The organism is Streptomyces sp. NPDC005004 (genome assembly GCF_053600675.1).
This window is the reverse complement of the sequence record NZ_JBSGAH010000020.1, coordinates 1-55,497: the sequence shown is the minus strand read 5'-3', so window position 1 is coordinate 55,497 and position 55,497 is coordinate 1. Positions and strand designations below refer to the sequence as shown.

Annotated in this window: 57 protein-coding genes and 1 pseudogene (1 of these 58 only partly in view); 36 read left to right on the top strand and 22 right to left on the bottom strand. The window is 71.8% G+C overall.

Features of this window, described 5'->3' with window-relative positions:
• Positions 1–191, top strand: partial view of an OmpL47-type beta-barrel domain-containing protein gene (locus ACWEEU_RS25220; protein WP_451735162.1) — the final stretch only. Its footprint begins 1,954 nt before the window's first position; only the last 191 of its 2,145 coding nucleotides appear in the window; its start codon lies beyond the left edge, outside the window; the stop codon is at positions 189–191.
• A gap of 74 nt (positions 192–265) precedes the next feature.
• Here the strand turns inward: ACWEEU_RS25220 and ACWEEU_RS25215 are convergent, their stop codons facing one another.
• Positions 266–739 (bottom strand): hypothetical protein, encoded by a 474-nt coding sequence (locus ACWEEU_RS25215; protein WP_451735089.1) that lies wholly within the window; start codon positions 737–739, stop codon positions 266–268.
• A 192-nt stretch (positions 740–931) separates the two neighbouring features.
• Between ACWEEU_RS25215 and ACWEEU_RS25210 the strand changes: the two genes are divergently transcribed.
• Complete coding sequence (locus ACWEEU_RS25210) at positions 932–1,483, top strand: hypothetical protein (RefSeq protein WP_451735087.1); 552 nt, start codon at positions 932–934, stop codon at positions 1,481–1,483.
• A gap of 532 nt (positions 1,484–2,015) precedes the next feature.
• Entirely contained in the window at positions 2,016–3,575 is a 1,560-nt protein-coding gene (locus ACWEEU_RS25205) for an AMP-binding protein (RefSeq protein WP_451735085.1), read from the top strand.
• Between the two features lie 31 nt (positions 3,576–3,606).
• Here ACWEEU_RS25205 and ACWEEU_RS25200 read toward each other — a convergent pair.
• A pseudogene (locus ACWEEU_RS25200) lies at positions 3,607–4,310 on the bottom strand (aspartate/glutamate racemase family protein).
• 5 nt (positions 4,311–4,315) lie between these two features.
• Positions 4,316–5,773 (bottom strand): NCS1 family nucleobase:cation symporter-1, encoded by a 1,458-nt coding sequence (locus ACWEEU_RS25195; RefSeq protein ID WP_451735083.1) that lies wholly within the window; start codon positions 5,771–5,773, stop codon positions 4,316–4,318.
• 145 nt (positions 5,774–5,918) lie between these two features.
• Here ACWEEU_RS25195 and ACWEEU_RS25190 point away from each other — a divergent pair, with 145 nt between their 5' ends.
• Entirely contained in the window at positions 5,919–6,590 is a 672-nt protein-coding gene (locus ACWEEU_RS25190) for a GntR family transcriptional regulator (RefSeq protein ID WP_451735081.1), read from the top strand.
• 156 nt (positions 6,591–6,746) lie between these two features.
• Complete coding sequence (locus ACWEEU_RS25185; protein ID WP_385748622.1) at positions 6,747–7,010, top strand: hypothetical protein; 264 nt, start codon at positions 6,747–6,749, stop codon at positions 7,008–7,010.
• Positions 7,011–7,113: 103 nt separating this feature from the next.
• On the opposite strand, the gene ACWEEU_RS25180 is transcribed toward ACWEEU_RS25185, so the two are convergent.
• Complete coding sequence (locus tag ACWEEU_RS25180) at positions 7,114–7,437, bottom strand: hypothetical protein (protein ID WP_385749548.1); 324 nt, start codon at positions 7,435–7,437, stop codon at positions 7,114–7,116.
• Between the two features lie 897 nt (positions 7,438–8,334).
• On the opposite strand from ACWEEU_RS25180, the gene ACWEEU_RS25175 reads away from it, so the two are divergent.
• The 5 genes from ACWEEU_RS25175 to ACWEEU_RS25155 all read left to right on the top strand — a co-directional run bounded on the left by ACWEEU_RS25175 (position 8,335) and on the right by ACWEEU_RS25155 (position 12,273).
• A complete protein-coding gene (locus ACWEEU_RS25175; protein WP_199586905.1) occupies positions 8,335–8,547 on the top strand; it encodes a hypothetical protein in 213 nt (70 codons plus the stop codon).
• Between the two features lie 215 nt (positions 8,548–8,762).
• Positions 8,763–10,736 carry a hypothetical protein gene (locus ACWEEU_RS25170; RefSeq protein WP_451735078.1) on the top strand — a complete coding sequence of 658 codons (1,974 nt, stop codon included), beginning with the start codon at positions 8,763–8,765 and terminating at the stop codon, positions 10,734–10,736.
• Positions 10,733–11,437, top strand: coding sequence for a hypothetical protein (locus tag ACWEEU_RS25165; protein ID WP_385749544.1), 705 nt, complete (start codon positions 10,733–10,735; stop codon positions 11,435–11,437). The genes ACWEEU_RS25170 and ACWEEU_RS25165 overlap by 4 nt, the downstream gene beginning before the upstream one ends.
• Before the next feature lie 276 nt (positions 11,438–11,713).
• On the top strand, positions 11,714–11,980 hold the full coding sequence (locus ACWEEU_RS25160) for a helix-turn-helix domain-containing protein (RefSeq protein WP_385749541.1): 267 nt from the start codon (positions 11,714–11,716) through the stop codon (positions 11,978–11,980).
• Between the two features lie 17 nt (positions 11,981–11,997).
• Positions 11,998–12,273 (top strand): IS3 family transposase, encoded by a 276-nt coding sequence (locus ACWEEU_RS25155; protein WP_451735160.1) that lies wholly within the window; start codon positions 11,998–12,000, stop codon positions 12,271–12,273.
• A 246-nt stretch (positions 12,274–12,519) separates the two neighbouring features.
• Here the strand turns inward: ACWEEU_RS25155 and ACWEEU_RS25150 are convergent, their stop codons facing one another.
• Positions 12,520–12,942: a helix-turn-helix domain-containing protein gene (locus ACWEEU_RS25150; protein ID WP_385749539.1), complete on the bottom strand. Its 423-nt coding sequence runs from the start codon at positions 12,940–12,942 to the stop codon at positions 12,520–12,522.
• A gap of 336 nt (positions 12,943–13,278) precedes the next feature.
• Between ACWEEU_RS25150 and ACWEEU_RS25145 the strand changes: the two genes are divergently transcribed.
• On the top strand, positions 13,279–13,470 hold the full coding sequence (locus ACWEEU_RS25145; RefSeq protein WP_385749537.1) for a hypothetical protein: 192 nt from the start codon (positions 13,279–13,281) through the stop codon (positions 13,468–13,470).
• Between the two features lie 14 nt (positions 13,471–13,484).
• On the opposite strand, the gene proP is transcribed toward ACWEEU_RS25145, so the two are convergent.
• Complete coding sequence (gene proP / locus ACWEEU_RS25140; protein ID WP_385749535.1) at positions 13,485–15,029, bottom strand: glycine betaine/L-proline transporter ProP; 1,545 nt, start codon at positions 15,027–15,029, stop codon at positions 13,485–13,487.
• Positions 15,030–15,327: 298 nt separating this feature from the next.
• Between proP and mgrA the strand changes: the two genes are divergently transcribed.
• From mgrA to ACWEEU_RS25110, 6 genes are all read left to right on the top strand, one after another.
• Positions 15,328–16,374, top strand: coding sequence for an L-glyceraldehyde 3-phosphate reductase (mgrA, locus tag ACWEEU_RS25135; RefSeq protein ID WP_385749533.1), 1,047 nt, complete (start codon positions 15,328–15,330; stop codon positions 16,372–16,374).
• A gap of 204 nt (positions 16,375–16,578) precedes the next feature.
• Complete coding sequence (locus ACWEEU_RS25130) at positions 16,579–17,064, top strand: cation:proton antiporter regulatory subunit (RefSeq protein WP_451735074.1); 486 nt, start codon at positions 16,579–16,581, stop codon at positions 17,062–17,064.
• Positions 17,065–17,069: 5 nt separating this feature from the next.
• Complete coding sequence (locus ACWEEU_RS25125) at positions 17,070–18,302, top strand: cation:proton antiporter (protein WP_385749528.1); 1,233 nt, start codon at positions 17,070–17,072, stop codon at positions 18,300–18,302.
• 176 nt (positions 18,303–18,478) lie between these two features.
• On the top strand, positions 18,479–19,099 hold the full coding sequence (locus ACWEEU_RS25120; RefSeq protein ID WP_385749526.1) for a DedA family protein: 621 nt from the start codon (positions 18,479–18,481) through the stop codon (positions 19,097–19,099).
• A 125-nt stretch (positions 19,100–19,224) separates the two neighbouring features.
• Positions 19,225–19,398 carry a CsbD family protein gene (locus ACWEEU_RS25115; RefSeq protein WP_385749524.1) on the top strand — a complete coding sequence of 58 codons (174 nt, stop codon included), beginning with the start codon at positions 19,225–19,227 and terminating at the stop codon, positions 19,396–19,398.
• A gap of 307 nt (positions 19,399–19,705) precedes the next feature.
• Positions 19,706–20,116, top strand: coding sequence for an ATP-binding protein (locus ACWEEU_RS25110; protein WP_451735072.1), 411 nt, complete (start codon positions 19,706–19,708; stop codon positions 20,114–20,116).
• Positions 20,117–20,146: 30 nt separating this feature from the next.
• Here the strand turns inward: ACWEEU_RS25110 and ACWEEU_RS25105 are convergent, their stop codons facing one another.
• The 4 genes from ACWEEU_RS25105 to ACWEEU_RS25090 all read right to left on the bottom strand — a co-directional run bounded on the left by ACWEEU_RS25105 (position 20,147) and on the right by ACWEEU_RS25090 (position 23,852).
• Positions 20,147–21,160, bottom strand: a complete 1,014-nt coding sequence (locus ACWEEU_RS25105) for an MASE1 domain-containing protein (protein WP_385749520.1) — start codon at positions 21,158–21,160, stop codon at positions 20,147–20,149.
• Between the two features lie 153 nt (positions 21,161–21,313).
• A complete protein-coding gene (locus ACWEEU_RS25100; RefSeq protein WP_385749518.1) occupies positions 21,314–22,144 on the bottom strand; it encodes a PP2C family protein-serine/threonine phosphatase in 831 nt (276 codons plus the stop codon).
• A 94-nt stretch (positions 22,145–22,238) separates the two neighbouring features.
• Positions 22,239–22,559 carry a hypothetical protein gene (locus ACWEEU_RS25095; RefSeq protein WP_385749516.1) on the bottom strand — a complete coding sequence of 107 codons (321 nt, stop codon included), beginning with the start codon at positions 22,557–22,559 and terminating at the stop codon, positions 22,239–22,241.
• A gap of 72 nt (positions 22,560–22,631) precedes the next feature.
• Entirely contained in the window at positions 22,632–23,852 is a 1,221-nt protein-coding gene (locus ACWEEU_RS25090) for a hypothetical protein (protein ID WP_385749514.1), read from the bottom strand.
• A 219-nt stretch (positions 23,853–24,071) separates the two neighbouring features.
• On the opposite strand from ACWEEU_RS25090, the gene ACWEEU_RS25085 reads away from it, so the two are divergent.
• From ACWEEU_RS25085 to ACWEEU_RS25075, 3 genes are all read left to right on the top strand, one after another.
• Entirely contained in the window at positions 24,072–25,526 is a 1,455-nt protein-coding gene (locus ACWEEU_RS25085; protein WP_451735069.1) for a glyceraldehyde-3-phosphate dehydrogenase, read from the top strand.
• Between the two features lie 159 nt (positions 25,527–25,685).
• Entirely contained in the window at positions 25,686–26,264 is a 579-nt protein-coding gene (locus ACWEEU_RS25080) for a TetR/AcrR family transcriptional regulator (RefSeq protein WP_385751523.1), read from the top strand.
• A gap of 61 nt (positions 26,265–26,325) precedes the next feature.
• Positions 26,326–27,513, top strand: a complete 1,188-nt coding sequence (locus tag ACWEEU_RS25075) for a GDSL-type esterase/lipase family protein (protein WP_451735066.1) — start codon at positions 26,326–26,328, stop codon at positions 27,511–27,513.
• Positions 27,514–27,561: 48 nt separating this feature from the next.
• Here ACWEEU_RS25075 and ACWEEU_RS25070 read toward each other — a convergent pair whose 3' ends face one another.
• A complete protein-coding gene (locus ACWEEU_RS25070; RefSeq protein WP_385751527.1) occupies positions 27,562–28,203 on the bottom strand; it encodes a class F sortase in 642 nt (213 codons plus the stop codon).
• A 168-nt stretch (positions 28,204–28,371) separates the two neighbouring features.
• Positions 28,372–28,992, bottom strand: a complete 621-nt coding sequence (locus ACWEEU_RS25065; RefSeq protein ID WP_451735064.1) for a hypothetical protein — start codon at positions 28,990–28,992, stop codon at positions 28,372–28,374.
• Between the two features lie 326 nt (positions 28,993–29,318).
• Between ACWEEU_RS25065 and ACWEEU_RS25060 the strand changes: the two genes are divergently transcribed.
• The 6 genes from ACWEEU_RS25060 to ACWEEU_RS25035 all read left to right on the top strand — a co-directional run bounded on the left by ACWEEU_RS25060 (position 29,319) and on the right by ACWEEU_RS25035 (position 35,274).
• Positions 29,319–30,155, top strand: a complete 837-nt coding sequence (locus ACWEEU_RS25060; RefSeq protein ID WP_385751398.1) for a fructosamine kinase family protein — start codon at positions 29,319–29,321, stop codon at positions 30,153–30,155.
• Between the two features lie 218 nt (positions 30,156–30,373).
• Positions 30,374–30,565, top strand: a complete 192-nt coding sequence (gene tgmA, locus ACWEEU_RS25055; RefSeq protein ID WP_199586879.1) for a putative ATP-grasp-modified RiPP — start codon at positions 30,374–30,376, stop codon at positions 30,563–30,565.
• 17 nt (positions 30,566–30,582) lie between these two features.
• Entirely contained in the window at positions 30,583–31,566 is a 984-nt protein-coding gene (gene tgmB, locus ACWEEU_RS25050) for an ATP-grasp ribosomal peptide maturase (RefSeq protein ID WP_451735062.1), read from the top strand.
• A 36-nt stretch (positions 31,567–31,602) separates the two neighbouring features.
• Positions 31,603–32,493 (top strand): Gfo/Idh/MocA family protein, encoded by an 891-nt coding sequence (locus ACWEEU_RS25045; RefSeq protein ID WP_451735060.1) that lies wholly within the window; start codon positions 31,603–31,605, stop codon positions 32,491–32,493.
• 341 nt (positions 32,494–32,834) lie between these two features.
• Positions 32,835–33,947: a PP2C family protein-serine/threonine phosphatase gene (locus tag ACWEEU_RS25040; RefSeq protein WP_385748075.1), complete on the top strand. Its 1,113-nt coding sequence runs from the start codon at positions 32,835–32,837 to the stop codon at positions 33,945–33,947.
• Positions 33,948–34,026: 79 nt separating this feature from the next.
• Positions 34,027–35,274 (top strand): serine hydrolase domain-containing protein, encoded by a 1,248-nt coding sequence (locus tag ACWEEU_RS25035; RefSeq protein WP_451735058.1) that lies wholly within the window; start codon positions 34,027–34,029, stop codon positions 35,272–35,274.
• Positions 35,275–35,436: 162 nt separating this feature from the next.
• On the opposite strand, the gene ACWEEU_RS25030 is transcribed toward ACWEEU_RS25035, so the two are convergent.
• Positions 35,437–36,939: a helix-turn-helix domain-containing protein gene (locus ACWEEU_RS25030; protein WP_385748079.1), complete on the bottom strand. Its 1,503-nt coding sequence runs from the start codon at positions 36,937–36,939 to the stop codon at positions 35,437–35,439.
• A 161-nt stretch (positions 36,940–37,100) separates the two neighbouring features.
• Here ACWEEU_RS25030 and ACWEEU_RS25025 point away from each other — a divergent pair, with 161 nt between their 5' ends.
• The 4 genes from ACWEEU_RS25025 (at position 37,101) to ACWEEU_RS25010 (ending at position 40,503) form a co-directional block, all read left to right on the top strand.
• The gene (locus ACWEEU_RS25025) at positions 37,101–37,721 is read left to right on the top strand and encodes an L-threonylcarbamoyladenylate synthase (protein ID WP_385748081.1); all 621 of its coding nucleotides are present in this window, start codon (positions 37,101–37,103) and stop codon (positions 37,719–37,721) included.
• A 107-nt stretch (positions 37,722–37,828) separates the two neighbouring features.
• A complete protein-coding gene (locus ACWEEU_RS25020; protein WP_451735056.1) occupies positions 37,829–38,584 on the top strand; it encodes a dienelactone hydrolase family protein in 756 nt (251 codons plus the stop codon).
• Between the two features lie 62 nt (positions 38,585–38,646).
• Complete coding sequence (locus ACWEEU_RS25015; RefSeq protein WP_385748085.1) at positions 38,647–39,210, top strand: GNAT family N-acetyltransferase; 564 nt, start codon at positions 38,647–38,649, stop codon at positions 39,208–39,210.
• Positions 39,211–39,357: 147 nt separating this feature from the next.
• Entirely contained in the window at positions 39,358–40,503 is a 1,146-nt protein-coding gene (locus ACWEEU_RS25010; protein WP_385748089.1) for a glycoside hydrolase family 64 protein, read from the top strand.
• Positions 40,504–40,582: 79 nt separating this feature from the next.
• Here ACWEEU_RS25010 and ACWEEU_RS25005 read toward each other — a convergent pair whose 3' ends face one another.
• Together ACWEEU_RS25005 and ACWEEU_RS25000 are read right to left on the bottom strand one after the other, a co-directional pair.
• Positions 40,583–42,991: a M4 family metallopeptidase gene (locus ACWEEU_RS25005; RefSeq protein ID WP_385749416.1), complete on the bottom strand. Its 2,409-nt coding sequence runs from the start codon at positions 42,989–42,991 to the stop codon at positions 40,583–40,585.
• Between the two features lie 344 nt (positions 42,992–43,335).
• Entirely contained in the window at positions 43,336–44,184 is an 849-nt protein-coding gene (locus tag ACWEEU_RS25000) for a helix-turn-helix domain-containing protein (protein ID WP_451735054.1), read from the bottom strand.
• Between the two features lie 187 nt (positions 44,185–44,371).
• On the opposite strand from ACWEEU_RS25000, the gene ACWEEU_RS24995 reads away from it, so the two are divergent.
• Entirely contained in the window at positions 44,372–45,415 is a 1,044-nt protein-coding gene (locus ACWEEU_RS24995) for an LLM class flavin-dependent oxidoreductase (protein WP_451735052.1), read from the top strand.
• Here the strand turns inward: ACWEEU_RS24995 and ACWEEU_RS24990 are convergent, their stop codons facing one another.
• On the bottom strand, positions 45,416–46,378 hold the full coding sequence (locus tag ACWEEU_RS24990) for a TauD/TfdA dioxygenase family protein (RefSeq protein WP_451735050.1): 963 nt from the start codon (positions 46,376–46,378) through the stop codon (positions 45,416–45,418). It abuts the gene before it with no gap.
• A gap of 358 nt (positions 46,379–46,736) precedes the next feature.
• Here ACWEEU_RS24990 and ACWEEU_RS24985 point away from each other — a divergent pair, with 358 nt between their 5' ends.
• Positions 46,737–47,345 (top strand): hypothetical protein, encoded by a 609-nt coding sequence (locus ACWEEU_RS24985; RefSeq protein ID WP_451735049.1) that lies wholly within the window; start codon positions 46,737–46,739, stop codon positions 47,343–47,345.
• A 162-nt stretch (positions 47,346–47,507) separates the two neighbouring features.
• Here the strand turns inward: ACWEEU_RS24985 and ACWEEU_RS24980 are convergent, their stop codons facing one another.
• Together ACWEEU_RS24980 and ACWEEU_RS24975 are read right to left on the bottom strand one after the other, a co-directional pair.
• Positions 47,508–47,981, bottom strand: a complete 474-nt coding sequence (locus tag ACWEEU_RS24980) for a peroxiredoxin (RefSeq protein ID WP_451735047.1) — start codon at positions 47,979–47,981, stop codon at positions 47,508–47,510.
• A complete protein-coding gene (locus tag ACWEEU_RS24975) occupies positions 47,978–48,361 on the bottom strand; it encodes a DoxX family protein (protein ID WP_451735045.1) in 384 nt (127 codons plus the stop codon). Before ACWEEU_RS24975 ends, ACWEEU_RS24980 begins: the two co-directional genes overlap by 4 nt.
• 183 nt (positions 48,362–48,544) lie before the next feature.
• On the opposite strand from ACWEEU_RS24975, the gene ACWEEU_RS24970 reads away from it, so the two are divergent.
• Positions 48,545–49,498, top strand: coding sequence for an ATP-dependent DNA ligase (locus ACWEEU_RS24970; protein ID WP_451735157.1), 954 nt, complete (start codon positions 48,545–48,547; stop codon positions 49,496–49,498).
• 116 nt (positions 49,499–49,614) lie between these two features.
• Entirely contained in the window at positions 49,615–50,391 is a 777-nt protein-coding gene (locus ACWEEU_RS24965) for an NPP1 family protein (protein ID WP_385749398.1), read from the top strand.
• Between the two features lie 68 nt (positions 50,392–50,459).
• Here the strand turns inward: ACWEEU_RS24965 and ACWEEU_RS24960 are convergent, their stop codons facing one another.
• The 4 genes from ACWEEU_RS24960 to ACWEEU_RS24945 all read right to left on the bottom strand — a co-directional run bounded on the left by ACWEEU_RS24960 (position 50,460) and on the right by ACWEEU_RS24945 (position 53,363).
• The gene (locus ACWEEU_RS24960; RefSeq protein WP_451735043.1) at positions 50,460–50,984 is read right to left on the bottom strand and encodes a hypothetical protein; all 525 of its coding nucleotides are present in this window, start codon (positions 50,982–50,984) and stop codon (positions 50,460–50,462) included.
• Between the two features lie 222 nt (positions 50,985–51,206).
• Entirely contained in the window at positions 51,207–52,052 is an 846-nt protein-coding gene (locus ACWEEU_RS24955) for an ABC transporter permease (RefSeq protein ID WP_385749394.1), read from the bottom strand.
• The gene (locus tag ACWEEU_RS24950; RefSeq protein ID WP_451735041.1) at positions 52,012–52,857 is read right to left on the bottom strand and encodes an ABC transporter ATP-binding protein; all 846 of its coding nucleotides are present in this window, start codon (positions 52,855–52,857) and stop codon (positions 52,012–52,014) included. Before ACWEEU_RS24950 ends, ACWEEU_RS24955 begins: the two co-directional genes overlap by 41 nt.
• Positions 52,851–53,363 (bottom strand): MarR family winged helix-turn-helix transcriptional regulator, encoded by a 513-nt coding sequence (locus ACWEEU_RS24945; protein WP_385749391.1) that lies wholly within the window; start codon positions 53,361–53,363, stop codon positions 52,851–52,853. Before ACWEEU_RS24945 ends, ACWEEU_RS24950 begins: the two co-directional genes overlap by 7 nt.
• A gap of 174 nt (positions 53,364–53,537) precedes the next feature.
• Here ACWEEU_RS24945 and ACWEEU_RS24940 point away from each other — a divergent pair, with 174 nt between their 5' ends.
• Positions 53,538–54,329 carry an RNA polymerase sigma factor SigF gene (locus ACWEEU_RS24940; RefSeq protein ID WP_385749389.1) on the top strand — a complete coding sequence of 264 codons (792 nt, stop codon included), beginning with the start codon at positions 53,538–53,540 and terminating at the stop codon, positions 54,327–54,329.
• 287 nt (positions 54,330–54,616) lie between these two features.
• The gene (locus ACWEEU_RS24935; protein WP_451735039.1) at positions 54,617–55,432 is read left to right on the top strand and encodes a VOC family protein; all 816 of its coding nucleotides are present in this window, start codon (positions 54,617–54,619) and stop codon (positions 55,430–55,432) included.
• The last annotated feature ends 65 nt before the right edge of the window (positions 55,433–55,497 follow it).

Below are 55,497 nucleotides of genomic sequence, written 5' to 3'. Positions count from 1 at the left end.
ACTTCACGATCCTGCGCAACGGCGTCGTCATCAACGAGTTCGACAACGTCGGCGGCCAGGTGTTCACCCCACCACGCGACGGTGACCCGGGTACGGACGGGCGGCGCTACGCGACGGGCTACATCGGACTGCAGGTGCACAGCACGTCGGACGTGATCTCTTACCGGGACGTCCGGATCAAGGAGTTGTAGCGGGACCGACCGGCATCCGGTCGTCGCACTTGGGCCCTCACCGGTGGCGCGGTGGGGGCTCACCGCTGCCCCCTCTACCGAACCGGTCCCCGCTCGTCGACCAGCACGGTCGGCTCGGACAGGAAGACGTCCGGGTCGACGGGTCCGTAGGCGATGTTGAACGTGTCGAGCCAGTAGGACCAGCCCCTGATCCCCAGGGCACTGCTGAACCGGTAGTTGAGCTGCCACCGGACCCACTGGCCGGGCAGCAGCCGCACCGCCGGTGGTCTGCGATGGCGAGGGGGCACCCCGAACATCGGCTCCACCCTCGCGAGCACCCGAAGCCGGTCGCCCTCGTTCCGCAGGCTGACGCCGACCTCGCGAAGCGGCGCCTCCCCCGAGCGCGGCTCGAACCCGTCGCGCTCGGACATCCGCACGAAGTGGGCGTGCCTGGGCGGAAGTTCCGGCACGGGGAACCCGACAGGCACCGCGTTCCTGACGGCAGCGGCATCCCCGCCCCGAGACTCCTTCGTCCAGGACGTCTTGACCCACTGCACCGTGATCTCCACCGCTCCTCCTCGCCCCCGGAGTCTACGAGCCGGGGCGAGGAGGAGCGGCGTCGTGTCAGCCCCGGCGCCCGGTTCCCGCCCGGGCCCGGACTCCAGTGACTCAGCCCCTATCCTGATCACCTTCGACCGGATACTGACGACCGCCGTCATCGCGGGTGCCACCCGCACTCCAGAAGAACCAGCGGGGGAAACGTGAACCGACCACTGCTGTTCCTCGACGTGGACGGGCCGCTCAACCCCTACGCGGCCAAGCCGGAGAGGCGTCCCGACGGTTACACCACGCTCAGGGTCCCCCGGAGGGACGCCCATCAGGACGGCAGAGGCCTCTCGCCCCGACGGCCCCTGCGGGTCTGGCTCAACCCAGAGCATGGACGAATCCTGCTCCGGCTCGGCTTCGAGCTGTGCTGGGCCACCTCGTGGACGGCCGACGCGAACCGGTGGATCGCACCGGTCCTCGGCCTTCCGGAACTTCCCTTCGTGGACTTCGGCGACTTCCTGCTGCGCGAGCGCCCTGACGGAGTCCACTGGAAGACCGGACCGCTGGTGGACTACGCCGACGGCCGTCCTTTCGCCTGGGTGGACGACGAGCAGAGCGGGCTGGACCAGACGTATGTGACCGCCCACCACCAGGGCCCCGGTCTCCTGCACCACGTCAACCCGCGGATCGGCCTGCGGGAGGACGACTTCCACACACTCGCCGACTTCGCCCGGTCCCTGCCTCACGGAGACTTCGACTCCGCCTAAGCGCGCTTTCGTTGACCCTCCTCCGTTCACCGTGGCAGGCGCGGAGTCGGCCAGGCCCCCTCCCACCGCCGCATCGACCACGCCCCCCGTCCCCCAACGGCCCCGCCGCTCCCCCGCCATGGCCAGGACCTCGGCACGTGCCGTGTCGACGGCGCGGTGATCGGTGCCGGTGATGAGACCCAGCCTTCGGGCGTGCGCGTACTCGTCCTCGTCCTTCGACAGACCTCCGCCCCCGGAGCCCGGCCCGACCGCATCGCATGATTCCGGACACTCGAACCGCTCCCCGCCCCTGCCACAGGTCACGAACAGCCGTTGACGCGCGGCCTCGTGACGCGTTCTCCCCTCTCCTCACCGGGCCGAATACCGACGCCGGACCCCCACCGAGTTGGCCAGCCCCCACCCCCTCGGCATAAAGTCGATCTTGGTTGGCCTGGGCAACCTTTCCGCAGGTCAGGGCCACCATTCCCCCCACACAGAACAGTTATGGAGACCGGCGCGCCGAGGCGGCGGGCCGGTTCAGGAGGTCCAGCAGATGTCCGACGTCTCCCCCCGCTTCCGCAGCCATGTGGAAGACATCCTCGAGGGTCTGCGGGACGAACCCGGCCGGGAAGCGCTCGTGCACGGTGATCGCCGTATCGGTGCCGGGGAGTTCCACGACCTCGTGCACCGGATGGCGTGGGCGCTTCAGGCGCAGGGAATCGAGCGGGGACAGACGGTCACCCTGCTCAGCGGCAACCTGCCCGAGGCGATCGCGCTGCGGTACGCCGCGAATCTGATCGGCGCGCAGGTCAATCACCTGTACAACAAGCTCGCGGCGGACGTGCAGGCCGCCATCGTGCGGGACGTGGAGACCCGGGCTCTGGTCGTCGACCCCCGGATGACGCGGCGGGCGGAGGAGATCGTCGAGGCCGTCGACGTGAAGTCCGTCCTCACCCTCGGCCCTGCCGGCCCCGATCAGGACGCGCCCGACACCCAGGACCTGCTCGCCCTGGCCGCCCTCCAGTCCCCCGAGCCCTTCCCCAGCCGGGCCGAGCCCGACGACATCTGCGCCATCCGGCACACCGGCGGCACCACCGGCCATCCCAAGGGGATATGCACCACCTACCGGCAGGTGCGGGAACAGCGTGCCGCCCGGCCGGACGACGACGGTGGCACGCCGCCCTGCCAGCTCATCGTCACGACCATCGCGCACGCTGCCGGAATGCTGGCCGACGGGGTGCTGGAGACCGGCGGCACCGTGGTCCTGCTGGACGACTTCGCGCCCGGCGAGGTGCTCGGCACCATCGAGCGCGAGCGCATCACCCACATGTGGCTGCTGCCTCCCCTGCTGTACCAGCTCCTGGACCACCCCCACATGGAGCGCACCGACACATCGTCGCTCCGCCAGGTGGTGTACGGCGGCTGCCAGGCGTCGCCCACCCGGATCGCCGAGGCGGTACGGCGCCTGGGTCCGGTGCTGATGCAGGGCTACGGCCAGAACGAGGCCGGCATCATCAGCATCCTCTCCCCCGCCGACCACGACCCGGACCGCCCCGAGCGACTGCGTACGGCCGGGCGGATCCTGCCCGGCGTCGAGGTGGAGATCCGCGACGAGAACGGCAAGGTGCTGCCCCACGGCGAACACGGCGAGATCTGCGTCCGTTCCGCCATGGCGATGGAGGGCTACTGGAAGCAGCCCGAGCTGACCGCCGAGGTCCTGAAGGACGGCTGGCTGCACACCGGTGACATCGGCTTCCGCGACGACGAGGGCTACCTCACCGTCGTGGACCGCATCAAGGACATGATCGTCGTCGTGGGCGGCCATGTGTACACCACCGAGCTGGAGGACCTGCTCAACAGCCACCCCGACGTCCGGCAGAGCGCGGTGTTCGGCGTCCGCGACGAGGACCGCATGGAGCAGGTCCACGCCGCCGTGCTGCTCGCCCCCGGCTCCACCACCGGCGCCGACGAGCTGCGCGCGATGGTCCGCGCGACGCGCGGCGCGATGTACGAGCCCGCCCGCATCACCTTCCCGTCCGAACTGCCCCTGACCGACGTGGGCAAGCCGGACAAGAAGGAGCTGCGCCGCCTCGCCGCCGCCTCCACGGTCTGACGCCCGGGCCAGTCCGAACCGCCCCGCGCCGTCACGGCGCGGGGCGGCCCCATGTCCGCCGCTTGGCGAGGGGCTTGGCGTAACTCCCCACCCGGCTCGTCGTCAGCCGCAGCGCGACGAGCGACTCCGCCAGCTTCACCGCCGCCGCGACACCGTCGACCACCGGCAGACCGAGCCGGTCGCCCAACTCCCGCCGTAGTCCCGCCATTCCGGCGCAGCCCAGGACCAGTACCTCCGCTCCCGCCCGAACGGCCCGTTCGGCGGCGGCCAGAAGCGCGGCCTCGGTGCGTTCCGGGTCGTCGGTCAGGTCCAGGACGCCGAGTCCGGTTCCGATCACCGCCGCGCAGTTGCGGGCCACTCCCGCCGTCTCCAGACTGTCCTCGATCTGGCCGCGCGACCGGTCGAGGGTGGTCACCACGGCGTAGCGCCGGCCGAGCAGGCAGGCGAGGTGGGCGGCGGCCTCCGTGATGTCCACGACCTTACGCCTTCGCGCCCGTGTTCGCCGAAGCCGGCCATGACCACCGCGTCGTAGGACGGACCGTCGTACGTGCGCAGCGTGTCCAGGACCGCGGCCGCGGAGAGGTGGCTGTCGAGCCAGCCTTCCGCCGACTCCGGCCCCCAGGCGGGGGTCAGCCCGGTCACCGTCGTACCCGGAGCTGCCACGGCTCGGGCCGCGCCCACGATCTCCTCCGTCATGACCGCGGTGGTGTTGCAGTTGGTGACGACGACCCGCACTCCCCTCAGACCTCCACCGCGCTCGCGGTGCGTTCGCCCCGGCACAGCAGGGCGTACAGCCCCGCGCCCATCGCCGCGCCGACGAACCACGAGTACGGGGCGACGGTGTCGAAGGACTTCACCAGCGCGAGTACCGCCGCCACCGCCGCGGAGGGCAGGAAGGCGTACAGGGCCTTTGGGTTGACGCCCTTGCGGTAGTGGTACGGGGAGCCAGGGCCCGCGTCGAAGAGGGCGTCGACGTCCACCCGGCCCTTCTTCACGGCGTAGTAGTCGACCATGATGACGCCGAACAGCGGGCCGAGGAACGCGCCGAGGCCGCCGAGGAAGTAGTTGACCACGGTGGGGTCGGAGAAGAGGTTCCAGGGCGTGACGACCAGTGCGGCGACGGTGCTGATCATGCCGCCGGTCCTGAAGGTGATGCGCTGCGGCCAGACGTTGGCCAGGTCGTAGGCCGGGGAGACGAAGTTGGCGACGATGTTGACGCCCATGGTGGCGACGGCGAAGGTCAGCGCGGCGGCCACCAGGACCCAGGTGTTGCCGACCTTCGCGACCAGTTCGGCGGGGTCCGTGACGGCCTTGCCGAACACCTTCAGCGAACCGGCCGTGACGATCACGGACACGACCACGAACGCGGTCGAATTCACCGGCAGACCCCAGAAGTTGCCGCGCCGGACGGTGCGGTAGTCGGGTGCGAAGCGGGAGAAGTCGCAGAAGTTGAGCATCAGGGTGCCGTAGGTCGCGAGGATCAGGCCGACGGCGCCGAACCACTGCCGCCACTGCTCCCCGGTGGACACGGGGTGCGGGGTGGTGGTCAGCGAGATGCTCCAGTGGGCCTTCGCCAGCACCCACACCGCCAGCGCGATCATCACCAGCCAGATCGCCGGGCCGCAGAAGTCCTGGAACCTGCGCACGGACTCCATGCCCCGGCTGATGATCAGCGCCTGGATCACCCAGAGGGCGAGGAACGAGATCCAGCCCAGCGCGTCGAGCCCGAGAAGGGAGCGGTGCGTCAGCGACTCCAGGTCCGGCCACGCCGCCAGCAGCATCACGTCGACGGCGACGGACGCCAGATACGTCTGGATGCCGTACCACATGATGGCGATCACCGCCCTGATGAGGGCCGGTATGTTCGCGCCCCACACACCGAAGGCGATCCGGCTGACCACCGGGAACGGCACCCCGTGGCGCTGGCCGATCCGGCCCATCCGGTTCATCCCGACGAAGATGAGCACGAAGCCCACCAGCAGGGAGGTGAAGACCTGCCAGACGTTCATGCCGAGCACCAGCAGACCGGCGGCGAAGGTGTAGTTGCCGAGGTTGTGGACGTCGGACATCCACAGGGCGAAGAGGTCGAAGACCTTCCAGTTGCGCTGCCCGGCGGGGGCGAGGTCTTCGTTGGTCAGGCGGGGATCGGGGGTGTACGCCAGGGCACCGGCGGCTTCGGCGCGGTCTGCGAGGGACACGGGGCCTCCATGGACCGGGGGGACGGAGGGCGGCGATCATTTGGTATACCAAACAGGCCGTCATGGTCCCGTCGCCGGTCGTTCGGAGGGATTGCGCGGCCGTTACGGCTCCGTAAAAGCAGTACCCGGCAAGGAAGATGACCTCATGAGCCCCACGGCGAAGGCCGGCCCCCTCGGCACGGTGCGCGAGCGTGTGCTGGCGACCCTGCGCGAAGACATCATCGCCGGACGTCTCGGCCCCGGCGACCGGCTGGTGGAGCGGGAGTTGGCGGAGCGGTTCGGGGTCTCGCGGGTCCCGGTGCGCGAGGCGATCCGCGCCCTGGTCTCCGAGGGCTTCGTCCTCTTCGAGTCGGCGCGCCGCAGCGTCGTACGCCGCCTCACTCCCGAGGGCGTCCGTGAACTCTTCGAACTGCGCGAGGCGTTGGAGGTGTACGCGGCCGGGCTGGCCGCCTCGCGGGCCACGAGCGGGGACCTCAAGGAGCTGCGGGAGCTGCTCGACGAGGCCACGACCTCGACGGCGGAGGGCGACGCCGAGGCGATCACGGACGTCAACACCCGCTTCCATGACCGCATTCTGGCCACGGCGGGCAACACCCTGCTCGTCTCGGTCATGGAACCGGTCGACGGCCGGCTGCGCTGGCTCACCCGCCGGAACACGAAGTGGTCCGAACTTCTTTTGGAGCACCGGGAGTTGTACGAATCGATCGCATCCGGCGACCCGGAACGCGCCCGCGCGCACGCCCTGGCTCACGTCCGCGCCACCCACCGCTCGACCGTGCGGCACCTCTTCGGGGAGGACGCCGCCCCGCAGTCCTGAGTACGGTGCCGCCTACGGACACAAGCGGAATCGCTTGTGTGTTTTATCGGGGGCCTGTTGCGCCGTTTGCTCTGTTTCCGGCCACCTGTTGGCTATTCTCTTGCGTTGCCGGGATCGATGGTTCGGGAATTTCCGTTCCGGCGAGAGGGGTTGCTCGTGCTGTTCGTGCACGGAGCTTCGGTGACGGCGGTGGTCCGCGGCAGTACTGGTGAGCCGGTGGTGTTGATCTCGGGACAGCCGTTTCCGGCGGCTTCCGGATCACACCGTACGGATCTGGTCAACGCGGCCCGCGCCGTTCTGGACGCGGCGGAATTCCGCGTGTTCGAGAAAGTGACGTCGGGATGGGACACGGGAGTTCCCGACAGGTTCGTGGCGGCGGACGGTAACGTCCTGTCCGTCTTCGAGGTGCGGGTCGACTGAGGATTGAGCCTGCCGCGTGTACGCGAGCGAAGGCGTTCTCCCGCATGACGGCGCCGCCCGCAGCCGGAGTCTCCGGCTGCGGGCGGCGCGGGCCTTCTCCGGGTTACCGGCGCCAGCGCGGGAAGCAGTCCCGGTAGTTGTCGTATCGGTCCCAGCCGTCGCGGTGGTCGCAGTGACGGCCCCAGTCGTCGTAGCGGCGCCAGTCGTCGTACCGGCGGCAGTCACGGCCGCTGTAGTAGTAACGGCCGTGGCGGTAGTCGTCGTTCCGCCAGTGGTCGTGGTGCTGCGCGGGCAGCGTGCGGTACGCCGACGCCACCGGGGTCGAAGCGGCGGAGAGGGGAGCTGCGGCCGCCTGCGTCGAGAGCGGGACCACGACAACGCCGGCCGTCAAGACTGCTCCGGCCACCGCCTTAGCGAAGGTCTTCACCTAAATTCCTTTCGGACATCAGGGTTTCGGGTTCGGCCCTGTTGATGCGGCTGACGCTACCTCACCTTTCTTTCGTTCTTCGCAAGTCGCGTGGGGACCTTCTTTTCGCGAGAACCTTTAGCCTGGGCGTGAAATGAGCAGCTCAGCGGCGGGTTCGGGCCGATTCCCCGGACTCCCCCGTCCACTCGACACACAGCGTCCGAGCAGGTGAATCCGGGAATGACCCGGCCACTTCCACGGGGTCGGCCAGCGGCGAATCCCCAGGAGAATTGGATCACTTCATCACCCCGAGTTTCGTGAAGTATCGGATCGAGAAAGTGAATGGTCACGCGGAGAGGTCCGCGCAGATATCGCCCTTTGTTTTCCGAGGTGCGTTCACCGTTGTCCGATGGCCCGTCACCCCTCGTACCTCACCGGCGAATCGGGTGGTTCCCGAACGGCGCCGCGTCGGCGTGGCGGAGATGTCGGCGGGAGTGCCGGCGGGGTCCGCCCACGGAGCCTCCACCATCGAAGGGAACAGAGTGTCTACTTTGAAACTATGTCCGATATAGAGGATTTGCACTGTCAGATCCCTTTCGGTACTGTCCGACGCCTCCGGACGAAACGTCCAGAGACTCTGGACGGCGAGTTGGCTGCATTTCTGCGCGTTCCCTTCTCGCAGATTCGCCGTTCAGGCCCCCGCGGCCGGGCACCTTATGGCCCGGTCGCGGGGGAGGCAGGGCCGCGTCCCGGTTCGTCCGCCGCTGTCCGCCGGCTCGCCCACTACCCCCTGGGCGGACCGGTCGGGCGGCGGGCGCCGGGAGGCGGCGCGACAGGACAGGCGGGGATGCCGATGCGTCCCCACTGGGCCAACTCCTTTCGCATACACATCCGTTCAACGATGAAAGGTGTATCCAGATGAACATCGACCAGCTCGAGGCCGAGACCGCCGAACTGCTTCCGTCCCGCGAGGCGCTGGGCCGGTTCTCCTTCAACCTCACCAAGCTGACGAGCGTGACCAAGAAGGTCGCGACCATCGACGCCCACAACGAGTCCGCCGCGGTGAACCAGTACTCGCCGCTCGCCGTGGCCCAGTCCTCGGCCGCTCAGGGCATCAGCGTCAACCAGTAACAAGCCGGGCGGTGCGAGGAAACGGATCTGCCCGGCCCGCCCTCGCACCGCCCTTCCGAGTGCTGCTCGACAGCAGGGGCGCTGCCCCGCGTAAACGGTTCTCCTTCGCGCCTGCCCACCGGGGCGGCCCCGGAGGAGAACCGTTCGGGCATCGCCCCCGGGCGCGGAGCAACGGATCACGCGCCCCTCGACTTTCCCCCGCAGTGGAGACCACCATGACGCCGTCCGGAGACGACCCGCTCATGGGCAGGGTGCGGGTACCCGCGCCCCGTCCCGGCCCGGACCTGGTCCAGGACCGGGGCGAGAACCAGGGCGACGAGCAGGGCTCCCGCGGCGAGGGGCTCGTGGCGGAGCGGCCGGCCCCGACCGTGACGCTCCCGACGGCGGAGCCCATGCCCGATCCCGACCTCGCCGCCCTCCACGTCCCCCACCCCAGCCCGGGTCTCGAACTGCTCGGTGAGTACCGGGGATCGGGGTTCACGGAGCGCAAGTACATGGTGCGGCGGGCGGACGGCCAGATGCTGATGCTGTCCCGGCTTTTGTACCTGGTCGTCGGCTCGGTCGACGGTGTCCGCACCGCCGAGGCCGTCTCCCACCGGGTCAGCGGCCGCTACGGCGCCGAGGTCACCGCGCAGAACGTCATGTATCTGGTGGAGCGGCGGCTCACTCCACTCGGGGTCACGCTCCCCGGGCCCGGCGAGGTGCAGGAGGCGAAGCTTCCGCGCTCCGATCTGATGCTGGCGCTGCGCGGTCACCGCGTGATCTTCCGCGAGGGGCAAGTAGCCCGGATCGCTTCGGCGTTGGCGTGGTTGCACTGGCCGCCGGTGGTGGTGCTGGTGCTGGCCGGGGTGGCCGCGATCGACGTCTGGCTGTTCGCCGTCCACGGTGCCATCACCCCGCTGCTGCGGGTACTGGAACAGCCGGTGTGGATGATCACGCTGTTCGTGCTCACCGTGGCCTCGCTGCTCTTCCACGAGTTCGGGCACGCCTCCGCCTGCCGCTACAGCGGGGCGGAGCCGGGGAAGATCGGCTGCGGCATCTTCCTGATCTGGCCGTCGATGTACACGGACGTGACCGACGTGTACCGGGCGGGCCGTGCCGGGCGGCTGCGCACCGGCCTGGGCGGGGTGTACTTCAACGCCGTGTTCATGCTGGGGCTGGCGGCCGGCTACGCCCTGACCGGGCAGCCCGTCTTTCTCGCCGCCCTCTACCTCACCCACTTCGAGGTCCTCGAGCAACTGATGCCGGTCGTCCGGCTGGACGGCTACTACATCCTCGGGGACCTCGCGGGCGTGCCGGACCTGTTCGGCAGGATCAAGCCGGTCCTGCTGGACATGGTGCCGGGCCGCCGCCGTCGCACGGGCGCCGGGGCACACGATCTCAACCGCCCCGCCCGGGTCACGGTCACCGCCTGGGTCCTGGCGGTGATCCCGGTGCTCGCCGCCGAGACGGCGTACGTCCTGTGGAACCTGCCCCGGCTGCTGACCACCGCGCTGCGCAGTCTCGCCCACCAGTGCGCGGGCACGTACGCCGCCTTCGCCGACGGCCGTCCGGGCGCCGGGGTCGTGGGGGTCGTCGGCACGCTGATGCTGCTGTGCCCGCTGGCCGGCGGCATCTATCTGGCCTGCCGGATCGGTGTCCGTCTGGCGCGTGCCGCGCTCCGGGCGACCCGGGACCGGCCCGCGAAGCGGCTGCTCCTGACGGCCGCGGTGTGCGCGGGCGTCCTCGGTCTCACGTTCGCGTGGTGGCAGGGGATCACCCCGCGACCGCTCCCGGCGGCGGCGCCGGTCACCCCCGCCCTCCAACCGGGCCCGCCCACACACCGGACCCCGCAACCCACGCCCGAGCCGTCCGGCTCCCCTTCTCCTTCCGCGTCGCGGCCGGGGGCGCGTGCCTCCGCCGTTCCTCCGCCCCCGCGCCGCACGACCGTGGCCCCGCGCCGTACCGCACGGCCGGCCGCGCCATCCGTCACCGCCACGGCGACACCGGACGAGCCGCCGGTATCCGCGTCGGCCCGCCCCACGACCGCGCCTCCCAGGGGGCCCTCGCCGTCCTCCTCGGACGAGCCGGACCCCTCCGATTCGGCGTCGGTGTCACCCTCTCCGACCACCGACCCGCCCACGTCCGCTCCCGCGAGCCCGACCGGACCGCCGGACGGACACCGCCCCGACGACAGGAGCCAGTCATGAAACACCGCAAGCCGCACATCGGCCTTCTCAGGAGCCGGGTGGCCGGGATCGGAGTGGCGGCCACCGCCGCGCTGGCCGCCACCGCCACCGTTCCCGCCACCGCCGTCACCCTCCCGACCGCGCCCACCGCCCCGAGCGGCGCGGCCGGCCGGGCGGCGATCGCGGTGGACCTCGCCAACTCCCGTGCCGACAGGACCCACATGTACGACTTCGACGAGAGTTTCCGCATCCACGAGTACGGCCCCACGGTCGCCGTCACCGCCAACAACCGTGCCACGGCGATGTCGGTGGGCTGCTCGGCCGACGCCCCGTGCCGTTCGGTCGCGCTGTCCTTCCAGATCGTGACGACAGCGGGCAGCAACGCCCGCCTCGTCAACGCCACCAACCTCAGCCGGGCGTCGAACGAGCACTGCCCGAGCTGCGAAACCCTGTCGGCGGCCTACCAGTTCGTGGTGGCCACTCCGCGCGAGTTCCATCTGAGCAGGGCGTCGCGGTCCGAACTCTTCGACATCCAGCGGCAGGTGGACGCGCTGCGGACCTCGCGGCTGCCCATCGCCCGGATCCGCGAGCGGGCGGACGCGCTCGCGCAGCAGGTCAAGGTCATCCTCGACCGCGAGACGGCGCGTGCTCCGCGGGGCGACGCGCGTGACCCGCGCACCGACTTCGCGCCCACCGTGACCATGCACCGCCACATCCGCTGACCCCGGCCGGCCCCAGGTCGTGTCCGCAGAGCGGCGTCGTCTGCCCGCGGGCCAGGCGGGACTTTGCGGACACGGCCCAGGGGTGTCTCCCCGAGCGGGGTCCGGTGACCGCGGACGCGATGCCGGCCCCCGCCCGCCCGGCACCTGCCCGGCCGCCGGAGGCCGTCCGCCCCGGCACGGCCCGCCCCGCCACCACCCGACCCGGAAGAGAAGTCAGGCTCCGCCCGTACGAGCGCGGGCGACCGGCATGAACCCCGACACCGGAGACGTGACCCCGTGAGCCCACACCACCCCGAGCTACGTGACCTCGCCATGGAACTCCTCTCGCAAGGACGTCCGGCCAGGGAGATCGCGCAACGTCTGCGGATCTCGCCGCAGACCGTCTACCGCTGGCGCCGCACCCGCGTCCCCCGCCCCGAGGCGGCGCAGACCCGCGGCCGCATCGCGGAGTTGGAGCGGGAGATCCTCATGCACCGCCGGACGATCGAGGCCCTGAAAGACGCGATGCCCCCAAAAGGCGCTACGCGGTCGTCTCTCAAGTAGCCGCGCACGGACACCCGATCAGCAGACTCGTCGCCCTCCTGGGTGTCTCCGAGTCGGGCTACTACGCCTACCGGAAACGGCCGCCGTCACCCCGCGCCCTGCGCCACGCCTGGCTCACCCAGCTCATCCTGACGATCCATCACGAGTCGGGCGCGTCCTACGGCTACCGCCGCATCCACCAGGTACTCCACGACCGCTACGGCGTCTCGGTCAGCCACGGCACGGTCGAACACCTCATGCGGCAGGCCCGCATCCACGGCAGGACCGGTCGCACCGCCGCCCCCAACCCCTGACGGACAACATGAACACAGCAGCAGCCCCGCTCGGTACAGCGCACCCGTACCTCCCCGTCCAGCCCGTGCCCGACTCCGCCGGTCCCCAGGCCCATCGCATCCGTCTCTACCGTGCGCTCGACACCCTGCGCGCACCGCTCGCGGCCACCGACGTCCAGGCCGTCTTCGACATCGCCGAACTCGACGCGGCCACCGTCCAGACGGTCATCGGCTGGATCACCGGCCCGCGCACGGCCGGACCCCCGACTACCCCGCCTCTTCCTCCGTCGGTTCTTCCGCTCCCGCCGTCAGCAGCGATTCCACCAGCACCGCCACGTGTCGGCGGTCCGCCGCGCTGAGCCGGCAGACGCTCGCGATGAGGATCTCCACCTCGGGGTCGGCCTGTTCGGACACCGACTCGTAGTAGAGGCTGACGCCCGCCGCCTCGGCCGCCGCGCGCCGCAGGGGCTCCACCGGAACGCCGAGGCCCCGGGCCAGACCCTCCAGCGTCGCCTCCTGCGGCATCCGTGCGAGCCGCGTCGCCGTCGCCAGGTGATGCACCGTGGAGCGCGAGACGCCTCCGCGTCGCGCCACATCACCATAAGACCAGCCAAAACGATCCAATCTACTCCTGATCAGCTCCCGCAGCGAACTCGACACCACCGGCACATCCCATCGGAGACACGACATCCACCTGCCTAAGACCCAACGACCCGCCCCCCGAAGTCGTTCTGCCCCACACCCCGGTCGAGTGGCACGAGTTCGGCTCCGTCACCGCCAGTCCGCCTCGATCCGGTGCGGCCCGACCACCAGCGCAGCTCAGCCGCAGCCGCCACCACCCCCGGTCGAAGGTCAGTCCGGCGGGCGAACGAGGGCAAGTTCAGGTGTGGCAGTACTCCACCACGCCGAGCACGTCGTCCCAGGAGGGCGGCGTGGCACGTCGGGCGTGTGCTCGGGCGACTGCCGGCGGGGTTGAGGCGCCTCGCTCCGCTCGCGCCGCCCGACGCCCGGCTGTACACAGAATTCATGAGCGACGAGCCGCCTGCCGAGCTGTATCACCCCGGAGACGTGGTCCCCACTTCCGGGATCTACGAGTGCGACTGCGGGCGGGCGCACCAGTACAGCACCGATGTGCAGGGCCACCGCTTCCCGCCGCTGCGGCACGACTGCGGTGGCCATGGGTGGCGGCTCAAGGCCGCCACCCCGTCGGGAGCCTGACCAGTACGACGGCGTCAGCCGCGCCCCGTCCCGGCCCGTTCCTCCGCCAGCGCGTACAGCTCCTTCGACGTGGTGATCAGCTCGCGCCGTTCCTCGCGCGAGCCGACCATCGGGCGGGAGCCGTTGAGTGGCACCTGGGCGGTCTCGGGGAGGAACTTGACGGTGATCAGGCCGATGAGGCCCGCCAGCATGAGGTAGTACGCGGGCATCAGGTCGTCGCCCGTCGCGTCGACCAGCGCGGCGGTGACCAGCGGGGTCGTGCCGCCGAAGGCCGCGACGGCGAAGTTGAAGCCGATGCCCATGGCCGCGTAGCGGACGGCGGTGGGGAAGAGGGCGGGCAGGGTTGCCGCGCTGGGAGCGGCGAAGCAGGCCAGCAGGGTGGCGAGGATCAGCACGCCGAGGATCGGCAGCCAGGTTCCGTGCGCCTTGATCAGCAGGAACGCCGGGATGGCGAGCACGATCATCGCGGCCGCGGCCCAGCCGTACAGCGGCCGTCGGCCCACCCGGTCGCTGAGGCGGCCGAGGAAGGTGATCAGGATGACGATCCACACCATGCCGACGAGCACGAGGACGTCGGCGGAGCTGCTGGATCGTTTCAGCGTCTCGGTCTGGTAGGTCGGCAGATAGCCGGTGACCATGTAGTTCGTGACGTTGTAGAGCAGGACCAGGCCCATGCAGATCAGCAGTCCGCGCCAGTGCCGCCGGATGATGTCCTTGAACTCGCTGCCCGCCGACTCCTGCGCGAGGCTCTTCTCGTGCTCGTCCAGTTGCTGCTGGAAGGCCGGGGACTCCTCCAGCTTGAGGCGCATGTAGAGGCCGATGATCCCGAGCGGTCCGGCGACCAGGAACGGGATGCGCCAGCCCCAGGAGAGCATCTGGGCGTCGGTGAGCCACAGGTTCAGCCCCGTGACCAGGGCCGAGCCGAGGGCGTAGCCGACGAAGGTGCCGAAGTCGAGCCAGCTCGAGAGGAAACCGCGCCTGCGGTCCGGTGAGTACTCGGCGACGAACGTGGTCGCGCCGCCGTACTCGCCTCCGGTGGAGAAGCCCTGCACCATGCGGGCCACCAGAAGCAGGATCGGGGCCGCGATGCCGATCGTGGCGTAGCCGGGGATGACGCCGATGGCGAAGGTGCCGAGCGCCATCATGATCATGGTGGTGGCCAGCACCTTCTGCCGGCCGACCCGGTCGCCGAGCGGGCCGAAGAAGAGGCCGCCGAGGGGACGTACGACGAACGCGGCCGCGAAGGTCGCGAACGAGGAGATGACCTGGGCGCCCGGGGATGCGCCGGGGAAGAAGACCTTGCCGATGGTGGCCGCGAGGTAGCTGTAGACCCCGAAGTCGAACCATTCCATGCAGTTGCCGAGCGCCGAGGCGCCGACGGCCCGCTTGAGCAGCGGTCGCTCGACGACCTGGACGTCCTCCTTGCCGAAGGCTCCCCGGTTGCGGCGGAGTCTGCGGGTCAGCTCCTCGCGTACCTGGCGGGGCAGTGCCGTGACGGCCTGCGATGCCTTCGCCCCCGTCCTGTGCGGCCTGTCGCCGTCGGACGTCGCATCGCTCACGTGCCGCTCCCTTCACCACCGGTGCCACCGTCGTGCGCGCACCCCGGCGGCACCGGGCTTTGCCCTGTGCGTCATCCTGCTGCCCAGCACCCCGCGCGTCACACCGGCAACAGGCACATGGGCGAACCGCACACTCGCGGGCGGAGGATGCGGTGCCGGTCGCACACAGGCGATTCAGAAGCCGGGGCGCTCAATTTCATGACAGCCGACGGTTGGACTTCCGAATCTTGAAGGCGCAGGGTGGACCAGCCCCTCTTTGTCTCGGGGCACCCCTACGGCACCACCCGGAGAACACCCGATGAACCACGTCGCGGACCCCGCTCGCTACGACGGCACCATGCGCTACCGGCGCACCGGCCGCTCGGGGCTGGACCTCCCCCTGCTCTCCCTGGGCTACTGGCACAACTTCGGCGACGACCGCCCCTTCGAGACCCAGCGCGAGATCGCGCTGCGCGCCTTCGACCTCGGGATCACCCACCACGACCTGGCGAACAACTACGGTCCGCCCTACGGTTCGGCGGAGATCAACTTCGGCCGGCTGATGAAGCAGGACCTCGCGCCGTACCGCGACGAGATGGTGATCTCCACCAAGGCGGGCTGGGACATGTGGCCCGGTCCCTACGGTCAGGGCGGCGGCTCGCGGAAGTATGTGCTGGCCTCCCTGGACCAGTCGCTGAAGCGTATGGGCCTGGACTATGTGGACATCTTCTACTCCCACCGGCTGGACGCCAGCACCCCGCTGGAGGAGACCATGGGGGCGCTCGACACGGCCGTCCGCCAGGGCAAGGCGCTCTATGTGGGCATCTCCTCCTACGACGCCGAGCGCACCCGGCAGGCCGCGGCCATCCTGCGCGAGCTGGGCACTCCGCTGCTGATCCACCAGCCGTCGTACAACATGCTCAACCGCTGGATCGAGACCGACGGGCTGCTGGAGGCGGCCGAGGAGGAGGGCTTCGGCGTCATCGGCTTCACGGCGCTGGCGCAGGGTCTGCTGACCGGCCGCTACCTCGACGGCGTGCCGCAGGACTCGCGGGCCGCGCAGGGCAAGTCCTTCGACCCGGCCTGGCTGACCGAGGAGATGCGGGGCCGGCTGCGCGCCCTGAACGACATCGCTGCCCGGCGCGGTCAGACCCTGGCCCAGATGGCGCTGGCGTGGGCGCTGCGGGACGAGCGGGTGACCTCGCTGGTCATCGGCGCCTCGCGGGTGGAGCAGCTGGAGCAGAACGTGGCGGCCCTGGAGAACCTGGAGTTCACCGCCGAGGAACTGGCCGAGATCGACAAGTACGCCACCGACGGTGGCGTCGACCTGTGGCGGGAGGCCCGGCTGGGCACCATGGGCGGCTGAGCCCCTCCGGCTCCGGGCGTCCGGGCGTTTCCCCCCTGTTGCGGCAGTCGGCCGACCTCTGAATCGCCGACCTCCGAAACAGGGGGGACGAACTGGCACATATACCCCCTGACCAGGCCGTTTCCTCCGCGGCCGCGCACCGTCAAGATAAGGTGCCGGTAATGGCCACTTCAAGAAAGAGTCAAATTCGTCAGGGGGGTCGCCATGGGCGCCGCACGCACGAGTAGGACACCACTGCCGGGAATCGGCGTCCGGTACGACCTCACCACCAAGGAACGGCGCCGTCTCTCGGTGGTGGCCCACCGGGACGGGTCACGCACGCTCAGCGCCTACCGCGAGGACGACCCCGACGCCTGCGCGCTCTCCGTCCAGCTCACCGGCGGGGAGGCGGACGCGCTCGCCGGGGCGCTGAAGCCGACGCACCACAGCCCGAACCTGCTGTCCACGACCGAGCTGGGCCTGGTGGCGGAGCGGATCGCGCTGTCCTCGGTCTCGCACTGGAACGGACGGCTGCTCGGCGAGACCCGGATGCGCACCGAGACCGGCGTGTCGATCGTGGCGGTGCTGCGCCGCGCGGACGCCATCCCCTCCCCCGGCCCCGGCTTCCGGCTGGTCGGCGGGGACACGCTCATCGTGATCGGCACCCGCGAGGGCGTCGACGCGGCCGCGGCCATCCTCGGCAGGGAGTGATCGGGATGCACTCCTCCGCGGTCTTCCTGATCGAGTTCGGCGCCATCATCCTGGCCCTCGGACTGCTCGGCCGTCTCGCCGCGCGGCTGCGCTTCTCACCCATCCCCCTCTATCTGCTGGCGGGTCTCGCCTTCGGGGAGGGCGGTCTGCTGCCGCTCGGCGCGAGCGAGGAGTTCGTGGCGATCGGCGCCGAGATCGGTGTGATCCTGCTGCTGCTCATGCTGGGACTGGAGTACACGGCCGGCGATCTCGTCTCCAATCTGCGGACGCAGTACCCCGCCGGGCTGGTGGACGCCGCGCTCAACGCGCTGCCCGGCGCCGCGATGGCGCTGATCCTCGGCTGGGGCCCCATCGCCGCCGTGGTCCTCGCGGGCATCACCTGGATCTCCTCCTCCGGCGTCATCGCCAAGGTCCTCGGCGACCTGGGGCGCCTCGGCAACCGTGAGACACCGGTGATCCTCAGCATCCTGGTCCTCGAGGACCTGTCGATGGCGGTCTATCTTCCGGTGATCACCGCGCTGCTGGCCGGGACCGGCCTCGCCGCGGGCAGCGTCACGCTCGCCGTGGCGCTCGGCGTCGCCGGTCTCGTCCTGGTCGTCGCGGTGCGCTACGGCCGGGTCATCTCCCGGTTCGTCTCCAGCGACGACCCGGAGAAGCTGCTCCTCGTCGTACTGGGTCTGACGCTGCTGGTCGCGGGCGTGGCGCAGAAGCTCCAGGTATCGGCGGCGGTGGGCGCCTTCCTGGTGGGCATCGCGCTGTCCGGCGAGGTCGCCGAGGGTGCCCACAATCTGCTGGCGCCGCTGCGGGATCTGTTCGCGGCCGTGTTCTTCGTGTTCTTCGGGCTGCACACCGACCCGGCGAGCATCCCGCCGGTGCTGCTGCCCGCGCTCGCGCTGGCCGTGGTCACCGCGCTCACCAAGATCGCCACGGGCTACTGGGCGGCGCGGAGAGCGGGGGTGTCCGTGCGCGGCCGGTGGCGGGCGGGCGGCACGCTGGTGGCGCGGGGCGAGTTCTCAATCGTCATCGCGGGTCTCGCCGTCACGTCGGGGATCGACTCCCGGCTCGGTCCGCTGGCCACGGCGTACGTGCTGATCCTGGTCGTCGTCGGCCCGCTGACCGCCCGCTACACCGACGCGGTCGCGATGCGGCTGACCGGGCGGCGGCGGACGCGCCCGGCGCCGGTGGAGGCGGCGGCCGAGGCGGCGGAGCCCGCCGCGGACCCGGTCGGCCGCGCCTAAGGGGGCGTGCAGCCGAGTCGCCCTGGTACGGGACGTACGTGGGCGACTCGGCCGTGCGGCGAGGTGCCGTGCCTAGGGGGCGAAGACCGGCGGAACCTGGGCCCGCCGGAGCCCCCTGGGCGGTCTTCCCGCAGGTCAGTGCGGGCGAGCGGGCCGGTGCGGCGTACCGTTGGGGCATGTCGCCTCCGTTGCCCGGCCCGCTGGCCGCTCTGGCCCCGCTGCTCGGTCACTACGGCTACTGGGCGGTGGGTGCCGTCGTGTTCCTGGAGGACTTCGGGGTGCCCGCGCCGGGCGAGACGATTCTGCTGGCGGCGGGGGTCTACGCGGGCGCGGGCGAACTGAACATCGTGGCCGTGGGCTGCGTCGCGTTCGTCGCGGCCGTGCTCGGCGACAACCTCGGCTATCTGATCGGCCGTACCGGCGGCCGGGTCTTCGTGGAGCGGTGGGGCAGATACGTCTTCCTGACGCCCAAGCGCTTCCAGGCCGCCGAGGACTTCTTCCACCGGCACGGCGGCAAGATCGTCACCGTGGCCCGGTTCGTCGAGGGACTGCGCCAGGCCAACGGGGTGATCGCGGGCACCACCCGGATGCCCTGGCCGCGCTTCCTCGCCTTCAACGCGCTCGGCGCGGCCCTGTGGGTGGGCCTGTGGTGCACGGTGGCCTATGTGGCGGGCAGCCACATCACGACGGTGTACGACGAGATCGTCCGCTACCAGCGCTATGTGCTGATCGGCGTGGCCGTGGTGGTCGCGGCACTGGTCGTACGCCATGTGGTCCGGCGCCGTCGGCATCGCTGACCGCGCCGGAAGCCGGTCCACGGGATGTTCCGGCGGGGACGGAAGTGCCGTACGGGTTTGGACCCGGGCGGAGCGGACAGGCGGAGGGGGACAGCGGACCCGAGACACGTTGGGATGTGAACCCCATGGCTGGCGACCAGAAGGCCAAGGCCAAGGCCGAACAGGCCAAGGGCAAGCTCAAGGAGACGATGGGCCACGCCGTCGGCAACGAGAAGATGGAAGCCGAGGGGCGTATGGAAGGCGCGCGCGGGGATGCCCGCGAAGCCAAGGAGAAGGCGAAGGACACGTTCAAACACTGAACCGGCGCCACACCGCACCGGTGCCGGGCGGGTCCGGAGTTCCCTTCACGGGGTTCCGGGCCCGCCCGTGTGTGCGACCGCGGGCCGGTCACAGGGGCGCTCACCTGGGACAGGTGTGCGATGGGGCGATTGACGGCCGGATGCTCTTGTCCGGCGGCACAGCGGGTAACCGCAACAGGGACGGCACGGCCTTCCGTGATCGCGAGGAAGGGATCGGGACGGCCCCTGAGGAGAAGGGCGACGACCCATGGACCTCCCCTTCAGGACGCAGACGACGACGGGGACACGCTTGCCCGCACATAGCGGCATGGCGACGCCCCTGCGCGTCAGGCGGGAGTGGGACGCCGGTGTGCCCTCGCTCTCCGAGGCGCGGGAGGCGGTCGGTGCGCTGCTGGCCCGGGTGCGGCCGGTACCGGCCCGCCGGGTGGTGCAGGACGCCCAGTTGGTGGTCAGTGAGCTGGTGACCAACGCGTTCAAGCACGCGGTGGGACCCTTCGCGCTGCTCCTCGAACTGTCCCCGGACGGGGGCGCGCTGCGCATCGGCGTCAAGGACGGCTCCCCCGATCCGCCCCGGCCCCAGCCACCGGACCCCGGGCGGATCGGCGGGCACGGGCTGCGGCTGGTGACGCTGCTGTGCGCCGCTTGGGAGGTCACTCCGCAGCGCGGGGGCAAGCAGGTGACCGCGACGCTCCCCCTGACGGTGCCCGCCAAGCACTGACGGTCCCGGCGGAACGCCGAGGCTCCCAAGTCAGGGTCCTGGGCCCGGCGGTGTGGACCGCTCCGGGGCGTAGGGGGTCTGGGGCGCGGGTCTGGGCGGCGGTCCGTCGCCGGTGGTGAGGTGTTCCAGCACCTCCACCAGTTCCTGGCAGGCACGCTCGACGGAGCGCCGGGTGTGCCGCTGCTCGGTGATCACGGCGGACAGCAGGAGCGCGGTCAGCGCCATCGTCCCGTTGAACCCCTGGAGCTTGGCCATGACCTCCACGCGGTTCAGCTCGGCGAACGCCCCGGTCCCCTCGGTCGCGGCGCGGGCGGCCAGCACGGAGGTGAGCAGCGCGCAGCCCACGCTGCCGGCCAGTTCGAACCGCAGCGCGCCCCAGATGATCACCGGGTAGACGAGGAACAGCAGGCTGAAGGAGCTGTAGACGGCCAGGGGCACGACACAGCAGGCGGCCACCGCGAGCGCGAGGGCCTCCTTCCAGCGCGTGGTCGGTGGTTTGCGGGCCTGCCGGAGCAGAAGCAGCAGCGGGGTGACGAGCAGGACGCCCATCGCGTCGCCCACCCACCAGGCGAGCCAGACGGTGGGAAACGCGTTCGGGGGCAGCGCGTCGGTGGCGACGAGCAGGCCGACGCCGGTGGTGGTGCTGATCAGCATGGCGCCGAGCGCGGCGAGGAACACCAGGGCGACGCCGTCGCGCAGGCGGCTCAGGTCGGTGCGGAATCCGGTGCGGCGCAGCAGCACGGCCGCGCACAGGGGTGCGGCGGTGTTGCCGAGCATGTAGCCGAGCGCGTAGGGCGCGGGGGCGCCGAGGTGGGCGACGACCAGGAACGCCCCGAGGGTGATCCCCGGCCAGCAGCGCAGTCCGAGGAGGAGCAGGGCGGCCACGGCGACGCCGGTGGGCGGCCAGATGGGAGTGACGACGACGCCGTCCACGACGAGGCGGCGCATGAGTCCGAGCCAGCCCGCCGTGAAGTAGCAGGCGGCGACGGCCAGGATGCGCAGGGCCGGGCCGGCCGCCCGGCGCGCGTCCAGGAATGCCACCACACGAGCACTTTCACACCGGCCCCGCACCCTCGGCCACGCGAGAGGGGCGCCGACCGGCCCTACGGCTGAAACGGCGCGGCCGTATGGTCCACTGCGCCGTCGAAGCGGCCGTCCCGCGTGGCGTCGCCCCCACCACACACAAGGCGTTCCGTCCTACGCGGCGTCGTCGGGGCCGTCGTGGCCGACGACGAGCACTGCCGCGTCGTCCTCGTGCCCGATGTTCTCCGCGCCCTTGATCACGGCGGCCGCGAGCGCGTGCACCTCGAGGCCCGCGACGGCGGCGATGCCGGCGAGCCGTACGACCTGGTCGAGCCCCTCGTCGATACTGAGCGAGGGGCCCTCCACCACACCGTCGGTGAGCAGGACGAACACTCCCCCGGTGGTCAGCCGGTGACGGGTGACGCGGTACTCCATGCCGCTCTGGATGCCGAGCGGCGGTCCGCCGAGGTCGTGGACGACCCCGGACTTGCCGTCCGCCGTGGCCCAGACGAAGGGGATGTGTCCGGCCCGCGCGCTCTCCAGGACACCGGTGACCGGGTCCAGGCGCAGGAAGGTGCAGGTGGCGAAGAGGTCGCTGCCGAGGGTGAGCAGCAGGTCGTTGGTGCGGGCGAGGAGTTCGCCGGGTTCGCTGGTGACGGAGGCGAGCGCGCGCAGGGCCGCCCTGACCTGGCCCATGAAGGCGGCGGCCTCGATGTTGTGGCCCTGGACGTCGCCGATGGACAGGCCGATCCGGCCGTCGGGCATGGCGAAGGCGTCGTACCAGTCGCCGCCGACGTTCAGGCCCTGGTAGGCGGGGGCGTAGCGCACCGCCAGATGGAGGCCGGGCAGGCGGGGCAGGTCTCGGGGCAACATGCCGCGTTGCAGGGCGATGGCCAGCTCGACCTGGGTGCGCTGCAGTTCCGCCCGCTCGCGCGCCTGCGCGGTGAGCGACCCGAGTCGGGCCAGCAGTTCGTCGCCGTCGTCCGTGGAGCGCTTGCGGAACATCGGTCACTTCCGGCTGGGCGGAGACGTCCGGGGCACCCTTTGGGCGATTCCTGGCGTCTTGTCGTCTCGTAGGGTGAATACCCGGAACGGCCGGTCAGCGCACCTGCGAATCGATGCCGGTGATCACGGCGGGCCCGAGCGGCGCGGTGCGCTCGTCGAGCCCGGCGGTACGCAGGGCCGAGTCGGCCAGGCGCCGCGCCTCCTGCTCGGCGTGCGGGCCGGTGTCCGCCTCGACGGTCAGGCGCAGGGTGAAGGTGTCGTCGTCGTTGACGGTGAGGGCGTCCAGGTCCTCGTCGCTGCCCATGGTGGTGGTGTGCGGGTCGGCGGGGCGCAGGGCCCGGCCGAGCCGTGCGCGGGCGTCGGGCTCGATCCCGTCGGTGAAGGTACCGGGCACGGAGATGACGTACGTGGTCATGGCGTTCCTTTCCTCGGGCCTGCCCTCCTACCCCCGATCGCGGCGCTCGCACAGCCCTGGCGGCCGTTCGGGTCACAGCGGGGCGTGGGCCAGCATGACGTAGGCGCCGTAGACCAGGGAGACGGCGGCCAGGGCGCCGCCGATCAGCAGGACCTGGTGGCGGCGGGGTCCCCAGGCGCGGGCCAGTGCCCGGGCGGGCGGGATGAGCAACGGGAAGTCCGGCAGCAGGAAGCGCGGCTTGGAGGAGAAGGAGCCGGAGCCGCAGATCACCAGCAGCACGAGGACACCGCTGAAGACCACGAGGACCAGCGGGGCACGGTCCAGGCAGAGCAGTCCGAACAGGACGAGCGAGATGACGACGACGAGCAGGGCCACCGGGTAGACGAACTTGCCGCCGTGGGCGATGAGGGCGCCGAGGAAGCGGACGGCGCCCGCGCCGAGGTCGAAGCGGGAGCCCCAGGCGCTCTGGACGGTGAAGTAGCCCCCCGGCACGTCGCCGATGCGCAGGCCGACCCAGAGGACGTAGCCGAGCCAGCCCAGCGGGGAGAGCAGGGCGCCGGCCCAGAGTGCGGGCGGTACCCGGCCGTGCCGGTGCCACGCCTCGTGCGCGGCGGCGACGCAGACGGCGACGGCCACGGCGAAGCCGGTGGGTCGGGCGAGCCCGGCGAGCAGGGCGAGTGTGCCCGCCCACAGCCAGCGGCGGCGCAGTACGCAGTACAGGGAGAAGGCGGCGAGCGCGGCGAAGAGGGACTCGGTGTAGGCGACGGTCAGCTCGACGGCGTGCGGCAGGACGGCCCACAGCCCGACCAGGGCGGTGGCGACGGTGCGGCCGTGCAGCAGATGGCCGACGAGGTAGACGCCGTAGGCCGCGACGAGGGCGGCGGTCCAGGAGATCAGCAGGGCGGCGGCGCCGGGTGCGAGCGGGAACACCTGGGTGAGGGCCCTGATCAGCGCGGGGTAGAGCGGGAAGAAGGCCCAGTCGGTCTGGACGCCGCCGGTCGGGGTGATCCAGACGAGACGCCCGTATCCGTGCCCGGCGATGTGCAGATACCAGCGGGCGTCCCAGGCGTGGGCGAGGTCGCGGACCAGGGGGCGCCCGGCGAGGAGGTTGCCGGTGACCACGGCGGCGATCCCGGCCAGCCGGACGCCCGCGAACAGCGCGAGGGCGGTGAGGGCGCCGTCCGGCATCCGGGCGCGGACGGCGCCGGGCAGGGCGCGGGCGCGCAGGGGGCGGGTGCGCGGGGGACGGAGGGGGGCGACCGGTTCGGGTCGCGGCACGGAGGACGTGATCACGTTCCGACCTTGGACACGGGGTGGGGGCGGTGCAACGCGCGGCTCGGGTGTCGCCCCGTCTTCCACTCTGATTCAGGAACGATCACCCTGGTTCAGGGACGTTTCGCCGGATGCCGAATGGGTCGCGGGTGTTCGGAGGCACCCCCCGGCAGCGCCGTGAACAGGTAGAAGTAGGGTGTGTTCACCATATGAGCGCCGCCTAGCTCGAAAGATAGATCTGTGACTGTCAACGACGACTCGTTCACGAACTGGAAGAACCGCGAGGAGATCGCGGAGTCGATGATCCCGATCATCGGGAAGCTGCACCGCGAGCGGGACGTGACCGTTCTGCTGCACAGCCGCTCCCTGGTGAACAAGTCGGTGGTCAGCATCCTCAAGACGCACCGTTTCGCCCGCCAGATCGCGGGCGCGGAGCTGTCGGTCACCGAGACCATGCCGTTCCTCCAGACACTGGCTGGGCTCGACCTCGGGCCCTCCCAGATCGACCTCGGGATGCTCGCCGCGCTGTACCAGGCGGACGACCGGGGACTGAGCGTGGCGGAGTTCACCGCCGAGGCGGTCGCCGGAGCCACCGGCGACGACAGGATCGAGCGCCGCGAGCCGCGTGACGTGGTGCTCTACGGCTTCGGCCGCATCGGCCGGCTCGTCGCCCGGCTGCTGATCGAGAAGGCCGGGTCGGGCAACGGCCTGCGGCTGCGCGCGGTCGTCGTGCGCGGCGGCGGCGCCCGGGCGGGCGGCGACCTGGTCAAGCGCGCCTCGCTGCTGCGCCGCGACTCGATCCACGGCCAGTTCCAGGGCACCATCACGGTGGACGAGGACGCGGGCACGATCGTGGCCAACGGCAACACGATCCAGGTGATCTACGCGGACGACCCGTCGGTCGTGGACTACACCGAGTACGGCATCCGGGACGCCATCCTCATCGACAACACCGGCAACTGGCGGGACCGCGAGGGGCTGTCGAAGCATCTGCGGCCCGGCATCGACAAGGTCGTGCTGACCGCGCCCGGCAAGGGCGACGTGCCGAACATCGTGCACGGCGTGAACCACGACACGATCAAGCCGGACGAGCGGATCCTGTCCTGCGCGTCCTGCACCACCAACGCCATCGTGCCCCCGCTGAAGGCGATGGACGACGAGTTCGGTGTGCTGCGCGGCCACGTGGAGACGGTCCACTCCTTCACCAACGACCAGAATCTGCTGGACAACTACCACAAGGCCGAGCGCCGGGGCCGGTCCGCGCCGCTCAACATGGTGATCACCGAGACCGGTGCCGCGTCCGCCGTGTCGAAGGCGCTGCCGGACCTGAAGGCGCCGATCACCGGCAGCTCCATCCGCGTGCCGGTGCCGGACGTCTCGATCGCGATCCTGAACCTCCGGCTCGGCCGCGAGACCACCCGCGACGAGGTGCACGACTACCTGCGGGAGGTGTCGCTGACCTCCCCGCTCAAGCGGCAGATCGACTTCACCACGGCGCCCGACGCCGTCTCCAGCGACTTCATCGGCTCGCGGCACGCCTCGATCGTCGACGGCGGCGCCCTCAAGGTCGACGGGGACAACGCGATCCTGTACCTCTGGTACGACAACGAGTTCGGCTACTCCTGCCAGGTGGTCCGGATCGTCCAGCACGTGTCGGGCGTGGAGTACCCGACGTTCCCGGCAACCACGGTCTGACACTCCGACCGCGCCCACACCGGCGATCCCCTGCGACGGCCGCCGACCGGAAGCCCCGGTCGGCGGCCGTCGTGCCGTTTCCGCGGCTAACATTCATACGCATTTGCCTAATAAGATTAGGCACCCGCATAATCGTCCTGTCTTCCCAGGAGGTGTCCCATGGCGCGTGCGGGTCTGAGCACGGAGCGGCTGGTCCGGGCCGGGGCGGAGCTGGCCGACGAGGCCGGGTTCGACCAGGTCACGGTGTCGGCGCTGGCCCGGCGGTTCGACGTGAAGGTGGCGAGCCTGTACTCGCACCTGCGGGGCAACCACGACCTGCGGACCCGGATCGCCCTGCTCGCGCTGGAGGAGCTGGCCGACCGTGCCTCCGAGGCGCTCGCGGGCAGGGCCGGCAAGGACGCCCTGACCGGCTTCGCCAACGCCTACCGCGACTACGCCCGCGCGCACCCCGGCCGCTTCGCCGCGGCCTCGTACCGGCTCGACCCGGAGGACGCCGCAGCGAGCGCGGGCGGACGGCACGCGCGGATGACCCGGGCCATCCTGCGCGGCTACGACCTCCCCGAGCCCGAACAGACTCATGCGGTAAGGCTGTTGGGCAGCGTGTTCAGCGGCTGGGTCGGACTGGAGTCGGCGGGCGCGTTCGACCACAGCTCCCCCGGCTCGCAGGAGTCCTGGGACCGCAGCCTGGACGCGCTGGACGCACTGCTGCGCAACTGGCCGTCCACCCGAGCGACTTGATCGCGCCCCCGCGCGCTTCCCGACCCGCAGACCCTCCTTCCCTATCCGACAGGCAGTGCCGATGACCACCGTCTCCGACGACCTGACCACCACGCCCCTCACCGACGACCTCGTGCGCGGCGCCCTCGAACTGGAGCGCACCGAGCGGGGGCTGCTCCCCCACCGGCTGCCCGCGCGGGCCCGCGCCCAGTGCGCCGACCCCCAGTTGCACATGGTGGAATCCCAACCGGCGGGCGTACGGCTGGTGTTCCGCACCCGCGCCACCACCGTCGAGCTGGACACCGTGCCCACCAAGCGGGTCTACGTCGGCGCGCCGCCGCGACCCGAGGGCGTCTACGACCTGCTGGTGGACGGCCGTTTGGCGGGCAGTGCCTCCGTCCCGGGCGGGAACACCCTGCTGATCGACATGGCGGCCGGTACCGCCGAACAGCGTCCCGGACCGGTGGGCACCGCGCGCTTCACCGGACTGTCCCCCGAGGACAAGGTCGTGGAGATCTGGCTGCCGCACAACGAGACGACCGAGCTGGTCGCGCTGCGCGCCGACGCGCCCGTCACGGCCGTACGGGAGCGGGAGCGCCCGGTGTGGCTGCACCACGGCAGCTCGATCAGTCACGGCTCGGACGCCGCGTCCCCGACCGGCACCTGGCCGGCCGTCGCCGCCGCGCTCGGCGGGGTGGAGCTGATCAACCTCGGTCTCGGCGGCAGCGCGCTCCTCGACCCGTTCACCGCCCGCGCGTTGCGGGACACGCCCGCGGACGTGATCAGCGTCAAGCTGGGCATCAACCTGGTCAACACCGACCTGATGCGGCTGCGCGCCTTCGGGCCCGCCGTGCACGGCTTCCTCGACACGATCCGCGAGGGCCACCCCGACACACCGCTGCTCGTGGTCTCGCCGATCCTGTGCCCGATGCACGAGGACACACCGGGACCGACACTGCCCGACTTCACCGCGCTGAGCGAGGGACGCCTCGCCTTCCGGGCGGTCGGTGATCCGGCGGAGCGGGAGCAGGGAAAGCTGACGCTGAACGTGATCCGCGAGGAGCTCGCCCGCATCGTGCGTCGACGTGCCGCCGAGGACGGGAACCTGCACCTTCTCGACGGGCGCGAGCTGTACGGCGGGGCCGACTTCGCGGAGTTGCCGCTGCCCGACGGACTGCACCCGGACGGCGCGACCCACCGGCGCATCGGGGAGCGGTTCGCCTCACTGGCCTTCGCCCCGGGCGGCCCGCTGGCGGCGCGGGCCCGCTGAGCGCGGTCGGCAACCGCCGAACACGCCCGCGCCCGCGCCCGCCGAGCGTCACACCAGATGCGCGAAGACCACCAGGTTCTCCGTGTAGTCCTTGGCCGAGTGGTCGTAGGGGCCCGCGCAGGTGATCAGGCGCGCCTCGGGGCGGGAGGCGTCGTCGTACACGCGGTCGCTGGGGAAGGCGTCCTTCTCGAAGGTCTCGGCGCTGTCCACGACGAACTCCGCGGAGCGACCGTCGGCCCGCTCGACGGTGAACCGGTCGCCGGGGAGCAGTGCCTGGAGACCGGCGAAGACGGCGGCGGAGGTCTTGGTGTCCACGTGTCCGGCGATGACCGAGGTCCCCTTCTCGCCGGGCGAGACGCCCTTGCTGTACCAGCCGACCAGGTTGGTGTTGTCGGCGGGCGGGGGCTCCAGACGGCCGCCGGAGCCGAGGACCAGGGCGGTGAAGGGGGCGTCCACCCCGATCTTCGGGATGATCAGCCGGGTCGGAGCGGACCGGGGCAGCTCGGGGCCCGCCGGGCCCGTGGCGGCCGCCGTACCGGCGGCGCGAGCAGCGCCCGGGACGGTGCCGGTGCCGTGGTGGCCGCCGAGCACGCTGAGCACGAGGACGACGATCGCCACGCTCCACAACGTCAGGCGGCCCCCGCGGGCGCCCTGTTCGTCGGCGCGGTGCGCGGAGGGATCTGCTGCCATCAAACACCACCTCACTCGGTCACGGCAGCGCGGTTCAAGGCCGGGGCGCCGGCCGCCGGACCGGGTGGGTTCCGGCGGCCGTGGCCCCTGTCCCTGTCGCCGGACTCCCGTCGTCCGCGGCGGGCGGACGCGGGGAGTCCGACGACAGGGGCGGGGAAGGCGGGCCGGTCAGGCAGAACGGGCGACCTTCCGGCGCCGCAGCGCGTACGCCCCGGCCGCGCCCGCGACGAGCACCGCCAGGCCGCCCGACGACATCCCGGAGTCGTCGGCGAGGCCACCGCCACCGGTGTGCATTCCACCGCGCGGCTCGTCGTCGTTGCCTCCCTTGCCTCCGTCTCCCTTGCCGGAGCCGGAGTCGCTCTTGCCGTTGTCCCCCTTGTCCTTGTAGGTCTCCGGGTCGAAGCGGCTGTCGCCGCTCCCGCTGCCACTGCCACTGCCACTGGAGCTCCAGTCGCCGCCGCTGCCGCTACCGCTGGAGCTGCCGCTGCTGAGGACGGAGGCGAGGGCACCGCCGCCCGTGTGCATACCGCCGCGCGGCTCGTCGTAGCCGCCGTCGTCGCCGTAGCCGCCGCCCGAGCTGCCGGAACCCTTGCCGGAGCCCCTGTCCTGGTCGTCGCCTGAGCCCCTGCCGGACCCCTTGCCGTGGTCACTGCCGGAGCCGCTGTCCTGCTTGTTGTACGAGGAGCCGTCCCGGCCACCGTCGTCCCCGGCGAACGCGGCTCCGGGAGCGGAGAGGGCGAGGGCGGCGGATGCGGCCGCCGTGGCGAGAAGAATGCGGGCAGAACGCATATCGGTGTCCTTCCGCCGTGGCCGGGCAGCGGATACCTCATCGGCTGTCAGGACCCGGCCCCGACACGACAACCGTCGATCAGCCCGCCCCGGCGCGCGATCCAGGCCGCCCAGCCGGGTCACCTCTCCACCCGTCTGTCCCAGCGACACGCCGCGAGCGCCCCCGGACGGGTCAACGGTGATCACGCCGGAGGCGGAGGGTCTCGCCGCGACGACACGACTTTGGCCGATTTTCGTCGTAGTAAAGCGCGAAGTTCCGCCCATGTGGCACCTCTGACGGGTCGTACCCTGTGGGCGTGATCGAGCGAGGCGAGGCTCCAGGGGCGGTGGCGTCCCGGCTCACCGGGCGCCGTCCCGCGAACGGCCGGGCTCCGTCCGGGTCGCCCGCGGTGGTGATGCTCGAGGACGGTACGGCGGTGATGGTCAAGCGCGGCGACGCCCCGGGCGCGGTGCGCGCCGAGGCGGCCGGGCTGCGCTGGCTCGGCGCGGCCGGGGCGGTGCGGGTGCCCGAGGTGCTCGGCGCCGACGAGCGGTGGCTGGTCACCGAGCACGTGCCGACCGGGCGTCCCGACGCCGGAGCCGCGCTGCGTTTCGGCCAGGCGCTGGCGGAGCTGCACGCGGCCGGCGCGCCCGCGTTCGGCGCGGCGCCGCCGGACGGTCCCGAGGAGGCGTTCATCGGCCGGGCGCCCATGCGCAACGTCCCCGGCGAGAACTGGCCGCACTGGTACGCCGAGCACCGGGTGCTGCCGTATCTGCGCGCGGCGGTGGACGCGGGCACGATCCGGCCGGGCGAGGCGTCCGTGGTCGAGACGGTGTGCGAGCGGCTGCCCGAACTGGCGGGGCCGGCCGAGCCGCCCGCGCGGCTGCACGGCGACCTGTGGCAGGGCAATGTGCTCTGGGGCGCGGACGGTGACGTCCGTCTCATCGACCCGGCCGCGCACGGCGGGCACCGGGAGACCGACCTCGCGATGCTGACGCTGTTCGGCTGTCCCGAGTGGGACCGGGTGCTCGCCGGGTACGAGGGGACGGCCCCGCTCGCCGCAGGCTGGCGCGACCGGGTCGGCATACATCAGCTCTTCCCGCTGCTCGTGCACGCGGTGCTGTTCGGCCGCTCCTACGCCGATCAGGCTCTGACGGCGGCCCGTACGGCCCTGACCGGCTGAACCGGCTCCCAGGCTTGGCGAGTCGCCGCGCGGGCATCCGAACTCCGCCGAACCCGCGACGATTTGACGCAGCCACTTCCCCGCCCCCGGCGTCTTTCCGGCTGACGCCGAAGGGCGCTGCCCGCACCGCCTCCGGACGCCGGTCACGGAGTGTGAGGAAACCAACCAATCGTTCGATTCGTATAAGGACGTGAAAGAACGAATCAGGGAGGACGACCATGCAACCGTTCACGCTCAACTACGCACGACCCGCTGTGCAGTTGGATGTCCCCGCCCCGTACGCGTATGACTCGGGGCTCCAGTTGAACGTCCTCCCGGACGGAAGGATCGCCGCCACCGACCACGCCACGCTGCACGCCCTGGGGACCACCACCTCCACGGCGGGTTCCAAGACCCACTTCGACGACTGAAGCGCGGGCCCCGGACGATGACCGTGCTCATCCTCACCAGTGACGAGGACGTGACGGCGGACATGGTGGTCCTCCACCTGGGCGAGACGGGCGTGCCCGTCGTCCGGCTGGATCCCGCCGATCTCACCAACGGGGTGGCGTTGTCGGGCGAGTTGACGGGCGGTTCCACCGACGGGCAGCTGTCCGTCGGTGGCCGTCTGGTGCGTGTCGGCGCGCTGCGCTCGGTGTGGGTGCGCCGCCCCGGGCGGGCGGCCGCCCGCGCCGCCCGGCCGTCCGACTGGCTGACGGAGGAGTCCACCCAGGCGCTGTACGGGATGCTGCGGTGCGCCGGGGCACGCTGGATGAACCATCCGGACGCGGCCCGGCGCGCCCGGTACAAGCCCTGGCAGTTGCACGTGGCCCGGCGCAGCGGGTTCGCCGTGCCCGCCACGCTCATCACCACGCTCCCCGAGGCGGCGCGGGAGTTCGCGGACCGCCACCCGGACCTGGTGGTCAAGCCGGTCTCCGGGGCGCATCCGCAGGAGCCGCCGCGTGCGGTGCCGACCAGCAGGGTCGCGCCGGACACCGACTTCACGGCCGTCGCCTACGGCCCGACCCTGCTCCAGCAGCGTGTCGCCAAGCGGGCCGACATCCGGCTGACGGCCGTCGGGAACCGGCTGCTCGCGGCCCGCAAGCCGGCCGACCCGGACGCCCACCCCGACGACGTGGACGTACGGTTCGCTCCCTCCGTCTCACCCTGGCTTCCCGCCGAGGTGCCGGCGCGGGTGGCCGAGTCCGTGCACCGCTATCTGCGCGAGGCGGAACTGGCCTACGGCGCCTTCGACTTCGCGGAGGACGCGGACGGGGTGTGGTGGTTCCTGGAGTGCAATCAGTCGGGCCAGTTCGGTTTCGTCGAGCTGGAGACCGGTCAGCCGATCGCCCGGACCATCGCGCGCTGGCTGGCCGGAGACGGAGAGCCGGGGCGGACGTATCTGAGGGGCGAGAGGGACATGGCGCCCTGACGCCGTGAGGACCGGCTCGACGGAGAGGAACCCGACATGCGCATCGGACTGCTGGGGACGGGCCCCTGGGCGCGGGCGGCGCACGCCCCCGCACTCGCGGCCCACACGGCCGTGGACTTCGCCGGGGTGTGGGGGCGCCGCCCGCAGGCGGCCGCCGAGCTGGCCGGGGAGTACGACGTCCCGGTGTACGAGGACGTGGACGCCCTGCTGGCCGACGTGGACGCGGTGGCGCTGGCCCTGCCGCCGTCGGTGCAGGCCGGGCTCGCGGTGCGCGCGGCCCGTGCGGGCTGCCATCTGCTCCTGGACAAGCCGCTGGCGGTGGACGTCGCCGAGGCGCGCGAGGTGGTGGGGGCGGTGGAGCGGGCCGGGGTCGCCTCGGTGGTGTTCCTGACCACCCGCTTCCAGAAGGAGCCGGAGGCGTGGATCGACGAACAGGCGGCCGAGTCGGGCTGGTTCACGGCGCGGGCGCAGTGGCTGGGCGCGGTGTTCACGACCGGCAGCCCGTTCGCGGCCTCGGCGTGGCGGCGTGAGAAGGGGGCGTTGTGGGACGTGGGCCCGCACGCGCTGTCGGTGCTGCTGCCGGTCCTCGGTGACGTGCGCGAGGTCCTGTCGGCGGTGCACGGCCCCGCGGACACCGTTCATCTGGTGCTCGACCACGCGACGGGCGCGTCCAGCACGCTGACCCTGAGCCTGACGGCACCCCCCGCCGCGGCGGGCGCCGACGTGGAGCTGCGCGGCGAGGCGGGCGTGTCCCTCCTCCCCCGCAGTTCGGAGGGCGCGGTGCCCGCGCTCGTCCGGGCCGTCGACGCGCTCCGGGACGCCGCCCGCACGGGCCGTCCGCATCCCTGCGACGCGGCGTTCGGTCTGCGGATCACCGAGATCCTGTCGGCGGCGCAGACCCGGCTGACGGCCGCGCCGGCGGGCTAGGGTCTGTCTGACCATTCCCGTCGTCGCCCGGAGGGCGGCCGCGCGGCGTCAGGTGCGTGCTCTCGGCGTGTCGGCCCCAGGCCCCCGTACTTGGACGTACCGGGGTCTGGGGCCGGCACGGCGAGAATGCGTGCACGGCGTCGCGCGGCAGACGAGAAGTGTCAGACAGGCCCTGGTCGGCGTCTCCCCCTGGGCGACGGGCGGGCGGGATCGACCGGGGCGGAGTCGGCCGGGCCCGCGGGCCCGGGCGGACGGTTCCCGCCGGGGCCGGTCGGGGGGCGCCTGCCCCGGCCGGGTGTCCGGAAAAGGCCCCGGTGGCCGCCCCGGCGTAGCGTGGCCGTGTGAGATCGTTGCGCGGCCGGTCAGGGCGCCGGAGCCGGGAACGTCGCGGCTGGCTGCGGGGTGCGCCGCCGCCGAGCTGGGTGCGGGTGCTTCCGGTGCTGCTTCTGGTGGCCGTGTCCCTGGCGACGTTCGTGACCCCGCACGCGGGCGACCTGGGTTTCATGCTCGGGGCGATCCCGCCGCTCGCGGTGCTGTCGTACGGGCCGCTGGCGACCGCCCTGCTGGGTGTGCTGGTGGTGGTGGCGCTGCTGCTGCCGGTGACCCATCTGAACCGGCCGGGTGACACCGATCTGCTCACCATCGTGTTCGTCGCCGTGCTGAGCGTGTTCGTCTCCTATGTGCGCAGCCACCGGGACGCGCAGCTCGGCACCGAGCGCGCGATCGGCGAGGCGGTGCAGCGGGCCGTGCTCCCCGAGCTGCCGGAGCGCGTCGGCGCCGTGGCGTGCGCGGGGTTCTCGCGGGCCGCGCAGGGCGGGACGCTGGTCGGCGGGGACTTCTACGACGTGCGCGACGGACCGTACGGGGTGCGCGCGGTGATGGGGGACGTACGGGGGCACGGGCTCGAGGCGGTGGCCACGGTGGTCGCGCTGCTCGGGGCGTTCCGCGAGGCGACGCTGGACCAGCCGGACCTGGAGGCGGTGGCCGCGCGGATGGACCGCAGGCTGACGGTGGACTCGGCCGGGGTGCGGCACGCGGAGCTGTTCGCGACGGCCGTGCTGCTGGAGTTCTCCGCCGACATGCGGTCGGTGCGGGTGGTGGCGTGCGGTCATCCGCCCCCGGTGCTGCTGCGCGCCGGCCGCGCCTGGGAGACGACCGTGACACCGGGGCCGCCGCTGGGCATCGGCCTGGTCGGGGTCGATCCGCCGAAGGAGGTGACGGTGGACCTCCGGCCGGGCGACCGGCTGCTGCTCGCCTCCGACGGGCTGTGGGAGGCGCGCAACGCCGACGGCGCCTTCTATCCGGTGCCCGAGCGGCTGGCCGCGCTCTCCTGGCACGGCGCGCCCGAGCTGCCGAGCGCGCTGTGGACGGACGTACGGCGGCTCGGGTACGAGGTCCGCGACGACGCCACGGTGCTGGCGCTGGCCCCGGTGCCGACGGGCGGGGCCCGCTGAGCGCTCCTATGCTGGGACTTCCGGGTCGTCGACGTCTCGCCCACCGCACGGTCGTGTCCCAGGTGCTTGGAGGCAGCCCATGCCCCGTTCGCCCGTACGTACGCGCCGGGGGGTGACCGCCGCTCTGGCCGCCGTGGCGCTCGCCCTGCCGCTCACCGCCGCTCCGGCGGGAGCCGCCCCGCTGTTCGCACCGGCCGCCGCGCCCAGCCCCTCCCCGTCGGACAGCGCCGGCAGTGGGGTGCGCGAGCTGACGCCCGAGGTGGCGGACCAACTGGACGATGCCGTGCGCAAGGTGATGGACGAGGCGCGGGTTCCGGGGGTGACGGTCGGCATCTGGACGCCGGACGAGGGCAGTTACGTCCGCTCCTTCGGGGTGGCCGACAAGAGCGACGGGCGCCGGATGGCCCCGGACCTGTACACCCGGATCGGCAGCGAGACCAAGACGTTCACGGTGACCGCGCTGCTCCAGCTCGTGGACCAGGGCAAGGTCTCGCTGGACGACCCGATCGCGAAGTACATCGGCGGTGTCCCCGACGGCGACCGGATCACCTTGCGGCAACTGGCCGGGATGCGCAGCGGCCTGTACAACTACTCGGACGACCCGGAGTTCTTCAAGGCGCTGACCTCCGATCCGCAGCGCTCCTTCACCCCGCGCGAGCTGCTGGACTACGCCTTCAAGCACCCGCCGCTCTTCGAGCCGGGGCAGAAGTTCGACTACTCCAACACCAATCTGATCCTGCTCGGCCTGGTCGTGGAGCAGCGAAGCGGCCGGCAGCTCGGGGACTACATCCGGGAGAACGTCCTGGACCCTGCCGGGATGAAGCGGACGTCGTTCCCGTCCGGCGCGGAGTTCCCGAAGCCGCATCCGCAGGGGTACACGAACCAGACGGCCGACGGGAAGGTCCAGGAGACGGCGGGCTGGAACCCGTCCTGGGGCTGGGCGGCGGGCGCGATGGTCTCCACGCTGGACGATCTGCGGGTGTGGGCGCCCACGGTGGCGACCGGTGTACTCCCCGACGGCAGACGGATGCTCGACGCCTCCACGCAGCGCCAGCGGCTGGTGACCCCGCCGACGGGCGTGCCGGGGGCGGGGTACGGGCTCGGCATCTTCGACGTGCGCGGCTGGATCGGTCACAACGGCTCGCTGCCGGGGTACGAGTCGCTCACCGTCTATCTGCCGTCGGCGCGGACGACGCTGGTGGTGCTGCTGAACACCGACATCGACCACGACGGTCAGGAGCCGAGCACGCTGTTCGGCCAGGCGATCACGCGGATCATCTCCCCGGGGCACGTCTTCGACCTCCCCGCGCAACCCGCGGCGCGCTGAGCCGGGAGCGCTGAGCCGGAGCGGGGAGCCGCCGTAGCCGGAAGCAGGCCGGCGGGGCCCCGACCGGTCCCCCGCTCCGGTCGTGCCCCGCCGACCGTCGAATCTACGCGCGGCGCGCGGCGGTGGCCATCGCGTCCGTGCCCGGTCCGGGTCGGGGACCACTCACTCGTGCACAGGCGCGTCCGCTTGGTCCCCGTTCGAACCGTCGTGCGGCGGCGGGCGGAGGTCGCCGCAGGCCAGATGGGCGAGGACCACCTCGTACAGATCGGTGCCGCCGGCCAGCAACTGCCGTTCCAGGACGGGTTCGGCGGCCCGTACGTGCTCGCGCACGGTCTGCGGGTGGACGCCCCGTTCGCGGGCGGCGCGTTCGGCGTTGGCCCCGGCGGCGATCCAGGCGCGCAGGGTGCCGCGCAGGTCCCGGCCGTCGTCGTCGAGGCGGCCGAGCAGGGTGTGGGCCCACTCGCGCAGCGCGGGCGAGCCGAGCAGTCCGCCCAGTCCGGCGGGCGTGCGAAGCCGGGCGGCGGGGTCGTACGGGCCGTGCGCGGCCTCGGTGACGAGGGCGAGACGTACGGCGGCGCGTGCGGTGAGGTCGGTCAGGTCGGTGCCGAGCAGGGCGGCGACGCGGTCCATGCGGGCGCGGACGGTGTTGCGGCTGACGCCGAGCACCTTGGCCGCGTTGACGGCGGTGAAGTCGAGGCCGAGCCGGGTGGTGGCGAGGAGTTCGGCGCGGATGTGGTGGGGCAGGGTGTCGAGGGGGCGGAGCAGGGCGGCGGACCACGCGCGCAGAGCGGCGGGGTCCAACAGCCGCTCGGGGTGGGTGCGTTCGGCGTAGACGGCGCTGCGGTCGGGCCGGTGGCGGGCGACGGCGAGGGCGCTGACGGCCTGTCCGTAGGCGGTGGCGGTGCGGGCGAGGCGCTGGCGGGTGCTGCCGCCGAGGTAGACGCCGGGGCGGTCGCCGAGGAGGGCGCGCAGCCGCTGCCCGGCGGCGGGCGCGGGGCTGACGACGATGACGTGGCCGTCCATGGCGGGGCAGCGCACGACGAGCGCGCCGCCCTCGGTGGCCCGGGCGCAGCCCTCGGCGAGGGCGTCGCGTTCGGCGGGGGACGCCTCGACGACGTAGACGCGGGCGGTGTCCTGTTCGAGCAGGCCGGGCCAGAGTCCGGCGGCGACGCGGCGGGCGGAGACGACCTCCTCGACCATGAGCAGTTGCAGGATCGCGAGCCGCAGGTCGGCGGAGGCGCGGCGCAACCGGTGTCCAGCGTCGGCGAGTTCGGCCTCGCGCAGCAGGAGGGCGAGGACGGTGGCGGTGCGGTGGACGATCTCGGCGGCGCGGCGGTCGAAGGGTTCGGCGCGGGCCACGGCCAGGGCGGCGCCGGTGGTCGTGGTGAGCCGGATGTGGCGGCCGTTCTCCGCCAGGGCGGCAGAGGAGAGACCGCCCCGGGCGACGCGGCCGACGAGCGCGGCGTCGAGCGGCAGGGGGTCGCCCGCGAGGACGGTGCCGTGCGCGTCCTGGAGGCTGACCGAGGCGTGGACGGTCCGGGCGAGCCATGCGACGACGCGGCGGGGGTCGCGGGCGGCGGGGCGGAGCTGGTCGAGCAGTTGCTCCGCCCAGGGGGCGTCGGTGCCGTACGGCTCCCGGGGGCCGTCGGCTGCTCGGGCGGCCACGTCGCTTCGCTCCTCATATCGCTGCTGACCTCGGGTTTCGTCGGTGGACGTTACCCGAAGCGCGGGCGTGTGACGCCTGTGTGTGCCGCAGAACACGGCGCGGTCGGCCCCGCGCGGGCGGGGTGCGCGTGCGGAGCGCGGGGACGGCATAAGCTCGGCGGATGGCGAAGTATTACGACGTGCATCCCGAGAACCCGCAGCCGCGCGCCGTCGCGCAGATCGCCGACGCGGTCCGGTCGGGGGCGCTGATCGCGTATCCCACGGACTCCTGTTACGCGCTGGGCTGCCAACTGGGCAGCAAGGACGGCATGGAGCGCATCCGCTCCATCCGCCATCTGGACGACCGGCACCATTTCACGCTGATGTGCCGGGACTTCGCGCAGCTCGGACAGTTCGTGCAGATCGACAACGACGTGTTCCGCGCGATCAAGGCGGCCACGCCCGGGAGTTACACCTTCATCCTGCCGGCGACGCGTGAGGTGCCGCGCAAGTTGCTGCATCCGAAGAAGCGGACGGTGGGGGTGCGTATCCCGGACCATGTGGTGACGCAGGCGCTGCTGGCGGAGCTGGGCGAGCCGCTGGTGTCCAGCACGCTGCTGCTGCCGGACGAGGCGGAGCCGCCGACGCAGGGCTGGGAGATCAAGGACCGGCTCGACCACGTGGTGGACGTGGTGGTGGACTCCGGGGAGTGCGGCACGGAGCCGACGACGGTGGTGGACTTCTCCGGCGGGGAGCCGGAGATCGTGCGCCGGGGCGCGGGGGACGTGTCGCTGTTCGAGTGAGGCGGCGGGGGCCGGGCGCTCCCTCGCGGATCTTGCGTGGCAGCATGAGCGGCGAGGGGCGCCGGGGCATCCCGCCGGGCGCCGGTGACGCCAGGAGGCTTCAAGCGATGACCGCCGTCGAGGGCACGAACGTGGAGATCCCGACGAAGGACGGCGTCGCCGACGCCTATCTCGTCCACCCCGCGGACGGCCGGCCGCACCCGGGCGTCCTGTTCTACCAGGACGCCTACGGACTGCGGCCCCGGCTGCGGGAGATGGCGGACCGGCTGGCCGCCGAGGGGTACACGGTCCTGGTGCCGAACGTGTTCTACCGCTCGGGCCGGGCGCCGGTCGTGGAGCTGCCCGAGTTCATCGACCCGGGCGCCGATCCGTCCATCTGGCAGCGCCTCGGCCCGCTCGTCGGCTCCCTGACGCCGGAGCAGGCGGAGCGCGACGCGGACGCCTTCCTGGACCGGATGGCCACCGACCCGCTGGTCGCGGACGGTCCGGTCGCCCTGGTCGGCTACTGCATGGGCGCCCGCCTGGTGCTCCGCACCGCGGCCACCCACCCGGACCGCGTCGCCGCGGGCGCGGGCTTCCACGGCGGCAACCTGGCGACCGAGGAACCGGACAGCCCCCACCTCGGCGCCGACGACATCACCGCGGAGCTGTACTTCGGCCACGCCGACCAGGACCACTCCCTGCCCCGGGAACAGATCGACCGCCTCGACGACGCCCTCACCAGGGCGGGCGTCCGCCACACCGCCGAGGTCTACCCGGGCGCCACCCACGGCTACACCCAGTCCGACACGTCGGCCTACGACGAGGAGGCCGCCGAACGCCACTGGCGTGCCCTGCTGGACCTGCTGCGCCGGACGTTCTGACACCGGGCCGGCCACGGACCATCCGATACCGGCCGGCCCCGCACGCCCCGTAGGGTGCCGCGATGGACCTCACCTTGCGGCGCTTCGCCTGCTCCGAGACCGACGCCCTCGTGGACTTCCTCACCGGCGACACCTGGCCGTTCCACGCCTCGGCCACGCCCGGCCGGGACGAGGTCCGGCGGTGGATCGCCGAGGGCGGGTTCGACGGCGAGGAGAACCGGACCTTCTGGATCACGGTGGGCGACGACACGGCAGGGCTCGTCCGCCTGACGGAACTCACCGACGACACCCCGATGTTCGACCTCCGTGTCCGGTCCCCTTGGCGTGGCAAGGGTGTCGGCGGCGCCGCCCTGACCTGGCTCACTCGCCACCTGTTCGAGCAGTTCCCGCGCGTCCGGCGCATCGAGGGCACCACCCGGCAGGACAACGCGGCGATGCGGCGCGCCTTCCGCCGGTGCGGGTATGCCAAGGAGGCGCACTACCGGGACGCGTGGCCGGGAGCCGACGGCTCGGTGCACGACGCGGTCGGGTACGCGATCCTCCGGCGGGACTGGGAGAACGGCAGCCTGACGGTGCCTCGGTGGGACGACGAGGGCATGATCACGGAACGTGTCCGGCCGGAGTAATTGACAGTCCCCCGTTCCGCCAGCACTCTGAGAGCGCTCTCATGCAGGTACGGACCAATTTCCGTTCCGCCCCGATCCCCACACGGAGGTGGAGAGTTGACTCGAAGAATCCCGCGGTTCGCGACGAGCGCGGCGGCTGTGGCCGCCATGGTCGGCGGGGTGGTCGTGTTCGGCGCGCCGCAGCACGCCAGTGCGGCGGTGCCGGACACGATCCCGCTCCAGATCACCAACAACTCGGGCCGGGGTGACCAGGTCTACATCTACGACCTGGGCACCCAGTTGTCCTCGGGACGCCAGGGCTGGGCCGACGCGAACGGCGGCTTCCACGCCTGGCCCGCGGGCGGCAACCCGCCGACCCCGGCGCCCGACGCCTCGATCGCCGGGCCAGGACCCGGCCAGACCGCCACGATCCGGATACCGAAGTTCTCCGGCCGGATCTACTTCTCCTACGGCAAGAAGCTCGACTTCCGGCTCACCACCGGCGGTCTGGTGCAGCCGGCCGTGCAGAACCCCTCGGACCCCAACCGCGACACCCTGTTCAGCTGGTCCGAGTACACGCTCAACGACGGCGGTCTGTGGCTCAACAGCACGCAGGTCGACATGTTCTCGGCGCCGTACGCGGTCGGGGTCAAGCGTGGTGACGGGTCGACCGTCACCACGGGCCACCTCAAGTCCGGCGGCTACACGAACGTGCTGAACACACTGCGCGGCAAGTCCGGTTGGTCCGGTCTGGTCCAGACCCGCTCGGACGGCACCGTGCTGCGCGCGCTCTCCCCGCTGTACGGCGTGGAGACCGGGGCGCTGCCCTCCAACGTGATGGACGACTACGTCAACCGGGTCTGGCAGAAGTACTCCTCGCAGACCCTGACCGTCACGCCGTTCACGGACCAGCCGGGTACCAAGTACTTCGGGCGGGTTTCGGGCAACGTCATGAACTTCACCAACTCCTCCGGCGCGGTCGTGACCAGCTTCCAGAAGCCGGACGCGGGCAGCATCTTCGGCTGCCACAACCTGCTGGACGCGCCCAACGACCAGGTACGGGGCCCCATCTCCCGTACGCTGTGCGCCGGTTACAACCGCTCCACCCTGCTCACCAACCCCAACCAGCCGGACTCCTCGGACGCCGGTTTCTACCAGGACGGGGTGACGAACCAGTACGCCAAGGCCATTCACTCCCAGATGGCCGACGGCAAGGCGTACGCGTTCGCGTTCGACGACGTCGGCAACCACGAGTCGCTCGTCAACGACGGCAACCCGCAGACGGCGTACCTCACGCTCGACCCGCTGAGCTGAGCGCACACGACCCGCACACGACGCGGCCCCCGCACACGGAAGGTTCCGTGTGCGGGGGCCGCGTCGCGCTGTGCGGAGGTCAGCTCGTCGTGAGGGCGGTGTCGTCCACGACGAAGCTGGTCTGGAGCGAGGAGTCCTCGACCCCGTTGAACTTCAGGGTGACCGTCTGGCCCGCCAGCGAGGACAGGTCGAAGGTCTTCTGGGTGTAGCCCGAGGCCTTGTTGAGGTTCGAGTACGTCGCCAGCGTGGTCGAACCGGCGGTCACCGTCAGCTTGTCGTACTGCGTGCTGGTGGTGGTCTCCGCCGAGTCGACGTGCAGCCAGAAGGTGAGCGACGCCTTGCAGCCCGCGGGGATCGTCACCGACTGGGACAGCGTGTCGGTGTGCGAGGAGCCGTAGCCGTCGAGCCACGCCTTGTACGAACCGCCGTGACTGGCCTGCCCGCTGTCGGTGGTGATGACGCCGCTGCTCGCGGTCCAGCCGGTATTGCCCGATTCGAAGCCGGGGTTGGCCAGGAGCTGGGTCGAGGAGCAGCCGCCGCCGGTGGCGCTGACCGTCCAGGAGAAGGCGGCGGTGCCGGTCTTGCCCGCCGAGTCGGTCACCGTGACGGTGGTGTTGGAGGTGCCCGCGGTGGTGGGCGTTCCGGAGATCACACCGGTGGAGCTGTTGATGGACAGTCCGGCGGGGAGCCCCGAGGCGCTGTAGCTGAGCGCGCCACTGTTGGTGCTGCTCGCCTGGATCTGGAGGCTGACCGCCTTGCCCACGGTGGCGGACTGGCTGCCCGGGTTGGTGACGGTCACTCCGTCGGCGGGCGGGTTGATGTGGCCGCCCACGTTGATCCCGGCGAAGGCGTTGCCGACGGCGGCGTACTCGGCGGAGTTGGCGCCGTAGAGCGCGGTGGCCGCGTTCAGGGCGGCGGTGCGGGCGGCGGCGTAGTTGGTGCTGGACGTCATGTACGTCGTCAGCGCCTTGTACCAGATCTGGAGCGCCTTGGCCCGGCCGATCCCGGTGACGGCGACGCCGTCGGAGGTCGGGCTGTTGTAGGTCACGCCGTTGATGACCTTGGTGCCGCTGCCCTCGGAGAGCAGGTAGAACATGTGGTTCGCCGGACCCGAGGAGTAGTGCACGTCGAGGCCGCCGAGGCTGGAGGACCAACTGTCCTTGGACGCGCCGTCCTTGCTCGGCTTGTCCATGTAACGCAGCGGCGTGCCGTCGCCGTTGATGTCGATCTTCTCGCCGATGAGGTAGTCACCGGGGTCGCTCGTGTTGTTGGCGTAGAACTCCACGCCGGTGCCGAAGATGTCGGAGGTCGCCTCGTTCAGCCCGCCCGACTCACCGGTGTAGTTGAGCCCGGCGGTGTTGGAGGTGACACCGTGGCTCATCTCGTGGCCCGCGACGTCCAGCGAGGTGAGCGGGTCGTTGTTACCCGTGCCGTCGCCGTAGGTCATGCAGAAGCAGGAGTCGTCCCAGAACGCGTTCACGTACGCGTTGCCGTAGTGCGCGCGGGAGTAGGCGCCGACACCGTCGTTCTTGATGCCGCTGCGGCCGAACGTGTTCTTGTAGAAGTCCCAGGTCTCCTGGGCACCGTAGGCGGCGTCCGCGCCGGCCGTGGCGGCGTTGGACGTCGTGCCGTTGCCCCAGGTGTCGCTGGTCTGGGAGAACAGGGTGCCGGTGCCGGAGGTGCCGTGGTTCAGGTTGTACGTCTTGTGGCCGCCGCGCGTGCTGTCGGTGAGGGTGTAGTTGGAGCCCGACTGCGCCGTGGTCAGCGTCACCTGACCGCTGTACTGGGTGTTGCCGATACCGGTCTGGATCGCCTGGTAGCGGTACAGCTCCTTGCCGGTGGTGGCGTCGGTGATGACGTGCAGCTTGCTGGGCGTGCCGTCGTCCTGGAAGCCGCCGATCACGGACTCCCAGGCGAGCTTCGGGGTGCCGGAGCCGGCCCAGATCACCTTGCGCGCGCTGTCGGCGGCGGGCTTGTCCGCCTTCAGGGACTTGGCGGCCTTGAGCGCCGTCGACTGCGCGGCGGACTTGGTGACGGCCGCGGTGGTGGAGGCGACCTTGATGGTCCGCTTGTTGTTGAAGGTGGTGCTCACCGTGCCCTTGGCCAGGGAGGCGGGCGGGGTGTGCACCACGAGGTCGCCGCCGAGGACCGGCAGGCCCGCGTAGGTGCGCTCGTAACGGGTGTGCACGGTGCCGTCGTTGTCCTTGACGACGTCCCGGACGACCAGCTTCTCCTTGGCGCCGAGGCCGAGGGTGCGGGCGGTTTGGGCGGTGCCGTCCTTGGCGCTCTTGAGAAGCGCGGCGTGCTGGGCGGGGGTGAGCTTGGCCTCCAGGCCGCCGGTGCGCAGCGGGCTGGGGTGGGGGGCGGCGGGCCGGGCTGCCGCGGGGTTCGCCTGGATGCCGACGGCCAGGAAGGCCGCGGTGGAGACCAGGGCGGCTCCGACCGTGGCGCCTCTGCGGGAAAGGCGTCCGTGGGGAAGGCGTCTCACTCGTACTCCTCCTGCTGCGGCCGCCGGGGGCGCGGCCGGTGACAGACCGGACAGACGGATGTGCTGCCCGGGCGAGCTGAGCTGTGCGGGACCGTGCTGTGCGACGAGACGTGAAGCGTGAAGAGCGTGGGAAGGATGTGCGTACCGGGCGAGAATGGCACCGTTGACCAGCACATGTCATCCACGGCGAGGGCAACCTAGGGTTTTCCCTAGGGCTCGCAAAGCGCCCGTAACACGCCGGTGATCCTCAAACCTCTGTCGGCAAAGCCTCTGTGACGGCTCGTCAAAGAAATGGCAAGACGGGCGGGGGAGGAACGACGGTCAGGCGCGGCGCGCGGGGACGGTCAGGCGCGGCGCGCGGCCGGGGACTGCGCGAGGCGCCGCAGGGCCTCCTCGGAGGAGCTGCCGGGCCGGGCCGTCCAGACGACGATGTGCTGGTCGGGCGCGGTGGAGCTGGTCAGCGTGTCCCAGTCGAGGACGAGGATGCCGGCCACGGGGTGGCGGAACACCTTGCTCCCGGAGCCCTGGACGGCGACCTCGCGCGCCTGCCACCAGCGCTGGAAGTCGCTGTAGGCGGACATCCGGGCCAGCAGCGCGCGCAGCCGGGGGTCGTCGGGACGGCGCGCGGTGTGCATCCGCAGATACACCACGCAGGCCCGCGCCCCGGCACGCCAGTCGTCGTAGCGGGCGCGCATCTCGGGGTCGGAGAAGAGCAGCCAGACGTAGTTGCGGTCCCGCTCGGGGTGCCGGCCGAAGTCGGTGAACAGGGCGGCGGCGAGCCGGTTCCACGCGAGCACGTCCATGGTCCCGGACAGCACCAGGGCGGGGGACGCGGTGAGCTGGTCCAGCAGCCTGCGGGTGTGCGGGGCGACGGCGCGGCCCGGCCCCGGGGGTGGATCGAACGGCGGCCGTCCGGCCAGCCCGAACAGATGGGCGCGCTGGTCGCCGGTGAGCCGCAGGGCGCGGGCGAGCGCGTCGAGGACGGGCGCCGAGGCCCGCATCCGTCCCTGCTCGACCCGGGTGTAGTAGTCGGTGCTGATCGACGCCAGCCGGGCGACCTCCTCGCGGCGCAGGCCCGCCACCCGGCGCGGGGTGCCGGTGTCGGGCAGCCCCACCTGCGCCGGGTCCAGCTCGGCCCGCCGGGACCGCAGATAGCTGCCCAGCTCCTTCGGGTCGCCGCTGACGCCGCTCATGTCTCCAGTGTGGCAGCGCCGGGCGCGGGACGCGGGGTCGGCGGGAAGCGGCCCCCGGAGCCCGTGACCGACCCGCGCGCCAGTTTTCCGATCACACTGTTGTCACATTCAACTGCGAGAATCGGCTCGTTCCCGGCCGAACGGGTCGGAGCGCTCTCCGAGTGCCGTACGAGTGGTGGAGGAGGCCGTGACGTCCATGTCGCGTCCGCTGCGCAAGCTGGGGTTTCTGACGATCGGGCTGTTCGACCCGGCGGACCCCGCCCGGGGTCACACGGACACGCTGGAGATCATCGAGCTGGGCGAACGGCTGGGCTTCGACAGCGCCTGGGTGCGGCACCGGCACCTCCAGCACGGCATCTCGTCGCCGGTCGCCGTGCTGGCGGCCGCCTCGCAGCGCACCCGGCGCATCGAGCTGGGCACGGCGGTGATCCCGCTGGGCTGGGAGAACCCGCTGCGCCTCGCCGAGGATCTGGCCACGGTGGACGTGCTCTCCGGCGGCCGTCTCAACGCCGGGATCAGCGTGGGGCCGCCGATCCACTACGACCAGGTCAAGGAGGCGCTCTATCCGGTCTCCGCCGAGGCGGAGGACTTCGGGTACGGGCGGGTGCGGCGGCTGCTCGACTTCGTCGCGGGTGAGCCGGCCACGGACTTCAAGGGCGCCGAGGGCTTCGAGGAGTACTCCGACGTCGTCCAGCCGCACTCCCCCGGTCTCGCCCGGCGCATGTGGTACGGCGGCGGCAGCCTGGCCTCGGCGCGCTGGGCCGGTGAGCAGGGCATGAACCTGCTCACCAGCAGCGTCGTGAAGGCCGAGGTCCCGGACGCGCCGCTGGACTTCGCGGCGATCCAGCTCGCCCAGATCCGGGAGTTCCGCGCGCGGCACCCCGAGGGGGACGCCGCCCGGGTCTCCCAGGGCCTGGTGGTGATCCCGACCGACTCCGCGACTGCCGAACAGCGCGCGAGATACGCCGAGTTCGCCGCCGCCCGGCTGCCCCGCACGGCCTCGCCGCAGGGTCCGGCGCGGCTGCTGTTCGCGCCGGACCTGGTGGGAACCAGCGGGGAGATCGCCGAGCGCCTTGACGCGCACGCCGCGTTCCGCGAGGTGGACGAGGTCGCGTTCGCGCTGCCGTTCACCTTCCGGCACGAGGACTACGTACAGATCCTCACCGACATCGCGACGAAACTCGCTCCGGCGCTGGGGCGCCCGGCGCCGGACCTCCCGGCCGGCGGCTGATCACCAGCGACCGGGTTCCGTACCCGTCAGCGCCTCGGACGGCCTGCCGTCCACCCCGACCGGCACGTCGCCCGCGAGCATCACCCGGTGCATGATCCGGGGGTGATCGAGGTGGGCGTTGTCGCTGGGCGCGAGGTGGACGGTGGCCCGGTTGTCCCAGAAGGCGACGCTGCCCGGCTCCCAGCGGAAGCGGACGGTGTATTCGGGCCGTACGACCTGCTCCATGAGCATCTGGAGCAGGGCGGCGCTCTCGGGGCGGGAGACGTCCTCGATCTGCTCGACGTAGTAGCCGTTGACGAAGAGCACCCGCTCGCCGGTCTCCGGGTGGACGCGGACCAGCGGGTGCACGGAGGCCACCTGGTGGTCCAGGAGACGGCGGAGGTAGGCGTCGTCGCCCGGGCGGGGCTGGTAGCCGACGCCGAGCCGGTGTTCGGCGCGCAGACCGTCCACGAAGGCGCGTACCGGCGCGGACAGGCCCGCGTAGGCGGCGGCCAGGTTGGCCCAGGTGGTGTCGCCGCCGTAGGGCGGCACGGTCTCGGCGCGCAGGACGGTGGCGGCGGGCGGGTCGACGCGGGCGCCGTGGTCGCAGTGCCAGCCGCGCAGCAGGGTGTGCCGGCGGCGGCGCAGCCACTCGTCCTGCTCCATGCCGAAGCGGCCGCCGAGCTCCAGCCGGTCGGCGGTGGTCTCCACCTCGGGGTGGCCCTCCGGCGAGGCGCCGCCCCGGCGGCCGAGGACGACCGGCTCACCGAAGCGGCGGGCGAAGGCGACGTGCGCGGCGTGGTCGAGGTGCTGGTCGCGGAAGAACACCACCTTCCAGCGCAGCATCGCCTCCCTGATCAGCTCCGCCACCGCGTCGTCCAGCGGCGCGGCGAGGTCCACGCCGGTGATCTCGGCGCCGATGTGCCCGGCCACGGGCAGGAGCTGCACGCCCTTGACCGGGTCCACCGCGTTGTCCGTCGTCATGTGCCGCTCCCTGGCCTTCGTCCGTGGTCCCGGGGTGATCGTGTCAGCCGGACGCCCTTTCTGGCGACAGTGCCCGGGGATACGGTGTCCGGGCACGACTGCGGCTCCGGCACGGGTATTCCGCCGCGCCCTTCGAGACGCACGACGAATGACACGTCTTACGTCGCCCTCGAAGGCGCAATGGGCGACATCTACCGCAAACTCTCTTTTACTTCCTCCACGCCACCCAACGCACCGAAAAGCAACCGCCGACGCAGCCCCCGGAGGCCCATTTACCCAGCGATTACTGGCCAGTTGACCTCAGGGTTTCGTGGTAGTGTCCTTGCCCGAAGGGACAGAGCAACTTGAAAGGGAAATCGTGAACACGGAGAAAATCGCCGCTCGCCGCCTCTCCTGGGAAGAAGTGACGAAGCTCGGCGTGAAGGACAAGCTCTTCGTTTCCGCCGACACGGCAGAACTCAAGCTTCCCGGCTGCTATGTCCCCGCTTTTCTGACCAAGTCCGGTGAGGATTTCGAGGGCGGCTCGATAACGGCGAGGACCGTATTCCAGGAAGAGGTCTCCTGCCTTCCCGACGACGAGGACGAAGCCGGGATCTACCTGGCCGACGAGAACGGCCCGGCGACCATCGAGGTTCTCCAGTCCGCCGGCGTCGTGCTGGACCTGGCGCTTTTCGTCCCCGGCGGGGACAAGGGAGCCCTCTCGGCCCTTTACGCCGCGGCCCGGCAGGCGTTCGGCGCCGACGTCGTGCAGATCTGGCGCCAGGGCCTCAAGGAGGTTCCCGACGTCAAGGTCGACATCTTCGAGGAGCAGATTCCCCGGGGGCGCAAGGGGGGCGACAGCCCCAAGCGTGACCGTCGCGCGATCGACACCTACCCCACCCGTGCGGACTTCATCGAATTCACCGCGGGCTGGAAGCCGGTCGTCGAGGTGCACCGGCCGGTTGTCGACGACACCCCGACCATCTGAGGCGGCGTCCCCTCTCTCCCGGTCCGGGGGAATGGCGAAGCACCGTTCCATCCGATGATCTCGCGTGACAGCCCGCCTGGCCAAGATCGAGGCCGGCGGGCTTCACCCGTTTCGCGGCGACCCCCGGAGGCGCTGTTCCGCCTCAAAGGAGTATCCGCGCGGTCATCCCTGGGCGCGGGCGGCTCGCAGCGCGGCCAGCGCCCGGTCGGCGTGGGTGTTCATGCGCAGTTCGCTGCGGACGATCTCCAGGACGGTGCGGTCGGGCCCGATGACGAAGGTGGCCCGCTTGGTGGGGGCGAGCGAGAAGCCCCGCTTCACGCCGAAGCGCTCGCGGACCGTGCCGTCCGCGTCGGAGAGCAGCGGCATCCCGAGGGTGTGCTTGTCGGCGAACTCCCGCTGCCGGTCGACCTCGTCGCCGCTGACGCCGACGGGACGCGCTCCCGCCTCCGCGAACTCGGCGGCGAGGTCGCGGAAGTGGCACGCCTCGGCGGTGCAGCCGGGGGTGAGGGCGGCCGGGTAGAAGAAGAGCACCACGGGGCCGTCCGCGAGCAGGTCGCTCAGTCGGCGGGTGACGCCGGTCTCGTCGGGGAGTTCGAAGTCCTCGACGGTGTCGCCGATCCGGATCTCGGTGCTCATGCGCGTCCCTCCCCGGCACGGGCGGCGACACCCCGGGCCCACAGCACCAGCGGCACCTGGAGGGGCAGCCGGGCGAGGGCGGCGTTGCGCTGCGGAGCGGGACGGTTCCGCCAGTCCACGGCCATCTGCACGTTGGCGGGGAACACCCCGACGAAGAACGCGGCGGCGGCCTTCGCCGCCACGGGCCGGGTGCGGCGCGCGGCGATCCCCGCGGCGAGGGCGAGTTCGACGGCTCCGCTGCCGTACGTCCAGGCCCGGCGGGAGCCGGGCAACGCCTTCGGGATGGTCGCGTCGAACGGGCGCGGGGCGGCGAAGTGGGCGACCCCGGCGGCGGCCAGGAGACCGGCCAGCAGCAGGGGTGAGCGTTCGGACCGGGGCATGGTGCCTCCTCCAGGTGACCTGACGCCGGATATTACTGCACGGTAGTCACTGCGCGGATCACGGGGCACCGCGTGGGGTCACCCGGCGCGGGCCGTTCGGGGGAAACCGCGCCCTGACGTGCGTGGAAGCGCCTCCTGCGGTCGAGATCTTCAGCCGTGACCACCCTGCCCCTCGTCGCGCCGATGCTCGCCTCTCCAGGCACGCTGCCGCCCCCGGCGCAGGACCACCGATGGGCGTACGAGACCAAGCAGGACGGCCAGCGGGTGATGGTGTACCTGCCCGGCGACGGCACGGTGCGGCTGCGCGCCCGCTCGGGCGAGGACATCACCGCCGCCTACCCTGAACTCGCCCCGCTCGCAACGGCGTTGGGCTCCACCCCGGCCGTGCTGGACGGCGAGGTGCTGGCGCTGGACGAACAGGGCCGGGCCGACTTCCAGTTGCTCCAGGGCCGGATGGGCCTCGCCCACTCCCCCGCGCTCGCGGCCCGCAGGGCCGGTCAGGTGCCGGTCCATCTGGCGCTGTTCGACGTGCCCTTCCTGAGCGCCCCGCTCCTGCGCACGCCCTACGCGCGGCGGCGGACTGCGCTGGAGGACCTGGGACTCGACGGGCCCCACTGGTCGGTGCCGGGCGCGGTGGTGGGGCACGGCGCCGAGGCGCTGCGCACGACCCGCGAGCACGGTCTTGAGGGGGTGGTCTGCAAGCGGCTGGACTCGGCGTACGAGCCGGGGGTCCGCTCCCGCGCCTGGATCAAGATCCGCAATCAGCGCAGCGCTGACGTGATCGTGGGCGGCTGGCTGCCCGGCAAGGGACGCCTGACGGGACTGCCCGGCGCGGTGCTCCTCGGTCAGCGCGGCGGCGGGCGGCTACGGTACGCGGGCCGGGTGGGCACCGGCTGGAGCGAGGCGGAACGCGTCGAACTGGCCGCGCTGCTGTCGGAGTTGGCGAGCAGCCAGTGCCCCTTCGACCCGGCACCGAGGATCACGGAGGCGCGCTGGGTGCTGCCCCGGCTGGTCGGCGAGGTCGGCTACAGCACCCGCACCCGCGCGGGACTGCTGCGTCAGCCGACGTGGCTGCGGATGCGCCCGGACCTGACACCAGAGGAGTCGGCGGCGGATGTGCCGGAGGGCACCGACTGAGGCGAAGGGTGTTCCTTCGGCCAGGGTTCACCGATGGGACACCCGGGGTGACACGGGAGCGCACACCTGTGCCAGGATGCTGAACTCCCTTACCCCCCAACCGAGTTGGAGACTCAGTGGCTTCGTTCACGTCCCCACGGAGACGCGGCGGATGGCTGGCCGCGCTCACCGGCGCCGCCACGCTCGTGCTCGCCACCCCCGCCTTCGCCGCCGGCGGCCCGCCGCAGGCCCTGCCGCAGAACGCCGAGGCCGACGAGCTCAAGTACCAGCCCGCCTTCGACTACGACACCGACGGCTGCTACTCGACCCCGGCGATAGGCCCCGACGGCACGATCAACCCGGGCCTGAACCCGACCGGCGCGCTCAACGGCAACTGCCACGACGCGTCCGACCTGGACAACACCAACAGCTACTCGCGCTACAAGTGCAACAACGGCTGGTGCGGCTACCTGTACACGCTGTACTTCGAGAAGGACCAGGCGCTGCCCGGCATCAGCCTCGGCGGCCACCGCAACGACTGGGAGCACGTGGCCGTCTGGGTGCAGGACGGCCAGGTGAAGTACGTCTCGACGTCCAACCACGGCAAGTTCACCGTGCACCCCGTCTCCGAGGTCCGCTTCGAGGGCACGCATGCCAAGGCCGTCTACCACAAGGACGGCATCAGCACCCACTGCTTCAGGCTGGCCAACTCCAACGACGAGCCGCCGGAGAACGACAAGCACACCTGGCAGTACCCGCCGCTCGTCGGCTGGAACGGCTACCCGCCGGGGCTGCGCGACAAGCTCAGCTCCTACGACTTCGGGAGCGCCAACTTCCCGCTGAAGGACGCCAGTTTCGCCTCGCACCTCACCGCGGCGAAGCCGTCCGGGATTCCGTTCGACCCGAACGCCTGACAGACCGGGGGCGGTTCACCGCTGCCGGTGAACCGCCCCTCGTGACGGCTGTTGTCCGTGAGAAGTGCTCAGGCGCCGCCGGGCTCGGCCTGCTCCCTGAGGAAGGCGGCCAGTTCGTGCGCGAGGCTCGCTGCCCCGGCGCTCGCGGCGGTCGCGGTCGGCTGCGTCTCGGTGATCCCCACGCCCCCGGTCCACAGCCGGCGGTCGGCCCACTCCTCCTCCACGCGCGGCTGCACCTGGACGTCGACGTGGGTGAGGGCGGTCTCGGGTGCCGCCGCGCACAGGACGGCGGTGGCCCGGCGCAGCGGGTGGATGTCGAAGCCCTCGATGAACTGGGAGTTGCGCCAGTCGATGAAGGCGCCCTCGCCGTCGGGGCCGACGCGGACGTCGATCTGGCCGTCCTCGAGCTGCACGCCGTAGGGCCGCGTGCCGCGGTTCTCGAAGGTCACCCGGAGACCGAAGTAGGTGAGCCCGGCGGCGGCGTCGTCGCGCCCACGCGGCGGCTCGGTGCGCTCCAGGCGGTGGACGCGGACCCGCAGACCGGCGAAGTCCTCGTACTCCTGCCAGTCACCGACCACGTTCGGCTCGTACACGGTTCCCCTCTCGACCATCCGGGAGCTGCTGTCTATCTGTGGGCCGAGCGCACTGTCAAATAAGCGGAATACGGCGTGGCCTGGCGGTTCGCCCGGTTTGATCGGTGATCAAGCCCTGCGCAGGAGGAACGGCATGGGAGGGGGTTCCATGCCGATGGCATCGCGTGCCGCACATCACGTCCGGGCCCGGCCGACACGCCGCGCGGCCAGGCCCGGCTCCGGTCAGCGCACCAGCCGGCCGAGCAGTGAGGAGGCGGCCGCGATGCCGAGGACGGCGGCCAGCGCGAGCACGCCGAAGTCGGCCGGAAGGTGGGCCGGCGTGCCGAGCAGCAGTCCGCGCAGGGCGTCCACCTGATAGCTGAGCGGGTTCACCCGACTGACGGCCTGGAGCCAGCCCGGCATCACCGAGACGGGGTAGAGGGCGTTGGAGCCGAAGAAGAGCGGCATGGTGATCGCCTGACCGAAGCCCATCAGCCGGTCTCGGCTGAGCACGATGCCCGCGATGGTCATGGACAGACACGAGAAGAACACGGCGCCGAGGATCACGGCGACGGCGACCCCTAGCAGCTTCAGCGGGTTCCAGGTCAGGGCGACCCCGAGCAGGGCGGCGATCACGATCACGACGACGGCCTGGATCAGCGACTTCACCCCGGCGGCGAACGCCTTGCCGGTGATCAGCGCCGAACGCGGGGTGGGCGTGACGAGCAGCTTGTCCAGGGTGCCCGCGTCACGCTCCCAGATGATCTGGATGCCGTAGAAGATCGCGATGAACATCGCGGACTGGGCGATGATGCCGGGCGCCAGGAAGTCGATGTACGGGATGCCCCCGGTGGGGATCGCCCGGATACGGGTGAAGGTCTGGCCGAAGATCAGCAGCCAGAGAGCGGGCTGCACGGCGCGCGTGTACAGCTCGGTGCGGTCGTGGCGCAGCTTCTGCAGCTCGACGGCGCACATCGCGGCCACCCGGGTGGGCAGCAGCAGGAGGCCGGATCGCGGGCGGGGCGGCCCGCTCGGCGCGGGGACGCGCTCAGCCGACTCGGCGCGCGGTGCGGCGGGTGCTCCGGACATCGCGGAAATCTCCTCCCGTTCGGTCGTCGAGACCGCTTCCGGCGACGTCCCGGAAGACGTCCTCCAGCGTGGGCACCGGGTCGGTGCCCAGGCGTTCGGCCAAACCCCGGCGCAGCTCGGCGGGGGTGCCGAGGGCGCGGACGCGGCCGTGGTGCATGAGGCCGACCCGGTCGCAGTACTGGTCGGCCTCGTCCATGTAGTGGGTGGTGAGCAGGACCGTCATGCCGGTGGCGGCGCGTACGGAGTCGATGTGCTCCCAGACGCCGGTGCGGGCGATGGGGTCGAGTCCGATGGTGGGTTCGTCGAGGATGAGCAGCCGGGGCTCGCTGACCAGGGCCTGGGCGAGTTCGAGGCGGCGGACCATGCCGCCGGAGTAGGTGCCGGCGAGCCGGTCGGCGGCGTCGCTCAGGCCGACGGCGTCCAGGGCGTGGGCGACGCGCTCGGCCCGCTCGCGGCGCGGCACGTCGAAGACGCGGGCGAAGAGGACGACGTTCTCGCGTCCGGTCAGCCCGCTGTCGGCCGAGAGCCGCTGGGGGACGTAGCCGATCACGCGCCGTACGTCCATGCGCTCCCGGGCCGCGTCGTGCCCGAAGACGCGGACGGCACCGGCGGGGACCGGCAGCAGGGTGGTGATGCAGCGGATGGCGGTGGTCTTGCCCGCGCCGTTGGGCCCGAGCAGCCCGAACACCTCGCCCTCGCGGACGGTCAGGTCGAGCCCGTCGACGGCTCGGGTGCCGCCGAAGGCGTAGGTCAGTCCGGTGCAGTTCACGGCCGCGCCGGGGGCGGCCGGGTCGTCGCTCACCATGGTTCCTCGGTCTCCCCCGGGGCCTGCCGGTCCGCGCCGGTGCCCTCGGATTCCTCGTGCAGGGCGGTGGCCAGCCTGCGCAGCGCGGGGAGCGCGGCGCGCAGCGCCTCGCGGTCGTCGGTGTCGAGGGCGGCCACCTGCCGGCCGACCAGTTCGGCGCGACGGCGGCGCCACTCCCCCAGCCGTCCGGACGCGGCCGGGGTGAGCCGCAGCCGGGCGGCGCGGCGGTCGGCGGGGTCGGTCTCGCGGAGCAGAAAGCCCTCCCGGACCAGCCGGTTGACCAGGGTGGACACGGAGTTCCCGGCCAGGTGCAGGGCGCGGGCGGCCTCCGAGACGCCAAGGCCCGGCCGCTCCTCGACCAGCCGCAGCAGCTCGACCTCGGCCCCGCGCAGCCGGGGCGCGGCGAGCCCGGCGCGCAGCCGCCGCCGGATCAGCCGCTGGACACCCACCAGCGTGTCGGCCAGCTCCTCCGGGAAGGCGTCGGGTTGCGCCTTTTTCTCTGTCACTCCTGGAGATTACCTCTGCTACAGAGGTAATGGAGTCAAGGACCGGTCAAGCACTTCGCACCGTTTGGCGGCTTGTGTACATACTTGTTTTGGTTTGCCGGACTTCGGGAAGGCGGACCCCATGTGCCCCGGAGGGCACCCCCGTGACCCAGCACCCGCTGAGAGAAGTGCGCAATGCCTGTCACTGGCAGCACGAAGACTCACCCCCATGACGACGCCCCCGACACGGCGAAAGCCTTCGAGCGGCTCGCGGCGATGCCCGACGGACCACGGCGCCGGGCACTGCGGGACGAGCTGGTGCGGCTGTGGCTGCCCATGGCCGAGCGGATCGCGGTGCGTTTCCGCGGGCGCGGCGAGTCGCTGGAGGATCTCTACCAGGTGGCGGCGCTCGGTCTGGTGAAGGCGGTCGACCACTACGACCCCGAACGCGGCCGCGCCTTCGAGGCGTACGCGGTCCCGACCATCACCGGCGAGATCAAGCGGCACTTCCGTGACCACATGTGGACGCTGCACGTCCCCCGGCGCGTACAGGACCTGCGCAACCGGGTCCGCGTCGCGTGGAAGGAGCTTGCCCAGACCACCTCGGGCCGCGCCCCCACGGTAGAGGAGATCGCCGAGCGCACCGGTCTCACCGAGGACGAGGTGCGCACCGGCATGGAGGCGCTGGAGTGCTTCTCCGCTCTCTCCCTGGACGCCGAGGTGGCCGGCACCGAGGGCTTCGCGCTCGGCGACTGTCTCGGGGAGCCGGACCCCGGGTTCGACCTGGTCGTGGACCGGGTGGCGGTCACCCCGTTCCTCGCCGCGCTGCCGGAGCGCGAGCGCACCATCCTCTATCTGCGGTTCTTCCGGGGCATGACCCAGAGCCGTATCGCCGACCAGCTGGGGATCTCGCAGATGCACGTGTCCCGGCTGCTGACGGGCTGCTTCGACCGGCTGCGCGAGGAACTGCTCGCGGAAACGGGCTGAGACGGACGCCGGACCGGAAGCGGGCCGAGCGGAGGCGGGCGCCGATCCGCCCCGCGATTTCACCCCTTCGGGCCTCCCCCGTCACCCCCTCCCTTCGCTTTCTTTCACTCGTTCGGACTACCCGCCCCTGGTCTCACCGCGCTCGCCTGCAGCCGTGGGACGGCAGTGCCGGACACCCCTGCCTGCCCGGGCCGCGCGGGGGTACTCGGGAGGCAATCGACACCCGTCCGGCCGGACACTGGTGCGGACCGGTGGCCGCCCGGCCCCGAGAGCAGGACGCGACTGCCATGAATCACGACACAGCCGTCAGCGGTGAACCGAGGAAGCGGAACGACGCCCCCTCGACGCATTCCTTCTTCGGCGCGCCCTGCTGGGTGAGCCTGACCAGCCGCGACCTGCAGGCCACGGAGGAGTTCTACACGGCCGTGCTCGGCTGGAGCTGGCGCGAGGCGGAGCTGGGCGACCGGTTCCGGGTCGCGCTCGCGGGCGGGGTGCCGGTGGCCGGAATCGCCGCCGTGGCCGGCATGTGGCAGACGGCGGTGGCCTGGACGCCGTACTTCGCGGTGCCGGACGCGGACGTGGCGGTGTCGCGGGCGCGCGAGCGCGGCGGCACGGCGGCGGTGGGTCCGCTGTCCTTCCCGCCGGGCCGCGCCGCCCTGCTGGCCGACCGCGACGGCGCCACCTTCGGCGTCTGGCAGGGCAAGCTGGTCTCCAACTGGGAGACCTGGCGTCGCTCGGCCCCCACCTTCATCCGGCTGCACACCCGCAACGCCTTCGACGCGGCGATCTTCTACGGCGAGGTGCTGGACTGGGCGACCGGGGCGCCGGGCTGCTGCGAGGTGGAGTACGAGGGCGGCGAGGTGGTGCTGCGCAGCCAGGGCGACGTGGTGGCGCGCATCGACTCGGGCGCGGTGGAGGCGGCGCCCGACCCCTCCGTGCGGCCGCACTGGCAGGTCCACTTCGCGGTGCCCGACGTGGCCCGCTGCGCGCGCGGTGCCGAGAAGCACGGCGGCAGCGTGCTGAGCGAGCAGGCGACCGAGGCCGTGCTGCGCGACCCGGACGGGGCGCAGTTCACGGTGACCTCGCGCGACCCCCGTAGCTGACGCGCACACAGGAAGGGGCGCCCACCGGCCGGGCGGGAGATCGTTAGAGCAGACGTGTGGACTCC

Bases quoted from the DNA above. Each gene is read 5' to 3' on its own strand.
- ACWEEU_RS25205 (WP_451735085.1), top strand. From the start codon at position 2,016: ATGTCCGACGTCTCCCCCCGCTTCCGCAGCCATGTGGAAGACATCCTC.
- ACWEEU_RS25190 (WP_451735081.1), top strand. From the start codon at position 5,919: ATGAGCCCCACGGCGAAGGCCGGCCCCCTCGGCACGGTGCGCGAGCGT.
- ACWEEU_RS25175 (WP_199586905.1), top strand. From the start codon at position 8,335: ATGAACATCGACCAGCTCGAGGCCGAGACCGCCGAACTGCTTCCGTCC.
- ACWEEU_RS25170 (WP_451735078.1), top strand. From the start codon at position 8,763: ATGACGCCGTCCGGAGACGACCCGCTCATGGGCAGGGTGCGGGTACCC.
- ACWEEU_RS25165 (WP_385749544.1), top strand. From the start codon at position 10,733: ATGAAACACCGCAAGCCGCACATCGGCCTTCTCAGGAGCCGGGTGGCC.
- ACWEEU_RS25150 (WP_385749539.1), bottom strand. From the start codon at position 12,942: ATGTCGTGTCTCCGATGGGATGTGCCGGTGGTGTCGAGTTCGCTGCGG.
- ACWEEU_RS25145 (WP_385749537.1), top strand. From the start codon at position 13,279: ATGAGCGACGAGCCGCCTGCCGAGCTGTATCACCCCGGAGACGTGGTC.
- mgrA (WP_385749533.1), top strand. From the start codon at position 15,328: ATGAACCACGTCGCGGACCCCGCTCGCTACGACGGCACCATGCGCTAC.
- ACWEEU_RS25130 (WP_451735074.1), top strand. From the start codon at position 16,579: ATGGGCGCCGCACGCACGAGTAGGACACCACTGCCGGGAATCGGCGTC.
- ACWEEU_RS25125 (WP_385749528.1), top strand. From the start codon at position 17,070: ATGCACTCCTCCGCGGTCTTCCTGATCGAGTTCGGCGCCATCATCCTG.
- ACWEEU_RS25120 (WP_385749526.1), top strand. From the start codon at position 18,479: ATGTCGCCTCCGTTGCCCGGCCCGCTGGCCGCTCTGGCCCCGCTGCTC.
- ACWEEU_RS25115 (WP_385749524.1), top strand. From the start codon at position 19,225: ATGGCTGGCGACCAGAAGGCCAAGGCCAAGGCCGAACAGGCCAAGGGC.
- ACWEEU_RS25110 (WP_451735072.1), top strand. From the start codon at position 19,706: ATGGCGACGCCCCTGCGCGTCAGGCGGGAGTGGGACGCCGGTGTGCCC.
- ACWEEU_RS25100 (WP_385749518.1), bottom strand. From the start codon at position 22,144: ATGTTCCGCAAGCGCTCCACGGACGACGGCGACGAACTGCTGGCCCGA.
- ACWEEU_RS25095 (WP_385749516.1), bottom strand. From the start codon at position 22,559: ATGACCACGTACGTCATCTCCGTGCCCGGTACCTTCACCGACGGGATC.
- ACWEEU_RS25080 (WP_385751523.1), top strand. From the start codon at position 25,686: ATGGCGCGTGCGGGTCTGAGCACGGAGCGGCTGGTCCGGGCCGGGGCG.
- ACWEEU_RS25075 (WP_451735066.1), top strand. From the start codon at position 26,326: ATGACCACCGTCTCCGACGACCTGACCACCACGCCCCTCACCGACGAC.
- ACWEEU_RS25070 (WP_385751527.1), bottom strand. From the start codon at position 28,203: ATGGCAGCAGATCCCTCCGCGCACCGCGCCGACGAACAGGGCGCCCGC.
- ACWEEU_RS25065 (WP_451735064.1), bottom strand. From the start codon at position 28,992: ATGCGTTCTGCCCGCATTCTTCTCGCCACGGCGGCCGCATCCGCCGCC.
- tgmA (WP_199586879.1), top strand. From the start codon at position 30,374: ATGCAACCGTTCACGCTCAACTACGCACGACCCGCTGTGCAGTTGGAT.
- tgmB (WP_451735062.1), top strand. From the start codon at position 30,583: ATGACCGTGCTCATCCTCACCAGTGACGAGGACGTGACGGCGGACATG.
- ACWEEU_RS25045 (WP_451735060.1), top strand. From the start codon at position 31,603: ATGCGCATCGGACTGCTGGGGACGGGCCCCTGGGCGCGGGCGGCGCAC.
- ACWEEU_RS25035 (WP_451735058.1), top strand. From the start codon at position 34,027: ATGCCCCGTTCGCCCGTACGTACGCGCCGGGGGGTGACCGCCGCTCTG.
- ACWEEU_RS25025 (WP_385748081.1), top strand. From the start codon at position 37,101: ATGGCGAAGTATTACGACGTGCATCCCGAGAACCCGCAGCCGCGCGCC.
- ACWEEU_RS25020 (WP_451735056.1), top strand. From the start codon at position 37,829: ATGACCGCCGTCGAGGGCACGAACGTGGAGATCCCGACGAAGGACGGC.
- ACWEEU_RS25015 (WP_385748085.1), top strand. From the start codon at position 38,647: ATGGACCTCACCTTGCGGCGCTTCGCCTGCTCCGAGACCGACGCCCTC.
- ACWEEU_RS25010 (WP_385748089.1), top strand. From the start codon at position 39,358: ATGGTCGGCGGGGTGGTCGTGTTCGGCGCGCCGCAGCACGCCAGTGCG.
- ACWEEU_RS25000 (WP_451735054.1), bottom strand. From the start codon at position 44,184: ATGAGCGGCGTCAGCGGCGACCCGAAGGAGCTGGGCAGCTATCTGCGG.
- ACWEEU_RS24990 (WP_451735050.1), bottom strand. From the start codon at position 46,378: ATGACGACGGACAACGCGGTGGACCCGGTCAAGGGCGTGCAGCTCCTG.
- ACWEEU_RS24980 (WP_451735047.1), bottom strand. From the start codon at position 47,981: ATGAGCACCGAGATCCGGATCGGCGACACCGTCGAGGACTTCGAACTC.
- ACWEEU_RS24975 (WP_451735045.1), bottom strand. From the start codon at position 48,361: ATGCCCCGGTCCGAACGCTCACCCCTGCTGCTGGCCGGTCTCCTGGCC.
- ACWEEU_RS24970 (WP_451735157.1), top strand. From the start codon at position 48,545: ATGCTCGCCTCTCCAGGCACGCTGCCGCCCCCGGCGCAGGACCACCGA.
- ACWEEU_RS24955 (WP_385749394.1), bottom strand. From the start codon at position 52,052: ATGTCCGGAGCACCCGCCGCACCGCGCGCCGAGTCGGCTGAGCGCGTC.
- ACWEEU_RS24950 (WP_451735041.1), bottom strand. From the start codon at position 52,857: ATGGTGAGCGACGACCCGGCCGCCCCCGGCGCGGCCGTGAACTGCACC.
- ACWEEU_RS24940 (WP_385749389.1), top strand. From the start codon at position 53,538: ATGCCTGTCACTGGCAGCACGAAGACTCACCCCCATGACGACGCCCCC.
- ACWEEU_RS24935 (WP_451735039.1), top strand. From the start codon at position 54,617: ATGAATCACGACACAGCCGTCAGCGGTGAACCGAGGAAGCGGAACGAC.